This window comes from Bacillus cereus group sp. MYBK79-1 (assembly GCF_051915365.1).
In the GTDB taxonomy this organism is placed as follows: Bacteria; Bacillota; Bacilli; order Bacillales; family Bacillaceae_G; genus Bacillus_A.
Genome location: NZ_JBQAEO010000027.1, coordinates 1 through 42,004, shown reverse-complemented (window position 1 = coordinate 42,004; position 42,004 = coordinate 1). Strand labels below are relative to the sequence as shown.

Sequence of the window (42,004 nt, the reverse complement as noted above, 5' to 3'; positions counted from 1 at the left end):
ACCCATCATAAGAAATCTCTCCTTTTCCTCTTTTTTATCAGTGTTGACACATAAAAAGAGGTTCAGACACAAAAACAGGCTGTGGAGAAGACTTTCTCCACAGCCTGAAAAGGAAAGAAGGTATCTTCTTTCCTTTTTATTATAGTTGTTCAAATTCATTATTACTTATCCCGATTAGCTATGTATTATGGTTGAATCCCACTTTCTAATAGCTCAGTAAATACATTAGTATGAATAGGTTTGCTGTAATAGTAACCTTGAATAAACTGACATTTATTTTTTTGAAGGAAATGCACGTGTTCTTTCGTTTCTACACCTTCAGCAATGACAGACATTTCTAATGTATGTGCTAATGTAATAATCGTTTTAATAATTTCCATTCCATCTTCACACGTTTCAGACATTGTAATAAACTCTCTTGGGATTTTTAACGTGTCTATTGGATATAAAGGTAAATACGCTAGTGAAGAATAACCTGTACCAAAATCGTCGATTGAAATGTGAATCCCTAAACTCTTTAGTGTGCGGAGTTTTATCAATGTTTCTCGCTCATCCATCATTGCAATTCGTTCTGTTAATTCAAGATCGAGAGAACTGGCTGGTAAGTCTGTAGTTGCCAAAGTAGAAGAAATAGACTTTACAAAATCTTCTTGTTCAAATTCTTTAGCAGATAAGTTTACACCAATTTTTAAATGAGAATAACCGAGTGTGTGCCAACGTTTCATTTGCTCACAGGCTTGCTGTAATGTCCACTTTCCTATTGGAATAATTTGAAGTGTTTCTTCAGCAATCGGAATAAATTCATATGGAGAAATAACGCCTAATTCGGGATGGTTCCACCTGATTAAAGCTTCAGCACCGATAATTTTGTTAGATTCGCTATCAACTTGAGGTTGATATAAAAGGAACAATTCTTCATTTTGTATTGCGTTTGGTAAATCTTTTTCTAATCGTAATCGTCTTTCAATTTTTTTAGCAATTACATCGTCATAAATAGAGACAGAGTTAAGTTCTTTTGCTTTCGCATTATACATGGCAATATTAGCGTTTTTTAATAGTGTTTTGATATCGATTCCGGAATATGGATAAATAGCAATGCCGATACTCAGTGATAAAGTTAATGTATGCTCATGTATGATAAACGGTTTTTCTATGCATTCAAATAACTGGTTACATAATTGGAATAAGGAATCTTCGTCAGTATAGTTTTCAATTAAGATTGTAAATTCATCACCACCAATTCTTGACAGATGAGTATGTGATGGAAGACATGATTGGAATCGCTTTGCTACTTCTTCTAATATGTAATCTCCTGCCGAATGTCCAAGTGTATCGTTAATTGCTTTAAAGCGATCTAAATCTAAGTATAATAATGCGAACTCACTGTCTGTTGTTTTAGCATTTTTTATAACTCTTTTTAATTTCTTATGGAAAAAGGCACGGTTCCCAATTTTCGTTACAGTATCATGGAATGCTAAATATTTTATTTCTTCTTGCTGTTTTTTTAGTGCAGTAATATCCTTCACCATAATATAGCTTCCTGAAATTTGTCCGTCTATCATAATAGGAATGATGGTAACGTATAAAAAATAAGTAAAGCCATCTTTATATTGAGAACTAAGTTGTAAGGATGCCGATTCTTGTTGTTTCACTTTTTCTAATGCAGATGCTAGTTTATGTTTATCTTCTTCTAAAATAATCGAAAAACAAGTTTCACCGAGTAACTCATTCGTTGGTGCTCCCAGTAACATACTCCCAGCTTTATTTACATTTAAGAAGATTCCATTTAAATCAATTGTAAAAATAGGATCAGGATGATATTCATATAGTGATTTGAATTTTTGTTGTTTCTGAGATAGAGCCTCTGATTTATAAACTAAATCAGAAGTTCGTAAAGTAACTTTTTCTTCTAGTTGAGCATTAAATGCCTGTAAACGTGTTGTTAGGGAATTGTTTTGCATACGTACAATAGAATGACGAATGAGTACGAAAATAAAAGTAATACAATTTCCTGTAATGAGAGTTGCAGATGCTGTTTGTTCTTTTAATGTAAAGCCGATTAGTATTGCAACAGCAAGATAGGGAAATACAACTAAAGCCTTTTTTCCTATTATAGGGTTAACAATGAAATAATTTTTATGGCTATTATGATCTTCTGAAATAGATCCAGCTATTGCAATAAATAATATAGGTATTCTATATAAAAGACGTAATAATGTTATCGTTTCAGTTGATAAATGATTATTTAAGTAAAAATAAATATAGTTAAAAGTTGCAGAACTTATTAATACAAAAATAAAGATGTGAATTTTCCGTTTGGAATTAAAAATTGTTGGACGAAAAAAAAGACTAACACCTAGTAGAAGAAATAATAAATCTGCAATTGGATATAGAAATGAAAGGAAAACATCTCCTAGTGAAAGAGAGAATATATTTAAATTTGGTTGATTAAATAAATACCACTCCAATGTGAATATGGAAGTAAGTACGATGCATATATCACAAATAAAGAACGCTTTTTCCCATTTATCACATTCTTTTAAAATTTTATAGCAGAAAGCGATAAGACAGAAGAGTAGAAAAAACATGTAAAATACATCAGAAATAGTAAATTGATGTATTGGAATTTCGAAGAAGCTATCTTGATATGTATATACTATTTTCCCTAATAAAAAGCTACCGATTGCTATTGTGATACATATCCAAAACGGATTTGAACTAACTTTTTTAGAATATATAGAGTAAATGAGTGATACAAATGTAATGGCTTCAACGATAAGTGAAGCGAAGCGTACATCCGAATTTGAAAATTGAGTAGGGAACAGATAGAAAAACATAAAATAGATTGAATAGCATATCAATGTTGCGATTAATATACATATTTGTAAATTTTTATTTAATTTCAATAAAATCACCTTCTTTAATTATGCACTATATTCGTAATATCTATACATAATAATATTACTTAAGAATTGTATCAGATTTCCTTGTAAAAATCATGTTTATAAGGAAAGTGTTAAAGAGTGTAATACTTCTTAAAATTGAAAAAGTATTGTTTTTAATAATATGTACTTCATCAAGATTTCAAATGGAAAGTGTATATTTAGTCATCCTTTGAAGTTTAAAGGTTTTTTAGTGGTTTGTAAGTGAATATGCATAATTGCATAAAGATAACAGATTCCGTTTTATGTAAATAACTTTTAGTATGAACTAAACTTTAGTATGCATCTATTCTCATACTAATGAGGGATTTCAAAAAGATGTTACGTATATACAATAATACGTAAGCATGTATAAAATTTTTAGTATGGAAGGCAGAGCATGAAGAATTGGGTGAAGTTTCGAATAGCACGTCCAACTGATCGATTTGAAAAGGTTATAGAATTCTATGAAAAAGGATTAGGCTTAAAACGTATAGGTGAATTCTACGATCATGAAGGCTATGATGGGGTCATGTTTGGACTCCCAGATGAAGAGTATCATTTAGAATTTACAAGACATATAGATGGGAGCCCATGTCCAGCTCCGACAAAAGATAATTTACTCGTATTTTATATGTGTGAAGATAGTGAAATGAAAAAGGTGAGCAAAAGGCTGCATGCATTGGGATATGATGAGGTCGAACCTGAAAACCCATACTGGAAAGACAAGGGGATAACGATAGAGGATCCAGATGGCTGGAGAATTGTGTTGATGAAATTAGAGGAATAATGTGTAATGAAGCTTGAAGTTCAAGTAGGGGGTAATACGTAAAAGAGCTTTCTTTTGAGGGGATAAACTCATGGAAAGCTCTTTTGTTTATAATCTGAAAAATAAAATTTGAAATTATGTTCTGAAAAATTATAAAATAAGAACGTATATTCCTGTTGGTTTGAGAGGAGTGTCTGTAAAGATGAAGAGAACACTAGGGGGGCTTTTTTTATGATATGCCGGATTAAGGATGCAGAAATATATTATGAAATCATTGGCGAAGGAAAACCAGTCATTATTATACATGGTTGTGCTCCTGATCATAGGTTAATGCAGAGGTGCATGGAATCAGTATTTCAAAAATATAAAGGTTACCAAAGAATATATATTGATTTACCTGGCATGGGGAAATCGAATGCTCCAGATTGGATAAATAGTTCAGATCATATGTTAGAACTGTTAATTGCATGTATTGAAGAAATCATTCCAGCGAAAAACTTTTTATTAGTAGGAGAATCTTATGGTGGATATTTAGCTAGAGGTATACTTACAAAGCTGTTTGAACGAGTTAATGGATTACTATTAGTATGTCCTGTTGTTGTAGCGGAGCAAGAAAAAAGGACTCGCCCGAATAAACAGATAATTGTACAAGATAAGGAGTTTTTAAATACACTAACTTCCACTGATAGAGAAGAGCTTTGCGAGTTAGCAGTAGTCGCGAATGAATATACATATACGAGATTTAAAGAGGAGATTAAGCCGGGACTAGATATTGCTAATTATGAATTTATTGAAAGGTTGCAACAGAATTATTCTCTTACTATGAATTTTCATCATAAGATATATAAGAAACCCGTTCTTTTATTAGCTGGAAGACAAGATATATCAGTAGGTTATCAAGATATTATAGGAATTACTGATGATTATCCAAGAGCGACATTAGCAGTGTTAGATATGGCAGGGCATAATTTGCAAATTGAACAACCTGAATTATTCGAGAGTTTAGTAGGAGAATGGATTAGACGAACAAATCAGCAAAGTTTATAAAAGACGAATGAATATTTTCAAGGAGGAAGTATGAGTACATATATTTATATGGTTAGGCATGGGGAATCACCAAAATTAGAAGGAAATGAAAGAACGCGTGGGTTAACTGAGAAGGGAAGTTTAGATGCTCATAGAGTAATTGAACTATTAAAAACAGAGGGAATTGATACTTTCATTTCAAGTCCGTATAAGAGGGCTATGTTAACGATAGAAAAAGCAGCTGATTTCTATGAAAAAGAAATAGTAGTATATGAAAATCTCAAAGAGTGTATGTTTTCAAATGAGGATCAGATTATATCAGATAAAGAGGTGTATCCACTTGTAAAGAAGATGTTCTCTGATCCAGATTTTGCACTAACAGAAGGAGAGTCATATAAGGATTGTCAGGTAAGGGTAGTGAAAGTGTTAAAGGAAATATTAATGGATTTCCAAGGGCAAAAAATTGTAATTGGCACACATGGACTTGTAATGACTTTAATGATGAATTATTTTGATAAGCAATACGGGTTTGAATTTCTTATACATACATCGAAGCCTGATGTATACAAGCTAGAATGTAACGGGGAACAATTAATAAACGTAGAGAGGTTATGGACAGGAGAATGAAATTGCATATACGGAGTATGTTTTAATGGATATTTTAAAAACATACTCTTTTTTTTATAAAGAATCTTTATCAACTATTTTTAGAATCTTAAATCAATAAGTAATTATTCAGTTTCTGAATAATATAAATAGAAGTTGGCTTAGAGAAACTATTTTAAATATGACAAAACTCCAAACGTTGGATTTCTATTCAATTGGAGAAAAACATGTAAAATTTTGTCTTACGGTCCCCGTTTACTTTTCATTTCATTACATATAGGCTTTGTGGTGTAAGGGGGGGAAATCACCTTTACACAAAATTTATAAGGAGGACATTGTGATGAAAAAGATTAAAAAGTTTGCGGGAGTTGCTTTAGCGGGGACGATTGGATTAAGTGGACTACTGTTTTTAGAACCAAGTGTAAGTGCTGCGGAAGCACAGCAAGTGAAAGAGGAGAATTTCAATACAATTGATGTATCGATGAATCTAAATGAATTATATGTATTAAGTGGCAGAAGCATTGATGTTCTTTCTGGAGATAAAGAAGCAATTCAGCTAAATAAATACACAATTCGTTTTAGTAAATCTGGGAAGTACGTTATTAGGGTAAATGGTTGTATTTATAACGATGTATATACTTTTATTGTGAATGAGTAGTATATATTCTTAAATTGTGAGGTAAAAAAAACACCCTATTTGCGGTCAGAATCGTAAATAGGGTGAATTCATTTGTATTAAGTGATGTTTTATAAATTTTCATTAATTTGCTCTTTGTTTTTGCTATGTAAAGTATGTAAAAGTGTTTGAAACATCTTAAATGATTGCTGAAAGATTGGACTTTGAATAAAGGTGTACAGAAAAGTTACGATGAAAACAGGACCTCCTAGTATAAATCCAATAACTAGTACAACACATTCTACTATAATTCTAGCACGGCTAATAGACAGTCCTGTTTTGTCGGAAATAGTAAGCATGAATCCATCGCGAGGTCCAGCACCAATCCCAGCCGCAACGTACATTCCTCCCCCAATACCTGTAATTGCAATACCAGCAAATAAAATGAGTAAGTTTATCCATAAATAATCACTAGCGTTTGGAAGGATATTTGATTGTAAGAAAAAGTCCATAATGGGACCGATAAGTAGTGCGTTTAAAAATGTACCCACATTAATATATTTTCGATCTACTAGTAAAGAAATGAGAACGAGACATAATCCACATATGACACTCCACGTACCAATGGTCCATCCAAACCTTTGGTAGAGAGCCATGTTTAAAACTTCCCAAGGATGTAAACCAAGAAATTTAACTTTGACTGCAAGGGCATTTCCAAGGCCGAAAAAAATTAATCCTAAGAAAAAAAGAAAATAGCGAAAGAGAGTTAGCCTCATTTTTAATACCTCCTATATTGTATAATTATGTATATTACATGTAAGATTCTTGATGTACAAATATTACGACTTTTTAGCTGTTATTTAAAATTTAAAAAATACAAATGAAATATATATTCGCAGTCAAAAAAGTTAAAATATTTCGTTTTAAGGATTATAATAGGGAAAGAAATATAAAAGGGAGTGAGCGAGTTTGAAACAAGAACTTATTGAAAGATTTACGAGATATGTAAAAATTGATACACAATCAAATGAAGAAAGTCATACAGTACCAACAACACCTGGACAAATTGAGTTTGGTAAGTTATTAGTGGAAGAGTTAAAAGAAATTGGGTTAACAGAAATAACGATGGATGATAACGGTTATGTAATGGCAACACTTCCTGCTAATACGGATAAGGATGTTCCAGTAATCGGCTTTTTAGCACATTTAGATACGGCAACAGATTTTACAGGGAAAAACGTAAAACCACAAATCCATGAAAACTTTGATGGCAATGCAATTACGTTAAATGAAGAGCTAAATGTTGTGTTAACGCCAGAGCAGTTCCCAGAGTTACCATCATATAAAGGACATACGATTATTACAACGGATGGTACGACACTTTTAGGAGCAGATGATAAGGCTGGTCTGACTGAAATTATGGTTGCAATGAACTATTTAATACATAATCCGCAAATTAAGCATGGGAAAATTAGAGTTGCATTTACGCCGGATGAAGAAATTGGCCGTGGACCAGCGCATTTTGATGTAGAAGCATTTGGTGCATCATGTGCTTATACGATGGATGGAGGTCCATTAGGTGGTTTAGAGTATGAAAGTTTTAATGCTGCAGGCGCTAAGTTAACGTTTAACGGAACGAATACACATCCTGGAACAGCGAAAAATAAAATGCGTAACGCAACTAAACTTGCGATGGAGTTTAATAGCTATTTACCGGTGGAAGAGGCACCAGAATATACAGAGGGTTATGAAGGATTTTATCATTTACTTTCATTAAATGGTGATGTTGAGCAAAATAAAGCGTATTATATTATTCGAGATTTTGACCGTGAAAATTTTGAAGCACGTAAACATAACGTTGAAAATATTGTGAAGCAAATGCAAGAGAAGTATGGACAAGATGCAGTTGTTCTAGAAATGAATGATCAATATTATAATATGCTTGAAAAAATCGAACCAGTGAGAGAAATTGTTGATATTGCATATGAAGCAATGAAAAGTTTAAATATCGAACCAAACATTCATCCAATTCGTGGTGGAACAGATGGATCACAATTATCGTATATGGGATTACCAACTCCGAATATTTTCACAGGCGGTGAAAACTATCACGGTAAATTTGAGTATGTTTCGGTAGATGTTATGGAAAAAGCTGTTCAAGTTATTATAGAGATTGCAAGAAGATTTGAAGAACAAGCTTAAAAAAGAACCAAGTAGTGCAAATGTGCTACTTGGTTTTTTAGTATAATACTCGCCACAAATAAAAAGTTGCGTAAGACTCCCAGTTAGTCCAATTTGCTGCAAAATCTTTTATTTCATGTTTGGTCGGTTTACTTTCGGAACCTGTTATATATTTAATTGCATTGTGCAAGCCAACATCGTCAATTGGAAAGGCGGAAGGAAAGCGTAAACAGCGCATTAAAACATAGTTGGCAGTCCACGGACCTATACCATGTATAGCGGTTAATTGTTTTTCAGCTTGTTTCACATCTTGTATTTGCAGTAAAGATTCTTTTGATAGTTTTCCTTCTGTAATAAGCTTTGCAATACCGATTAAATATTCACATTTTCTAGTCGTCATTTTTAATTTTTTGAGATCGTCTACGTGTAAATGTGCAATTGTTTCAGGAGAAGGGAATATCCAATGTTTTCTATCGTTCCACTCTACATAACTTCCAAAGTGTTCGACTAATCGTCTTTTTAGCGTATAAGCATATGTGAGATTAATTTGCTGACCGATAATTCCCCAGGAAAGTGCCTCAAATAAGTCTGGAATACCTAAAGTACGAAGCCCATAATATTGTTCAATTGGCCTTTGAAGAAGTACATCATGTTTAGCTAATGTATAAAAGGGAGCTAAATCAGTAGTTAAATCAAACCACTCTTTCACATAGTTAGCTACAGCTTCGTGTATCGATTCTTCAGATGTATATAATTCTTCTAAAAAATGTATTTGAATATATCCATCCGTATTCATACTAATTTCAACTAAAGGATTTACGCCCTTAACAGGGATAACTTTATAAATTTTGTTATCTTCAATGTGGAACATACATTCATTGTTAGAACGTGATAGATAGCGTAAATTCTCTTGGAAAATAAATTCTGTTGGAACTGCTAAAGTTAATGCGCTAGTATATTCTGCTGTCATATGCATTCTACCTGCGACTTTTCTAATGTAAGCAACTCTTTCTTCATTTCTAATCCACCTCTAAAACCAGTTAGTTTCCCATTCTTTCCAATAACACGATGACAAGGAATTGTAATGAGAAGAGGGTTGGCAGCAATAGCGGTAGCAACAGCACGTACCGCAGTAGGTTTTTGTATTGTTTCGGCAATTTCTGAATAAGAATATGTCTTTCCATAAGGAATTTCACGTACCGTATTCCAAACAGATAATTGAAATATAGTTCCGTAAGCATCGATAGGGAATGTAAAAGTTTCTCGCCTACTTTCTAAATACTCAATAATTTCTTTCGTATATGTTTGTAGATAATCGGGATTACAGGTCAATATATGTTGTGGCAATTTTTTTCTAGCCCATATATTTAGTTCTTCAATGTTTTCACCTTGAGATCCAATGAAACATAGTCCATCTTCAGTTGCAGCGATATGAAACTGCCAATTCTTATGTGTAAGTAGTGTCCAATATATAAATTTATTGTTGCAGGAATTCATTATTGTATCCCTCTTTCATTTCGTTCTTTTTTCGATACTCAGTAGGAGTAAATCCGGTTTTCTTTTTAAATAAAGTTGCAAAATACTCAGGGTTTTCTATTCCAGCAGCAGTACTAATTTCTTTAATGGATTGATTTGTTTGTAATAGCTGTTCTGCCGCTTTAACAATCCTAAACTGCTGTATATATTCTATTGGACTTATTCCTGTCGTTTTTTTGAAAGTGCGTTGTAAATGAAATGGGCTACCATGGCACATCTCTGCAAGTATATCGAGAGTTAATAATTCATCGAAGTGTTTTTCAATATAATCTTTAATTTGTTCTACCCACTCTTCATTAGGTAAAGTGATCCCATTTGGCTTACAGCGTTTGCACGGGCGAAAGTTTTCACTTAATGCTTGCTCTGCATGATAAAAAATTCGTACGTTGTTTTTATTCGGTATTCTTGATTTGCATGACGGCCTGCAAAAGATTCGGGTTGATTTCACAGCATAAAAGAATTTGCTATCATAGGATGAATCATTATGAATAATCGCTTGCCAATGCTCATTTGTTAACGTAATTCCATTATTGTGCAAAGAACATCACCTCTGAAATTAGTATAACCTGAATAAAGTGTGTATGTATGTATTCACAAATGTAAGAGCAAGATTACAAAGGTGAAAATATGATTGTTTTCTATTTTGTGATAGCATGAAATTTGGAAATAAACATCAAGAGGAGGGCTATAAGTGAAGTTAATTTCATGGAATGTAAATGGTTTGCGAGCAGTTATCGCAAAAGGTGGTTTTTTAGAATATCTCGAGGAATCGAATGCTGATATATTTTGTTTACAAGAGATTAAATTACAAGATGGGCAAATTGATTTAAACTTAGAGGGATATTATACATACTGGAATTATGCTGTGAAAAAAGGCTATTCAGGAACGGCTATTTTCACGAAAAAAGAACCGCTTTCTGTTACATACGGTTTAGGCATTGAAGAGCATGATCAAGAAGGACGAGTTATTACTTTAGAGTTCGAAGATTTTTACATGATAACGTTATATACACCGAATTCAAAACGAGGATTAGAGCGTTTAGATTACAGAATGAAATGGGAAGACGATTTCCGGGCGTATATTAAGCGGTTAGATGAGAAGAAACCAGTTGTTTTTTGCGGTGATTTAAACGTTGCTCATAAAGAAATCGATTTGAAAAGTCCAAAAAGTAATCGTAAAAACCCTGGATTCTCTGATGAGGAACGAGAGAAATTTACACGTATTTTAGAAGAAGGGTTTATTGATACATATCGTTATCTTTATCCTGATCAGGAAAGCGCATACTCATGGTGGTCGTATCGTATGGGAGCGAGAGCGAAAAATATTGGATGGCGTTTAGATTATTTTGTTGTTTCCGAAAGAATGAAAGACAAGATAACAGAGGCGAAAATTAATAGTGAAGTGATGGGATCAGATCATTGCCCAGTTGAATTACATATAAATTCCTAAAAAAAGAAGTATCTTCCTGGAAATGGGCGGATACTTCTTTTTTTCTCAGTTTGTTAAAATTTTTCAAATCTTTCTTGAAATAATTGCATATTAAATATATACTTAGTAACGATAATCATTATCAGTGAAAGAGGTTATCAATGGATGAGGTGTAAAAGAATTATAGCTTAGGGGAAGTGAACGAGAATGAGTTCTGGATAGAATTATTAATCTAATGAAATATATATGTAAGACAAGTTTCATATAGTTAAATTTTATTAAGAATATTGTTTGAAAATTCGAGAGGAGATATATAAAGATGAATAAGAAGTTATTTACATTAGGGATGGTTACAGTTTTAAGTGTAGGATTAGCAGCATGTAATAGTGCGGATAAGACTTCAGGAGAGCAAAAGCAACAGACAAAAGCTACGGAAACGAAAAAAGACGAAAAACGAAAGATTACATATTTAGGTAAAGAATATACAGTACCAGCAAAAGTAGATAAAATTGCAACAGCTAGTTTAGAGTCAATGGAAGATGCGGCAGTACTTGGAATTAAACCAGTAGGTGCCATTACTGTTGGGGGTAAATTACCAAAGTATCTTGAAAAAGATTTAGAAGGTGCAAAATCTGTTGGTGAGAAAATGGAGCCGAATTTTGAAACATTACTTCAATTAAAACCAGATGTTATTACATCAAGTACGAAATTCCCAGCAGAAACAGCTGAAAAGTTTACAAAAGTAGCTCCTACATTCCCGGTATCACACGTTTCAACAAATTGGGAAGATAACTTAAAGTTAATGGGAGAATTAACTGGTAAAAAAGATAAAGCAGAAAAAATTATTAAAGATTACAATGCAGATGCTGAAAAAGCAAAAGCAAAACTAGGGGATAAGTTAAAAGACAAAAAAGTTCTTGTAATCAGACTTAGAGCAAACGAATTATTCCTATATCCAGAAGGAGTATACTTCAATCCTGTAATTTATAAAGATCTTGGATTAACTGCTCCAGAGCAACTTAAAACTGTAAAAGCACAAGAGAAAATTTCATTTGAAAAACTTGCTGAGCTTAACCCAGATTATATTTTCTTACAATATGAGACAACTGAAAATAAAAACCCGAAAGTGCTAGAAGAAATTGAAAAAAATCCAATTTGGCAAAGTATGAATGCTGCGAAAGAAAAGAAAGTATTTGTAAACGTTGTAGACCCAATGGCACAAGGTGGTACTGCTTGGAGTAAAACAGCATTCTTAAAAGAAGCAGTGAAAAATTTATCTAAATAATACAATAAGTAAGGTGCGTTGAATGATATGCAGAAAACAAATGCAGTACCAGTGACTATATTATGTATAGCACCCATACTCATCTTATTTACAGTTATACTTTCTATTTTGTATGGGGCCAAAAGTATTGATGCTGAAACAGTGTGGAACGCATTATTTCATTTTGATTCAAGCGATGTAAACCATAATATTATTATTACTTCACGTTTACCAAGGGTAGTTGCAGCTCTTTTAGTCGGAGCATTTCTAGCCATATCAGGAGCACTTATGCAGGGGATGACAAGAAACTATCTTGCATCCCCTTCTATTATGGGTGTGACGGATGGGGCAGCCTTTGTTATTACACTTTGTATGATTTTTCTTCCGGGCATGTCATCGATTGGTATGGTTGTATGTTCAATGCTTGGTTCTGCACTAGGAGCCGGTATCGTGTTTGGTTTTGGTTCGCTCCTTCAAAATGGCTTATCGCCAGTTAGGTTAGCGATTATCGGAACAGTTATCGGAACATTTTTAAGCAGTGTATCGGCCGCGATGGCTTCATATTTTCAAATTTCTCAAAATGTTAGTTTTTGGTTTAATGCAAAGTTAGACCAAGTGGACCCTAATATCATTAAAATTACGATACCGTTTGGGATAATTGGAATAATTTTAGCACTGTTAATATCAAAATCTATTACGATTCTTTCTTTAGGCGAAGAAGTTTCTATTAATTTAGGGCAACGTACAAAACTAGTTAAAGCGATGGCAATTTTATCAGTTATTTTCTTAACAGGGACAGCAGTTGCTTTAGTTGGGAAAGTAGGTTTTGTAGGTTTAATTATTCCGCACATTACCCGCTTTATAATTGGGGTAGATTATAAGTGGATTTTGCCATGTGCAGGCGTTATTGGTGGCGTTTTCTTAGCATTATGTGACGTTTTGAGTAGATTTGTAAATTATCCATTTGAAACGCCAATTGGAGTCGTTACTTCCTTAATTGGAATTCCTTTCTTCCTTTATTTAATCCGTACAAGAGGAGGAGAGAGACATGCTTAAAAGTTCAAGTCAACGTTTCGGAATGACGATGGGGATTATTATATTTTTAATACTATGTGCGATTTATATTAGTTTAACGAATGGTACGTTTGATATTACGATTACAGATGTATTTAAAACACTCTTTAGAATAGATCCAGTACCAGATCATGATTTAGTTATTTTTGAGTTTCGTCTTCCGCGCATCGTAATTGCTGGATTAGTAGGATTAGGCCTAGGCGTTGCAGGTGCTGTAATTCAAGGGATTACGAGAAATGGACTGGCGGATCCAGGTATTTTAGGAGTAAATGCCGGAGCAGGAACAGCAATCGTCATCTTTATGTTTTTCTTTCAAGGACAATTAAAGAGCACAGACTGGGTTTCTATTATGATGATGCCGATGTTTGGTTTAGTTGGCGGATTAGGTGCAGCTATCATCATTTATCTGTTTTCTTGGAAAAACGGTAAGTTAGATTCGCAGCGTCTTTTATTAACAGGGATTGCAATTGGATCAGGATTTGGAGCATTTTCTATGTATTTATCACTCAAAATGAAGTCAACTGATTTCGAGATGGCTGCAGTTTGGGTGTCAGGAAGTATATATAATGCAAACTGGAAGTATATTATTGCAATGCTACCGTGGCTTATCATATTAATTCCGCTTATACAAAAGAAAGCTTATTTATTAGATTTATTTCAATTGGAAGAAACGAGTATTACAAGTTTAGGTGTTTCAGTAGAAAGAGAGAAATCTATTTTACTACTAAGTAGTATCGGGCTTGTCAGTGCATGTGTTGCAGTTTCAGGAAGTATTGGTTTCATTGGATTAATGGCACCGCATATAGCAAAAAGACTTGTCGGTATTCAGCATAAGCATATTATTCCTACGTGCGGAGTAATCGGAATGTTCCTTGTAATTGCTTCAGACTTTATCGCAAAAACAGTCTTCACACCTGTAGAGTTACCAGTTGGAATCGTCATTTCTATTGTCGGTGTACCGTATTTCTTATATTTACTTTATAAGGCGAAAGCGTAAGAGGAGGAATAAAAGTGAGTATTTTAAGTGCAAAAAATTTAGAAACGAGTTATGAAAAGCTTACAGTGTTTCGCGATTTAAATGTGGAAATACAAGAAGGAAAAGTAACGACAATTATAGGACCAAACGGGTGCGGTAAATCGACATTGTTAAAAACAATGGGAAGAATTTTAAAGCAAAAGAGCGGTAAAGTATACTTACAAGGACAGGATTTAAATGCAATTCCAACGAAAGAAATTGCGAAGCAGTTAGCTTTACTACCGCAAACTCCAATTGCGCCAGGAGAGCTTAAAGTAGAAGAATTAATTTCTTATGGACGCTATCCACATCGAAATAACGTAAATAAGTTAACTTCAAAAGATAAAGAGATGATTGATTGGGCATTAGATATTACGAAAACTTCTGAATTTCGAACGAGACAAATTGCCAATTTATCAGGTGGTCAAAGGCAAAAGGTATGGTTAGCAATGGCTTTAGCACAAGAGACAGAAGTGTTACTACTAGATGAACCAACGACATACCTTGATATGTCTCATCAATTAGATGTATTACAAATTGTGGAGAAGTTAAATAAAGAACATAATTGTACGGTCGTAATGGTACTACATGATATTAACCATGCAGCAAGGTTTTCAGATGAAATTATTGCAATGAAGGAAGGGGAAATCGTTACAACTGGTATCCCAGAAGAAATCATTACAAATGAAGTGTTAAAAGAAGTATTTCATATTGATGCGCGTGTCATGATTGATCCGTATAATGGATCTCCTGTTTGTTTTGGATACGATAGTGTTGCCGCTCAAGAAGAGAAAGTAGAAATATATGTAACGAGTTAAGAGGGAGGGATATAAGATGAAAACTACTATTGAAAAACAGCAGATTATAACAACTAATACAGAACAGTGGAAAATGTATTCGAAATTAGAAGGTAAGGAATATCAAATTCATATTTCAAAGCCGAGGCAACCAGCGCCAGAGTCAGGATATCCTGTTATATACGTATTAGATGGTAATGCCTTTTTTCAAACATTCCATGAAGCGGTTAAAATACAATCAGTTAGAGCAGAAAAAACAGGTGTTTCACCAGCCGTTATAGTAGGTATTGGTTATCCAATTGAAGGGGCATTTTCAGGTGAAGAAAGATGCTATGATTTTACTCCTAGCGTAATTTCAAAAGATGCCCCTTTAAAACCAGACGGTAAACCGTGGCCTAAAACAGGAGGAGCACATAATTTCTTTACTTTTATTGAAGAAGAATTAAAGCCGCAGATTGAAAAGAATTTTGAGATTGATAAAGGAAAACAAACGTTATTTGGGCATTCACTAGGTGGTTTATTTGCTTTACATATACTATTTACAAACGTAAATGCTTTTCAAAATTATTTTATTAGTAGTCCATCTATTTGGTGGAATAACCAATCTGTGCTTGAAAAAGAAGAGAACCTTATAAGTGAATTAAATAGTGCCAAGTTTGAAACGGGAGTGTTCCTTACAGTTGGGTCACTAGAACGAGAGCATATGGTTGTAGGGGCAAACGAATTGTCAGAGCGCCTTCGCCAAGTAAAACACGATCAGTTTAGATTTACGTTTTATGAGGCTGAAGGGGAGAATCATGCATCAGTTGTGCCCACATCTTTAAGTAAAGGATTAAGATTTATTAGTCACGTATAGAAGACGTATATGAAAAAGGTAAGCAATTGCTTACCTTTTTTCATTATTTTTTAATTGCTGCGTATCCATCAATTAAAAAGCTAGTGAAAAAGCGAGTAATTTGAGTAAAGCCACATTCCTCCATAATAGTTAGTAGATTTGTTTCGGCAATAGGGTATATTTCTGTTTCAAAAGAATTTTCAAATCGGTTCCAATCTTCTAATGGAATTTGATTTTGCATCATATGGTTGCGCCAAGCATTTAATTGCGCAGAAAAAATACTGGTATAGGGTATACCATTTATTGAAGAGAGAAAGAATGGAGCACCGGGCTTTAAGCGATTACTAATTTTATTAAGTAATTCTTTTTTCTCCTTCATAGTTGGGATGAAGTGAAGAACAAGCATACAAGTAGCAGCATCAAATAATGGATTGGTTAATAATGAATGCACAGTTCCGTGTACAAAGTGAATTTGATTTTGTATGCCTTCGTTTTCAATTCTTTTTTTGGCTAACTGTAGCATGCTTTTAGATGGATCAACACCTGTAAAAGATAAGTTGCTATTTTGTTTACCTATTGAGAGAATTTCTTGTCCACCACCAGCACCTATAACTAGTAAATTTGGATTCATATTTTCTTTAGGGAGTGTCGTAAATAAAAAATGGTTCACCATTTCATAAAGGGTAAAATATCCAGGGATTTTCAACGGAATTGTTTGTTCATATGTATGTACAGTACGATCATTCCAGCTCATATTTTAGCCTCCTCTTTTACAATAAAGTTTCACTTTATTATGAAATGAAATGGTTAGAGGAAACAATCCCATAAATCTGGGGGGGAATCAAGATGATTTATGAACAGGAAACGAAAGAAATAACAGTGTTAATGAAAAGCGAGAGATCAATTAGACAATTTCAAAAAGAGTTTTTAAATATATTAAAAAAGGTAATTCCTTTTGATGCTTCCTGCTTCACGGCTATAGACCCGCACACATTTTTATCAACCGGGGCATGTACAGATCGAATAATTGAACAACTGCATTCGCAGTTATTTATGAATGAATTTTTAGAGGATGATTACAACAAATTTAAAGATTTAGCAAGAAAGTCCCCACATGTTGGTGCGATACGTATTGTCACAAATGATACTCCGATAAAAAGCGCTAGGTATCGAAATATTTTAAAACCAGCCGGTTTTATAGATGAAGTAAGAGTGGTTTGTATGAGTAAAGGAAAATGTTTTGGACACTTAAGTTTGTTTCGAGATAATACAAACGTACCTTTTCAGCATGATGAATGTAAGTATTTATCGAAGGTGGGTTTATTGGCAGGAGATACTTTAAGAACATCTTTTATCATCCATTCAGAAGAACAAATGGAAGTAGTAGGGATGGGCATGATTATATTAAATGCAAATCTTGAACTAAATTATTGGGATGAAACAGGATACATATGGTTATCAAATTTTAGAAAGTATGAACAATTAAATAAAGATGACATGCCGAGGCCGATACGTGCAGTTTGTTCGCAAGTAAAAGTAAATGAAAATAATAAAGAAGCGACAGTTTGTATAAGTTTAACGTGTGGACAATTTTTAGTTATTCGTGCGAGTAGGTTAGAAAGTTACAGTAGTTGTCATACAGGGTATAGGGTTGTGTTTGAAAGAGCACGGCCAGAAGAAGTTTTTCCTCTTCTTGCAGATTCTTATAATTTGTCTCAAAGAGAGAAAGAAGTGATAGTAGGAATTGTTAGAGGGATGTCAACGAAAGAAGTGGCAAAAGAATTGTGCATTTCTACATATACAGTTCAGGATCATTTCAAGTCAATTTTTGAAAAGGTTGGAGTATGCAGTAGAAACGAACTTATATGGGAACTTTTTTCTAGGTTTTGTTTTTTAAAGGAAGAATACTAAAAGAAAAAGGGTTTAATTTATCCGGTATCAACATTCGGGAATCTCATAAGATTAGTAGCTGCGGGCTAATAATCAGTGGAATTTTTAATATAAACGAGAAACATTCAAATGAATATTTGAATGTTTCTCGTTTATAAGGTATACTACATACATAATCAAATATGTATTTGAATAAGAGGTGTTACACATGAAGGAAGAACATTGTGAACTTTGTTATCATGATGAGCAAAAAGTAAAACATGCAAGTGATATGTTAGAGAAAGAAAATATCAGTAGTGTAGCGAAAATGTTTAAGGCACTTGCAGATGAAACACGTTTGAAAATTGCTTATGCGTTGTATACGGAGAAAGAACTTTGTGTACGTGATGTCGCAAGTATTATTCATAGTAGTATTGCAACAGCTTCACATCACTTAAGACTATTACAAACGATAGGATTAGCGAAAAAGCGTAAAGAGGGGAAACTTGTTTTTTATTCATTAGATGACTCTCACGTAAATGGATTAATTGAATTAGCGTTTAGTCATAGTAGTGAAATGAAGAATAAAGAAGTTGATATGTAATTATGCATTTTCATAAAGAAATATCTTTATGAAAATGCAACTTTAAAAGGAGAGGAGATAATAAGTATGAGTAAGCTTGTTTTAATACGACACGGACAAAGTGAATGGAATGTTGAAAATCGGTTTACAGGTTGGACGGATGTTGATTTATCTAGTAAAGGTTTGGAAGAAGCAAGAGAAGCCGGAGTAATGCTGAAAGCTAATGGTTTCTCATTTGATATCGCATATACATCTGTTTTGAGAAGAGCGATGCGTACGTTATGGATTACTCTCGAAGAAATGGATTTGATGTGGATACCTGTTCATAAAACATGGAAATTAAATGAGCGACATTACGGTGCGCTTCAAGGATTAAATAAGGAAGAAACAGCGAGAGAATATGGCGATGAACAAGTAACTTTATGGAGACGTTCAACAAATGTACGCCCACCGGCACTTACAAAAGATGATGAAAGATATGAAGCATCACATCCGAAATATAGAGATGTAAAAGAGTATGAATTTCCGCTTACAGAAGATCTAGAAGATACAGAGAAACGAGTGGTTTCATATTGGAATGAAGAGATAGCTCCTAATGTAAAAGCCGGTAAACAAGTAATTATTGCAGCACATGGAAATACAATACGTGCTTTAGTAAAACATTTAGATCAAATTTCAGATGAAGATATAGAAAATGTAACCATTCCAACAGGAACACCATTGGTTTATGAATTGGATAACGATTTAAAACCAATATGCCATTATTATTTCAATAGGAAAATAGAAACTTTAGAAGAAAGTTTGGTGTAAAATAAACGGTTTATTATACCCTACCTATGTATTGTATGTTAATAACGGAGATGATTTATCGTGTTACATTATACAGTTGTAAATAAAAAGAGTTGTGAGTCATGCGGATTATGTGCTTCTATAGCACCTGATATATACCAATTAGATGGAAGAAGAAAATCTTTTGGTGTATTAGATAATAATCAAGGAATAATGGGGATCCCAAAAACTTTCTTGCAAGCCATGTTGGCGGCTAGTGATGGCTGTCCAACAAGTTCAATTCAGGTAAGAAAAGAGCCATTTATAAAGAAAGTAAAAATTTAATAGAGGAATTATGAAAGACAAAACAAAATTAAAAGGAGGCATTTATATGGGACATCATCACGGTCACCAACATCATGGGCATGCTCACGGGCATTCCCATGGACATCATCATTTTGAGGAAAGTAGGAAAGGAAATAGAAAAGGGTTAATTACAGCTTTAGTAATTACAGCAACTATTATGTTCTTTGAATTTTTTGGAGGACTAGTTACAAATAGTTTAGCTTTATTATCAGATTCAGGACATATGTTAAGTGATACAAGTTCATTATTATTAAGTTTAATTGCTATTGGATTAGCAGCTAGAACAGTTACTTCTACAAAAACGTATGGATATTATCGTTTTGAAATTTTAGCGGCACTAATTAATGGTATTACATTATTTGTTGTAGCAGGGCTTATCGTATGGGAAGTAATTGGTCGTTTTTTTGAACCACCAACTGTAGCAAGTGGTCCAATGATGTTAATCGCATCAATTGGTTTACTAGCAAATTTAATTAGTGCATGGGCACTTATGAGACAAGGTGACGTGAAAAATAATGTGAATTTACGTAGCGCGTATTTACATGTTCTTGGAGATGCTTTAGGGTCAGTGGGAGCATTAGTAGCTGGTGCACTTATGTCATTATTTTCATGGTATATTGCAGATCCAATTATTTCAGTAGTTGTAGCTTTATTAATTTTAAAGAGCGCATGGGGAGTAACAAAACATTCTATTCATATACTTATGGAGGGTACACCGGTTGCAATTGAACTAGAGAAAGTGAAGCAAGCGATTAAAGGAGTAGAAGGTGTACGTGATTTACATGATCTTCATATTTGGACGATTACATCTGGATTAGATGCATTAAGTGTCCATGTAATGATTGATAAAAAGCAAGATGATCAAGAAGTACTTCAAAATATTATTGATATGTTAAAACAAGAATTCCATATTGAACATGCTACAATTCAAATTGAAACACTTAATATTAAACATAATGAAATGATTGTCTAGTCAAATGCAAACGAAAGGCTATGGGGAAATTCTCCATAGCCTTTCGTTTGTGCAAGTAGAATTGTCCTTTTTGAACGTTTTGTTTCAACTTTTCGTCTAAAGAGACAAAAAGTTGTCACAATTCAGTCACAATTAGCATAAACATAAAATAGACGAAATGAACTTATTTCCAAAAAGGCTTGATTCATTCCATTCATGATTCGCAGAGCTGAAAAAGCATGGATTAAAAGTTCACTATATTCTCAAGGAGGTAGATCGTATGAAAACTATTCTTGCTATCGCTGGGCTTATCTGGGTTTTATCACATGGCATTCCAATTTATGAAGGAGAACAAATTCGCAGTGCTCTAAATAAAAATTTTAATGAATATCACGTTATTGATCGGCAAGATAATGTTGTGACAGTTCGTGTAAATGACTGTTTTCATACGGTAACCGTTGAAGGAACTTCTGTAGTGAATGATACAAAAGTATGTGATCAGCAATAATTATATATAGGAAGAAAAAAGTCTCAATTTATACGTGTATAAATTGAGGCTTTTATATTTATGGATGAATAATAAGTGGGGATAGATAATCTACGTTTATTATTCTTTTTTGAAAAAAGGAAAGGGTATCATGGTAATTGAGACTGAGAAGCTAATAAGTTGTTAAGAATAAGCATAGAGCTTAAATATACTCATATGGGGTATCATACGTAGATATTTAATGCTATAATTGGTATACTCGTAAAAGCAATTGTTTTATTGGATGAAGAGAAACTTTAAGAAGGTGATAATATGGATCATAAAGAGCATGAAGCAGTAACACATAGATCAGAAAAAGAAAAAGAACAAATTATAAATAGATTAAAGAGAATTGAAGGGCAAGTCCGCGGTATTCAAAATATGATTGAAAATGATCGTTATTGCGTGGATATTTTAGTGCAAATTTCAGCGATTAATGCAGCGATGAAAAAAGTAGGAATGGGTGTATTAAAAAACCATACAAGTCATTGTGTTTCAGGTGCTATTAAAGATGGCAATGGTGACGAAGCAATTGAAGAATTAATGACAGTATTTGAACGTTTTTCGAAAGCGTAAAAACAAGCTAGTATGTCACTGGCTTGTTTTTTTGTTTACCTTTATATAGGATTTCGGGGTATTGGTGTGAAAAAGTGTATGTAAAATAAACTTTTAGAAAATAATTGAAAAATCACGATACAAAACCATTGATTACCTTAGGGGGGTATGGTAAGATGTAATTGTGATTAACAAACAATGAAGAAACAAGAGGAGGATTTTAAATGGAACAGTTAACATTACAAGTTGAAGGTATGTCTTGTGGACATTGTGTAAATTCTATTGAAAGCAGTGTGAAAGAACTAAACGGTGTTGAGCAAGTGAAAGTTCAATTAGCAGAAGGTACTGTTGAAGTTACTATCGACTCATCAGTTGTAACGTTAAAAGATATCGTTGCTGTAATTGAAGATCAAGGGTACGATGTTCAATAATTATTTTTAGATATGGAAATAAATCGTACTTTGTAGGAAGTACGATTTATTTTGTTAATAATTATACCTTATGAGGGTATATAGAGGTGAGAGACATGAATGAACAGAAAGAGGCCAATCTTCAAATATCAGGAATGACATGTGCGGCATGTGCAAATAGAATTGAAAAAGGTCTAAAAAAAGTAGAAGGTGTTCATGATGCAAATGTAAATTTTGCACTTGAAAAAACAAAAATAATGTATGATCCCCAAAAAACAAATCCGCAACAATTTAAGGAAAAAGTTGAATCGTTAGGATATGGAATTGTAAGTGATAAAGCTGAATTTACCGTTTCAGGGATGACATGCGCAGCATGTGCGAATAAAATAGAAAAACGTTTAAATAAGTTAGAAGGTGTGAACGGAGCGACAGTAAATTTCGCTTTGGAATCAGCTACAGTAGATTTTAATCCTGATGAAATTAATGTAAATGAAATGAAGAGTGCAATTACGAAATTAGGATATAAATTAGAAGTGAAATCAGATGAGCAAGATGGATCAACTGATCATCGCTTACAAGAAATTGAGCGACAAAAGAAGAAATTTATCATTTCGTTTATTTTATCATTCCCGTTACTTTGGGCAATGGTAAGTCATTTCTCATTTACATCATTTATTTATTTACCTGATATGCTTATGAACCCTTGGGTGCAGCTAGCTCTTGCAACTCCAGTTCAGTTTATCATTGGTGGGCAGTTTTATGTTGGGGCTTATAAAGCGTTACGAAATAAAAGCGCCAATATGGATGTTCTCGTGGCACTTGGAACGTCTGCAGCGTATTTTTACAGTGTGTATTTAAGTATTAGGTCGATTGGTTCTTCGGAACATATGACAGACTTGTATTTTGAAACGAGTGCAGTGCTTATTACATTAATTATTTTAGGTAAATTATTTGAGGCGAAAGCAAAGGGACGCTCGTCAGAAGCAATTAAAAAATTAATGGGATTACAGGCGAAAACCGCTACTGTTGTACGAGATGGAACAGAAATAAAAATTTTAATCGAAGAAGTGGTAGCTGGTGATATCGTTTATGTAAAACCTGGCGAGAAAATTCCGGTAGATGGGGAAATTGTAGAAGGAAAGTCAGCAATAGATGAATCGATGTTAACAGGTGAAAGTATTCCAGTTGATAAAACAATTGGGGATCTAGTAATCGGTTCTACAATAAATAAAAATGGGTTTTTAAAAGTTAAAGCGACTAAGGTAGGAAGAGATACTGCATTAGCTCAAATTATTAAAGTAGTAGAAGAGGCCCAAGGTTCAAAAGCTCCTATTCAAAGGGTAGCAGATCAAATTTCAGGTATTTTCGTACCGATTGTAGTTGTGATTGCTATTATCACATTTGCAGTGTGGATGCTATTTGTTACACCTGGTGATTTTGGCGGAGCACTTGAGAAAATGATCGCTGTACTTGTTATCGCTTGTCCATGTGCATTAGGCCTTGCAACGCCTACATCTATTATGGCTGGATCAGGAAGATCGGCTGAGTATGGCATTTTATTTAAAGGTGGAGAGCATTTAGAAGCAACACACCGATTAGATACAGTTATTTTAGATAAAACAGGTACTGTGACAAACGGGAAGCCTGTGTTAACAGATGTAATTGTAGCAGATGGATTCCGTGAAGAAGAAATACTACGTTTAGTAGGTGCGGCAGAAAAAAATTCAGAACACCCACTTGCAGAAGCAATTGTAGAAGGAATTAAAGAAAAGAAAATTGATATCTCAAGTTCAGAAACGTTTGAAGCGATTCCGGGATTCGGTATCGAATCAGTTGTAGAAGGGAAACAATTATTAATTGGTACACGTCGATTAATGAAGAAATTCAATATTGGTATTGAAGAAGTTTCTAAATCGATGGAAGAGCTAGAACGAGAAGGAAAAACAGCAATGCTTATTGCGATTAATAAAGAATATGCTGGTATAGTGGCCGTTGCAGATACTGTAAAAGATACTTCAAAAGCAGCTATCGCAAGACTTAAGAAAATGGGTCTAGACGTTGTTATGATTACAGGAGATAATACACAAACTGCTCAGGCAATCGCTAAGCAAGTTGGTATTGATCACGTAATTGCAGAAGTATTACCAGAAGGAAAAGCAGAAGAAGTGAAAAAACTGCAAGCGCAAGGTAAGAAAGTAGCGATGGTTGGAGATGGAATAAATGATGCTCCAGCACTTGCTACGGCGGATATCGGTATGGCAATTGGAACAGGAACGGATGTAGCGATGGAAGCGGCAGATATTACGTTAATCCGTGGTGATTTAAATAGTATTGCTGATGCAATCTTTATGAGCAAGATGACGATAAGAAACATTAAGCAAAATTTATTCTGGGCACTAGCTTATAACGGCTTAGGAATCCCAATTGCAGCATTCGGTTTCTTAGCACCTTGGGTTGCTGGAGCCGCGATGGCATTTAGTTCTGTATCCGTTGTATTAAATGCATTACGACTGCAAAGAGTGAAATTAAAAAAATAAAAATCTATAGAGAATTGCATATGCTTTTAAACAAAAAACAATACTTTGAAATAAGTATTGTTTTTTGTTTATATAGAAAGAAAAAAGATATAATAAAGCAGAAATATTGAATACTAGATGGTAGAAAAGTTAAATGATAGTTTAGTAAGGAGGTTCATATATGTTAAAAGATACGATTGTTAGAACATTCTATAAAGAGGATTTAGAACAAGTATTACAGTTGTTCTATGAAACAGTTCATACAATTAATGCAAAAGATTATAACGTGTTACAGCTACAGGCATGGGCACCAGATCGACTAGAGAGAGAAAACTGGTTACAGTCTTTAGAGAAGAATATTAGTTATGTAGCGGATTATAACGGTATGATAGTGGGGTTTGGTGATTATAATGATGAGCATTACATAGATCGCTTATTTACACATAAAGATTATCAAGGAAAAGGGATAGCTTCCTACATACTACAGAAGTTAGAAAAAGAAGCAGTAAGCTTAGGGCATAGGGAGATATATACAGAGGCGAGTATTACAGCAAAAACTTTCTTTGAAAGTAACGGTTTTATTTGCATAAAGGAACAAAAGAAACAGCATAATGGTCAAATTTTTATTAATTATGTAATGAAAAAATAGCCCTCTCATAAATGAGAAGGCTATTTTTTCATTATTTTACAGCTTCTTTTAGTTCTTTACCAGCTTTGAAAGCAGGTACTTTAGAAGCTGCGATTTGCATTTCTTCACCAGTTTGTGGGTTACGGCCTGTACGAGCAGCTCTTTCGCGAACTTCGAATGTACCGAATCCGATAAGTTGTACTTTTTCACCAGCAGCTAAAGTGTTAGTGATTGATTCTACTACAGTTTGTAAAACTACAGTAGCTTCTTTTTGAGAAATCTCAGCATTTTGTGCTACGTTTTTGATTAATTCTGTTTTGTTCATGTTTTTCACCTCATATGTAAATAATGCTATTTAAGTTGTTATTATAACGTATAAAACATTCGAGAACAAGTGTACGCACATATATTCGTAAAAAAAATGAAATTTGTAATATTTTTTTAGATACACTGTATAGAAGGTTCATTTAAGCGGATACAGATTTTTTCTTTAACTCGGTGTGCTCTTTATTGGAAGGTAGTTTCTTATTATAAGATATGAAATAAGGTAACGCTACAAATAACATACCGCCTACTAAGTTTCCGAAGAAAACAAAAATGAAGTTTGGAAAATATTCAATCCAAGTTAACTGCTCGGCAAAAATTGCAGCTGGGATAACAAACATATTGGCTACAACGTGTTGAAATCCAATCGCAACAAAAGTCATAACTGGGAACCAGATGCCGATAATCTTTCCGATAAATTCTTTACTTCCCATACTGAGCCAAACAGCTAAACAAACGAGCCAATTACATCCGATTGCAGAAATGAAGGCTTGTAGTGGTGTATTTTGTAGTTTAGCTTGCGCAATAGAAACTGTTTTCGCTAAAAAAGCGCCCTCTGTTAATCCGACGATATGACCGAAAAAATAAGCTACGAATACAGCACCTATGAAGTTGCTAAACGTAACAATAATTAAATTTCGTATGAAATGAAATAAAGTAATTTTCTTTTGAAGCCAAGCCATAGAAACTGTCATCATATTGCCAGTTACTAACTCACCGCCTGCAAGAATAACGAGTATAAGACCGATAGGGAATACAGCAGCGCCTAGAAAACTAGTAAATGATCCCCAAGATTTTGGCATTGTTCCGATAACATGGATATCGAGTAAATACCCTAATGCTATGAAAGCACCACCAAAAAAACCGAGAATTAGCATAGGGAGTAATGATAGATGAGCTTTTTTTCTTCCGGAATTCGCAGCAAGTTCCGTAATTTCTTCTGGTGTAAATACAGACATGAATAATCTCTCCTCAATAAAATGATAGAATGAATAGAAGGAACATTTTTAAAAATCTATGTATTATAAAAATATGTTATGACTTCTGCATAAGTTTGTCAAAGTGAATGAGGGGAGAATTGGATATAACTAACATTGTTCATGTTGTCACATTAATGTAACAATAAGGCTGTAAAGTACTTCTAGAGGTGAGAACATGAATACGCATCATGTAAAAAAAGAACAAAAAAAATCAATCATAAAAATATTTATAATCAGTTTTATAAGTATAGTAATGATTTCAGTAAGTTTGTATTTCTATGCGACAGAAATAGAACGAAAACTAGTAACAGTTACGTGGAATGAAATAGAAGCATCTACAATTCCTAAAGAGTTTAATAATAAAAAGATATTGCAATTCTCAGATGTGCATTTAGGGCCAGAATTTACACTGAAACAACTAGAAAATTTGGTGGAGAAGATGAATACGTTACATCCAGATGTAGTAGTTTTTACAGGGGATTTAATAGATAAGTTTGGATCGTATAAGGCGGAAAGAGAAGAAGCGAAAAGTATTTTACAGAAAATACATGCGCCATTAGGGAAATATGCAGTGTTTGGGAATCATGATAGGGGCGGTGGAGGTAGTTTATTTTATAAAAAGTATATGGAGGAAGCTGGTTTCTCTGTGTTAGTAAATGAAGTGCAAAAAATTAAAGTGGAAAACGGTAAGTATATTACAATATCAGGTTTGGATGATTTTTTATTAGGGAAGCCACAAATAGATGCGACTTTAAAACATGTAAGGCAACAAGATTTCAATATGCTATTAGTACATGAGCCGGATGTTGTAGATAAAGTAGCTCGTTACCCAGTTGATTTTCAAATGTCAGGCCATAGTCACGGAGGACAAGTTCAAATTCCTTTTATAGGTCCATTAATTACTACAAAACTAGCTGAGAGCTATGTGGAAGGTATGTATGAATTAGAAGGGAAGAATAAGCCGTTACATTTATACGTAAATCGTGGTATTGGGACAACCCGAATGCCTGTTAGATTTTGGAGTGTACCTGAACTTTCAGTATTTGTATTGAAGCAAAATAGTAACTAGACTATCTTAGAGTAGTAGAAGGGCTTTCAAAGAAAGTGCTCTTTTTTATTGATTAAACACAGAATATTATGTAACTTTTAATTAAAGTGTTAAACAAAGAAAGGGGCATTTCTATGATAGAAACATGGCATAAAGAATTGGAAAGTTTATATAACCAAATGGTTTTGTGGCGAAGAGATTTTCATCAATACCCAGAGCTATCGTTTCAAGAAATAGAAACACCGAAAAAAATAGCTGAAATCTTAAAAAGCTTTCATATTAATGTGACAACAGATGTTGGCGGAAGAGGGATAATCGGCGTAATTGAAGGTGGAAAACCTGGGAAGACGATAGCGCTACGTGCTGATTTTGATGCACTACCTATTCAAGATGAAAAGCAAGTTTCATATAAATCAAAGGTTCCCGGCGTAATGCACGCTTGTGGCCATGATGGACATACAGCAACACTTTTAGGCGTTGCCAAAATATTAAGTGACCATAGAAACCAGCTTTCTGGCAAAATAGTTCTTATTCATCAACATGCAGAAGAGAAAGACCCTGGCGGAGCAATTGCTATGATTGAGGATGGTTGTTTAGAAGGTGTAGATGTTGTGTTTGGAACACATCTATCTTCTCAAATGCCTATAGGAATGGTTGGAGCGAAAGCTGGAGCAATGATGGCGGCAGCTGATACATTTGAAGTGAAGATTCAAGGGCGAGGCGGTCACGGTGGTATGCCGCATCATACTGTTGATGCTATTATCGTTGCAACACAAGTAATTAATCAGTTACAACTTTTAGTGAGTCGGAAAATAGATCCGCTTCAATCTGCGGTATTAACAGTTGGTACATTCCATGCTGGTCAGGCGGATAATATTATTGCGGATACTGCTACGTTTACAGGGACCATTCGAACGTTAGATCCTGAAGTGAGAGAATATATGGAGAAGGAATTTAGCCGAGTTGTTGAGGGGATTTGTCAGTCTCTTCATGCTAAAGTTACTATTCAATATAAACGAGGTTATCCAATATTAATAAATTATGTAGAGGAAACGCGTCATTTTATGACGGTTGCGGAACACGATCTTGGCAAAGAAAGGGTGATGGAGGTGCCTCCTATTATGGGTGGAGAAGATTTTGCATACTACTTAGAGCGTGTTCCAGGAGCATTTTTCTTCACAGGTGCGGGTAATGAAGAAATAGGAGCAACATATCCACATCATCATCCTCAATTTGATTTTGATGAACGAGCGATGTTAATTGGTGGTAAATTACTTTTAAGTATTGTAAATAGTTATGTAAGAGATGGAAAAGAATCTTTTCATCATGTAGAAGTGAAAAAGTAATTTATATAAATAAAAACCAACAATAGGTCATATAACCTATTGTTGGTTTTTATTATTTTTGCAAGGGAATCGCATCAAAATATGTTCTATAGTTATTAGAGAATTCAAAGTTGTTTTTTGCATCCCAATTAATAGACCAAGACATTAGGCCGCGGAATGCAGGGTAGCCACTCTGATTTGAAAGCTTATACTTTCCTCCAAAAGGAATTCCTTTAATGATATAATCTAAAGCTTTTTTCATTTCAGTTGGCGAAATATATCCGCCACTTGGAGCGGCCGCTGGTGCTGCAGGAATTCCAATCATGACTTGATCCGAACGAAGAGCTGGGAAAATATTATTTGCATTACCACCTACAGGAAAACCATGCAAGAGCATATCTGCCATAGCGACCTCGTAATCTGCAGTACCTTGATTGTAGTTATTACCGTCCATTCCAATCCCGCTACCAGCGTTGTAATGTTGAACGTGAATGTATGTTAGTTTGTCTTTCACTCCGTAAATAATTGGTAAATATGCACCCCAGATGCTTCCGTATGCACTATAACCACCTTGAACATAAGCTGTTTCAGGAGCCATGCTTAATAGAAAATTTGGACCATAATGATCTGAGATTGTCCGAATAGCTGAAATAAGATTTACGATTTGAGGAGTCGTTGGGTTTTTGAAATTAGTGTCATTTCCGTTTAAGTAAATGCCTGATTCAAGGTCAATATCTATTCCATCAAAACCGTATTTATCGATTAGAGATTGTATGGAATTAATAAAACGTTGCTTAGCGGTATTATCAGGAAGTAAAACGACGCCATTTTGTCCACCTATTGAAAGAACTATTTTTTTTCCTTTACTTTTTAAGTAAGCAATATCTGATTTGAATTCTGCATCTGTACCATACACAGGAGAAAATTCAACAGTGGAACGATCGCCACCAGTTTCACCGAAAGATACGTTGATTACATCCCATTTTGGTGAAACGTCTTTTAATTTAATAATGCCAGTACCGTTATCGAAGTTATGCCAGTATCCAACGAGTAGTTTTGATCCTAAATTGTTTGCTGCTTGTGCTTGAAAGGGGGCCAGTGGTAGCAGTAAGAAAATTACTAAAGCACAACAAATGAATTTAAACTTGTTTAACATATCAACACTCCTATACAAAAAGTTGTCTAGATGTATAATCTTGTTTATTTAATGATATCTGAAAATTCACTCTTTTGTAAGGTGACTATAATTTTCTCAACAATTGTATAGGGGAAATTATTAAACCTAATGAAATAATTTCTGAAGGAGGTCGAATTACGATTGTTGAATTCAGAATATTTTGATATATTTTAAAGTATAAGAAAAGATTTTTCGCATAATACTCTTACTGCCCGTTAATGCGGGGTAAATTTCAAAATTAAGTTTGGAAGGGGATGTACAAGAGTTGGATAAAAATCTTAAGAAAGACCTCAAAATACGCCACATTACAATGATCTCAATTGGCGGGGTAATAGGAGCTGGTTTGTTTGTTGGAAGTGGTGCGGTTGTGCATTCAGCAGGTCCAGGTTCTATCGTTTCATATGCATTAGCAGGACTTCTAGTTATTTTCGTTATGAGAATGCTAGGAGAAATGGCAGCTATTAATCCGACAAGTGGTTCATTTGCAACATATGCAAGAGAAGCAATTGGTCCATGGGCGGGGTATACAATTGGGTGGCTATATTGGTTTTTCTGGGTAATTGTTATTGCAATAGAAGCTACAGCAGGTGCTGGTATTATTCAATACTGGATTCCAGAAATCCCACTCTGGTTATTAAGCTTAATATTAACGATTTTATTAACGTTGACGAATGTTTTCTCGGTGAAATCATTTGGAGAATTTGAATATTGGTTTTCATTTATTAAAGTAATAAGTATTGTTTTGTTCCTTTGTCTTGGACTAGCTGTTATTTTAGGATTTGTACCAGGAACGGAAGCACCTGGCACTTCGAATTTAGTAGGGCAAGGAGGATTTATGCCCAATGGTATAAGTTCGGTGCTACTTGGAATCACCGTCGTTATATTTTCATTTATGGGATCTGAGATTGTTGCAGTGGCCGCTGGAGAGTCTGCCGAACCTGTAAAAGCAGTAAAAACAGCAACAAATAGTGTAATTTGGCGTATTCTCGTATTTTTCATTGGATCGATCGCTGTAGTTGTTACACTTCTTCCGTGGAATTCGGCGAACATACTAAAAAGCCCGTTTGTGGCGGTATTGGAACATATAGGGATACCAGCGGCAGCGCAAATTATGAATTTTATCGTTTTAACAGCTGTACTTTCTTGTTTAAATTCGGGTTTATATACGAACTCAAGAATGCTTTTTTCAATGGCAGAAAGAGGAGATGCACCAAAGGCATTTTTAAAATTGAATAGTAGTGGTGTTCCGGTTCGGGCGGTTTTATTTGGAACTTTCTTTGCTTACATTGGAGTTGTTTTTAGTTACATATCTCCAGATAAAGTATTTTTATTTTTAGTGAATGCATCTGGCGGGATTGCGTTACTCGTTTATCTCGTTATAGCAGTTTCACATTTCAAGATACGTAAAAAAATGGGGAAAGTAGAACAACAAAATTTGAAAGTGAAAATGTGGCTTTTTCCATATGTAACATATGTTACAATTGCTGCGATTATAGCAGTTTTAGTTGCAATGCTCGCAATTGAATCTTTACGTTCACAGGCACTATTAACGATGCTTGTTACTGTTCTTATAATAATTTCTTATTTTATTTTCAATAGAAATAAAAATAGTACAGTGTTGACTCCTAAAAGTAAAAATGAGGAATCTGTTCGATTCTAATTTCTTGTTTTAGAATAGAGTTACACCCAATCATTGCTATAAAAGAATCATATATAATCATAGAAACAAGTAATTACTATTGTCATAGTGAATATAAACTTTTTTCTTGACTTTTTATATGAAGGCGAGCAAAATGGTAAAAAAGGAAGGGGGGATGACGATGGAAGAGTACGTATTAGAGCTGTATAACTTGTTATATACGACAGAATGGCAAGATATTGTTTCGTTTCTAGGAATAATGTTTTGTATGAAAATTGTAATTGTGTATATGGAAGAGCAAGGTATGTTCTATTCCTTCTCATCTCCGTTCGATGTGCAACGCGAGCCGTTGCTGAACTATGCCAAGGTAAATTACGAACAATTTCCTTTTGTGATTTTCTTTATGATTCGATTTATAACAGCAATTGTAAAGAAAAAGGAAAGTGACGATGAAGAGTACCACTCAACTTGTAATATAGCGTCTGCTTTATAGGCTAAATACAAGGAGGAGATTTATATGTGGTTTCGATTTCTTATGATTGGTTTCTTTTCATTAACAGCAATTTCTTTAATGGGATATCAAGTGTCTGAAATTTATCAAGCATATAGCAATACGTTTTTTAACAAAAACTAATTACATTGCTATTTAAATAATAAAGCGATAAAATCCTTCTTAAGAAGTTTTATTAAGAAGGATTTTTTTCTTTACTCTGTCTTACTGTGTCAAACTATTGTCACATTTACACTGTGAATAATATGTTAAAATAGTGAGGTTACGTATACATATTTGAAGGAAGAGGAGTGACCATTTTGGTGGATCAATCAACTAATCAGAAAAGCTATGCTCCTATTGTGATAACGCTTTCTGTAATTGTAAATGCGATTATTTTATTTTTGTTCTTTGGACCTGTTGGCTATGAAGGAGAAGTACATTTTGATGTAACAATTTTACCAATGTTAAATGCAATTTTTAATAGCTTTACATTCGTATTCTTATTAGCAGCTTTATATTCTATTATTAAGAAGAATGTGAAAATGCACCGTAGTTTCATCCTAGCCGCATTTACAACGACGTTGCTATTTTGTGTTTCTTATTTATCGTATCATTACTTGGCGCCAGCAACACATTTTGGCGGAGAAGGATTCATTAAATATGTGTACTTCATTATTTTAATTACACATATTATCCTGGCAGCAATTATTGTGCCGCTTGCATTGTTTGCACTTGTATTTGGTTTTACAAATCAATTAACACGTCATCGTAAAATTGTACGTTGGACGATGCCAATTTGGTTATATGTAAGTTTATCTGGTGTTATAGTTTACTTAATGATCTCACCTTATTATCAATAAAAAATCTCAGCCTGTAGGCTGGGATTTTTTTGTTAGGCAAATATTTTTGTGAAATGAAAAAAATATGGTATACAAAAGTATAGTTGCTTTTCATATAGAAGGGATGGTAAAGGGATATGCAAAATTTTGTATTTCGTAATCCAACGAAACTTATTTTCGGTAAAGGTCAATTAGAACAGTTAAAAACTGAAATTCCACAGTTCGGTAAAAAGGTTCTTCTCGTATACGGGGGAGGCAGTATTAAAAGAAACGGTATTTATGATAATGTAATTTCTATTTTAAAAGATATAAATGCAGAAATATTTGAATTGACAGGTGTTGAACCAAATCCGCGTGTATCAACTGTAAAGAAAGGGATTCAAATTTGTAAAGAGAATAGTGTTGAATTTATTTTAGCAGTTGGTGGAGGAAGTGTAATTGACTGTACGAAGGCGATTGCTGCTGGTAGTAAGTATGATGGAGATGTGTGGGATATTGTAACGAAAAAAGCATTTGCTAGTGAGGCATTACCATTTGGTACGGTACTTACGCTTGCGGCAACAGGATCTGAAATGAATGCTGGTTCTGTTATTACAAACTGGGAAACGAATGAAAAATATGGATGGGGTAGCCCGGTTACTTTCCCTCAGTTTTCAATTTTAGATCCAGTTCATACTGCGTCTGTACCGAGGGATCAAACAATTTACGGTATGGTAGATGTTATGTCGCATGTATTAGAGCAATATTTCCACCATGGAACAAATACAGAACTACAAGATCGTTATTGTGAATCTGTTTTAAAAACAGTAATTGAAACAGCTCCTAAGCTTTTAAGTGATTTAGAAAATTATGAGCATAGAGAAACCATTTTATATTGCGGTACTATGGCGTTAAACGGTATTTTAGCGATGGGAGTAAAAGGAGACTGGGCAACTCACAATATTGAGCACGCGGTTTCTGCGGTTCATGATATACCACACGGAGGCGGTTTAGCAATTTTATTCCCGAACTGGATGAAGCATGTTGTAGATGAAAATGTAAGTCGTTTTAAACAGTTTGCTATTCGCGTATTCGATGTAGAAACAGATGGGAAGACTGATCGAGAAATTGCGTTAGAAGGAATTGAGGCGTTACGTCAATTTTGGACTTCAATTGAGGCGCCGGTAACGTTAGCTGATTACGCTATTGGAGAAAATGAAATTGATTTAATGGCGGATAAAGCGATGGCTTATGGTGAATTTGGTAACTTTAAAAAATTAAATAAAGACGATGTTTTAAGCATATATAAAGCTTCTTTATAAGTGAATCGAGTAAAGAAACCCATTTGATTGTTATATCAAATGGGTTTCTTTTTTGCTGTTTATAACTGTTTGTGATTGTTTTTGGTTATTTGTGAATGTTTTTGGTTGATTTTTGTGATCGTTTTCATTATACTGTAATCAAAGAAGAGGTGAATGAAATGTTAACTCCTGAACGACATCAAATGATATTGCAACTTGTAAAAGAGCAGAAGGTTGTTAAATTACAACAATTAGTGGAAAGTACAGAAAGCTCTGAATCAACAATTCGTCGTGATTTAGCGCAATTGGAAAAACAAAGGTTACTAAAAAGAGTTCACGGTGGTGCAGCTGTTTTAACGGGAAAAGGCCAGGAGCCGACGATGGTTGAAAAATCATCCAAAAACATTCAAATAAAACAACAAATTGCGAAGTATGCCGCTAGCATTGTTGAACAAGGTGATTGTATTTATTTAGATGCAGGAAGTACGACATTTGAAATGATTCCATTTTTAATAAATAAAGATGTTACTGTCGTTACGAATGGACTTATGCATATTGAAGCTTTAGTTGAAAATAATATTCGTGCATATTTACTAGGCGGGATGATGAAGAGTAGGACGAAAGCTTTAATTGGTGCTATGGCACAGGAAAGTATGCAAAAGTATCGTTTTGATAAATGTTTTTTAGGCGCGAATGGTGTGCACGAACAGCTTGGTTTTACAACTCCAGATCCAGAAGAGGCACTTTTAAAACAAATGGCACTAACATTAGCGAACGAAGGATATTTCTTAATTGATGAAAGTAAGTTTTCGGAAGTTGCATTTGCGAAAATTGCCAATGTTGAAGAGGCAAATATTATTACAAACCATTTAGAAATTGATTTAGAAAAATATAAAAGACAAACCAATGTAATTGAGGCTGATAAACAATGATCTATACAGTTACTTTAAATCCATCTATTGATTATGTAGTACAAGTGAATTCTTTTGATTTAGGCGCAGTAAATCGAGCAGAGAAAGATATGAAGTTTCCTGGTGGAAAAGGGATTAATGTTTCTCGCGTTCTCCATCGTTTAGGTGTTGAAAATATAGCGCTTGGATTTACTGGTGGATTTACTGGTCAATTTATTAAAGATGTATTACAGACGGAAGGTGTAACAACAAATTTCGTCCAAGTAGATGGTGAGTCCCGAATTAATGTGAAAATAAAAGGGCGAGAAGAAACAGAATTAAATGGGCAAGGACCTAGTGTGACAAATGAACAATATGAACAATTAATGAAACAAATTGAAAGTATGAGGCAGGGAGATTGTGTTGTACTAGCTGGAAGTGTACCGGCGTCTATCTCAACTACTTTTTATGAATCCATCGCAGCACTTGGAGCTGAGAAAGGTATTCGCGTAGTAGTCGATGCAAGTGGAAGTGCGCTGCAGCATGTAATTAAAAATAAACCATTTTTAATAAAGCCTAATCATCATGAACTTGGTGATTTATTCGGAGTAGAGATTTCAACAGTAGAAGATATTTTACCGTATGGAAGAAAATTAGTTGAACAAGGTGTAGAGCATGTTATTGTATCAATGGCTGGAGATGGGGCTTTATTATTTACGGCAGAAGGTATATATGAAGCGACTGTTCCAAAAGGTATTGTAATTAATTCGGTTGGAGCCGGAGATTCTCTCGTTGCAGGATTTGTAGGTAAATATGAACAGACAAAAGATATTGAAAAGGCATTTCAATATGGCGTTGCAACAGGGAGTGCAACAGCATTTTCAGCTGATTTATGTGAAAAGGAAAAAGTAGAAGAATTATTGTCGCAAGTAATTGTAGCTAAGCGATAGGGGGAAGCAACATATGAAAATTACAGAACTATTAAAAAGGGATACAGTTATTATGAATTTGACAGCTTCAAATAAAGAAGCTGTCATAGATGAATTAGTTGAGAAATTAGACGGCGCAAATCGTTTAAATAGTAAAGCGGAATTTAAAGAAGCTATTTTAAAGCGGGAGTCACAAAGTACAACTGGAATTGGGGAAGGGATTGCGATACCTCATGCGAAAACAAAAGCTGTTAAGCAACCAGCGATTTGTTTTGGTAGAAGTGTAAGCGGTATCAACTATGAGTCGCTTGACGGACAACCAGCGCATTTATTCTTTATGATTGCTGCAAGCGAAGGGGCGAATAATGCTCATTTAGAAACGTTGTCTCGTCTTTCTACATTATTAATGGATGAAGGGTTTCGTAAGCAATTATTAGAAGCAAAGGATGAAGAGGAGCTTCTTCGTTTATTTGATGAAAAAGAGAATGAAAAAGAAGAGGATGAGATTGAAGTTGCAAAACCAGAAGGAAATGAACCGTACGTATTAGCAGTTACGGCTTGTCCAACTGGAATCGCTCACACGTATATGGCTGCGGATAGCTTGAAAGCGAAAGCAGCAGAGCTAGGGATAGCGATTAAAGTTGAAACGAATGGATCAACAGGTATAAAAAACGGTTTAACGAAAGAGGACATTGAACGAGCGACAGCTATTATCGTTGCGGCAGATAAACAAGTAGAAATGAACCGTTTTGCTGGAAAACATGTTATTCAAGTGCCAGTCGCTGATGGGATTAGAAAAACGGAAACGCTTCTTAATCGAGCTGTAAAACAAGATGCACCAATCTTTAAAGGTGTAAAAGAAGATGGGAAGACAGAAAGTACAGAGAAAGAAAAAGGATTAGGGATTTATAAGCATTTAATGAACGGCGTAAGTAATATGCTTCCATTCGTTGTTGGTGGCGGGATTTTAATAGCGCTAGCGTTTTGGATTGGTGGTATTAAGGCAGAAGGACCTTTAGCTGAGTTGTTAATGTCTATTGGAGGAGGAAAAACAGGGGCATTTTTATTCCTCGTACCAATTTTAGCTGGATTTATTGCGAGTTCTATTGCTGATCGTCCAGGATTTATGCCTGGTGTTGTCGGCGGATTTTTAGCGGCACATGCGAATGCTGGATTTTTAGGTGGATTAATTGCTGGTTTCTTAGCTGGATATGTTGTTTTAGGATTGAAAAGATTGTTTTCAGGATTACCAGCACAGTTAGAAGGAATTAAACCTGTATTGTTATATCCGGTCTTTGGAGTGTTGATTACAGGAGTTGTTATGCAAAAAGTAGTAATTCCGCCTGTAGTAGCATTGAATGAAATGTTAACAGGATGGTTAAATGGTTTGAACGGTACAAATGCTATATTATTAGGTCTTATTTTAGGTGGCATGATGGCAATTGATATGGGTGGTCCAATTAATAAAGCTGCATTTACATTTGGTATTGCTGCAATAGAAGCGCAGAACTTTGGGGTTCACTCAGCGGTTATGGCTGGTGGTATGGTACCGCCATTAGCGATTGCATTCGCAACTACTTTCTTTAAATCAAAATTTACTGAAGCAGAACGTAAATCTGGTTTAACAAATTATATTATGGGGGCATCGTTTATTACAGAAGGTGCGATTCCATTTGCAGCTGCAGATCCGGTTCGAGTAATAGTAAGTTGTGTTGTTGGTTCAAGTATTGCGGGTGCATTATCTATGTTATTCCAAATTACATTACCAGCACCGCATGGTGGATTGTTTGTTATCGCATTAGTAAATAAACCGGTGTTATATATTTTCTCGATATTCATAGGCACAGTTGTTTCTGCTCTTATGATGGGGATCTGGAAAAAGAAAGTTAAATAATGCATGTAAAGGGAGTAGCTTTTATTAGCTGCTCCCTTTTATTACAAAAAAGGGGTTAATAATTGGAGAATGATGAATTTTGGTAAAAGATGTAATGAAATATGATTTTTTTGTAACAAAACAGTAATACTGTAATTTTTTCTGGAAAAAAATTCTGGTGTTTGTATGTGGAAAATATATGAAAACTATTGAGGATTCTATTGGAAATGGGATTCGTTAATATGGAAATTTATGTTACAACTCATTAATCGCCTATTACGAATGGTTTGTAATTGTGTGATTTCTAAAAATCCTAAAAATCTGTTGCTATAATGAAAATACGAAAACAAAGCAAATGGAGGCTATTCATGAAAAAATTATTAGGTATAGCAACGGCAGCAGTTTTTGGTCTTGGGATTTTTGCAGGTTCTGCGAAAGCAGAAACGATTGTAACAACAGACGTATTAAATGTTAGAGAAAACCCAACTGTAGAGTCAAAGCTTGTAGGTAAAATGTTAAGTGGAAATAAATTAGATGTTATAAATACAGAAAACGGATGGACAAAAATTAAATTAAATGGTAAAGAAGCGTTTGTAAGTGCTGAATTTACAGAAAGTACATATTATGTAACCGCGGGCGTGTTAAATGTTCGTGCTGGAGCGAATACTGATTCTGAAATTCTTGGTAAACTAAATAAAGATGATGTAATTGAAACGACAAATCAAGTTCAAAATGAATGGTTGCAATTTGACTACAATGGAAAAACAGGATATGTTCACATGCCATTTTTAACAGGAACGGCACCTGTAATTGAAAAGAAAGAAGTTGTAACGCAAGAAGAAGCGCCAGTAAGAGTAAATACGCCGGTTAAGAATAATAAAGTGGTTAAGAACAAAGAATCTGTTAAGAATGTAGAATCAAATAAACCTGTGGTAAAACAGCAGTCAACTACGAAACAAGTTGCGAAATCTACTCAAACAAGTGCACCTGCTGGTGGACGTGAAATAACAGTAGAAGCGACAGCGTATACAGCGCATCCAAGTGAGAATGGTACGTATGGTGGTCGTGTATTAACTGCAATGGGGCATGATTTAACAGCGAATCCAAATATGAAAGTAATTGCTGTTGATCCTAAAGTAATTCCACTTGGGTCAAAAGTATGGGTGGAAGGATACGGAGAAGCGATTGCTGGAGATACTGGTGGTGCGATTAAAGGAAATCGTATTGATGTTCTAGTAGGTTCAGACGGTAGTGCTAATAGCTGGGGGCGCAAATCTGTAAAAGTGAAAGTTATAGAGTAGTGTATATGTATTAATATAAAAGGCGGTTGCTTGAAAGTGTGTAAGCGACCGCCTTTTATGAATTATTGAAAAGGATAAATCGTTTTACCTGTAATAATTTTATATGCACTGCAGAACTGATTTTGTATATACTCTGTATTTTGATTTTCTGGATGTAATGTAGTTTCTTGGAGAGTAGAATGAAAAGAACGTAGCAAACAATTTAAGGCGAAGTATAATTCTTCTTTTGAACAATTTTGTTCTTTTGTAGCAGTAGCTAAAATGAGGTCTTTTGTTAATGATGAAAAATTGATGAGAGATTGTTCCATAGTCAACTCATCCTCTCAAACATATTTTTACTCATGTATATGCGGAATTGGACAAACTATGTTCTTTTTTTGTTTATAATTTCATGTACCGGAATGAAAGAACTTGCAATCATGACGTTAAAATTGGTAAGATTGGATATAATCAATAGATGGAGTACATCACATAAAGAGAGTTGAATGATATGGGAGAAGTGCAACGTGAAAAAGTTGCTGTCATCATTGGACCAACTGCTGTTGGAAAGACGAAGTTAAGTATTGATCTTGCCAAAGCATTGAATGGTGAAATAATAAGTGGAGATTCCATGCAGATTTATCGTACGATGGATATTGGAACTGCAAAGGTAACAAAAGAAGAGATGGACGGAATTCCACATTATATGGTCGATATAAAAAATCCGGAAGAATCATTTTCTGTTGCAGAATTTCAAGAGCGTGTTCGTAAGCATATTCGAGAAATTACAGAACGTGGTAAATTGCCAATTATCGTTGGTGGAACGGGTCTGTATATACAATCTGTTTTATTCGATTATCAGTTTACGGATGATGCTGGTGATACTACATACCGAGAACAGATGGAAAAGTTAGCAGTAGAACATGGTGTGGAATATGTACATAAAAAATTACAAGAAGTAGACCCAGAAAGCGCTGAGCGTATTCATGCAAATAATGTCCGCCGTGTCATTAGAGCTTTAGAAATTTTTCACACGACGGGTGAAAAAATGAGTGATCAGCTTGAAAAACAAGAAAATGAGTTATTATACGATGTTTCCTTGATTGGCTTGACAATGGATCGAGAAATGCTATACGATCGCATTAACTTACGAGTTGATATAATGATGGAACAAGGTCTATTAGAAGAAGTAGAAGGATTGTATAATAGAGGGATAAGAGATTGTCAATCTATTCAAGCGATTGGGTATAAAGAGATATATGATTATTTTGAAGATCGTGTCTCTTTAGAAGAAGCGGTATCACAATTAAAGACAAATTCACGTCGGTATGCAAAACGTCAATTAACTTGGTTCCGTAATAAGATGGATGTCACATGGTTTGATGTTACAGACGGTGAAAAAACGTCAGAAATTTTACGATACATAGAAGGAAAGCTACAACTAAAGTCGAATAATAGTAAGTAGAGAAAAAGAGGAGGATTCGACATGAAGCAATCAATCAATATCCAAGATCAGTTTTTAAATCAACTCCGTAAAGAAAATACGTTTGTTACGCTGTACTTATTAAATGGTTTCCAGCTTCGTGGATTAATTAAAGGGTTTGATAATTTTACAGTCCTACTGGAAACAGAAGGTAAGCAACAGCTTATTTATAAACATGCAATTTCTACATTTGTACCACAAAAAAATGTTTCAATTGAATTAGAGTAGTAATGAATTATTGTACATAACAAAAAAGAGCGAAGTTTCTCGCTCTTTTTTTATTTGCCATAAACAATACATAATAAAATTTAAGCGATTCTAAATACAGTAAGTCGAATGTTAGTGTTGCCTGTTTCAGGAATTGTGATTTCGCTAAGGGTAGGTTTGACAGAAATGTTTGCGCCAGCAGTTAATGTTTCGATCGTAGTGAATGAAAGTGAGTCGCCTATTAGATTTGAAGAGAAGTTATCAGTTGCGACTGCTCCATTTATTGAAATTCCTACGCCGAGTGGTGCACATCCTGGTGCAGTTGTAGAGATCGATACGCTAATGACGTAAATACCTCCGTTGATAACAGTAACTGTATCTGTGCCATTGAAGATAATGTTGTTTACGTTAATTGCAGTATTAAAAATGAAGTTGTTAAATTGAAGTATTGTTTGCTGAATGTTGTTTGTAACAACAATTGTTGCTACAGGGAAGCTAGGTCCAGTAGGCCCGGTAGGTCCAGTAGGTCCACCAGAAGGTCCGGTAGGGCCAGTAACTCCTATACCAGTGGCACCGGTAGCGCCTGTTGGCCCTTGAACACCTTGAGGTCCAGTCGCGCCCGTGTTACCTTGAACACCTTGAGGTCCAGTCGCACCCGTGTTACCTTGAACGCCCTGAGGTCCAGTCGCGCCAGTAGCACCCGTGTTACCTTGAACACCCTGAGGTCCGGTAGCGCCGGTAGAACCAGTAGCGCCCGTGTTACCTTGAACACCCTGAGGTCCGGTAGCGCCGGTAGAACCAGTAGCACCCGTGTTACCTTGAACACCTTGAGGTCCGGTCGCGCCAGTAGCACCAGTATTACCTTGAGCACCCTGAGGTCCAGTAGCGCCGGTAGAACCAGTAGCACCTGTGTTACCTTGAACACCTTGAGGTCCAGTGGCACCAGTAGCACCTGTGTTACCTTGAACACCTTGAGGTCCAGTGGCACCAGTAGC

Annotated in this window: 44 protein-coding genes; 33 read left to right on the top strand and 11 right to left on the bottom strand. The window is 34.7% G+C overall.

All coding sequences use genetic code 11. The features are described from left to right. Positions 1-185 precede the first annotated feature (185 nt). Positions 186-2,906, bottom strand: a complete 2,721-nt coding sequence (locus tag ACTFOB_RS25390; protein WP_440029772.1) for an EAL domain-containing protein — start codon at positions 2,904-2,906, stop codon at positions 186-188. Between the two features lie 415 nt (positions 2,907-3,321). On the opposite strand from ACTFOB_RS25390, the gene ACTFOB_RS25385 reads away from it, so the two are divergent. The 4 genes from ACTFOB_RS25385 to ACTFOB_RS25370 all read left to right on the top strand — a co-directional run bounded on the left by ACTFOB_RS25385 (position 3,322) and on the right by ACTFOB_RS25370 (position 5,980). Beyond that, positions 3,322-3,711, top strand: coding sequence for a VOC family protein (locus ACTFOB_RS25385; protein ID WP_151632522.1), 390 nt, complete (start codon positions 3,322-3,324; stop codon positions 3,709-3,711). Between the two features lie 210 nt (positions 3,712-3,921). Continuing rightward, the gene (locus ACTFOB_RS25380; protein WP_440029774.1) at positions 3,922-4,737 is read left to right on the top strand and encodes an alpha/beta fold hydrolase; all 816 of its coding nucleotides are present in this window, start codon (positions 3,922-3,924) and stop codon (positions 4,735-4,737) included. 30 nt (positions 4,738-4,767) lie between these two features. After that, positions 4,768-5,343 (top strand): histidine phosphatase family protein, encoded by a 576-nt coding sequence (locus tag ACTFOB_RS25375; protein WP_151632518.1) that lies wholly within the window; start codon positions 4,768-4,770, stop codon positions 5,341-5,343. Positions 5,344-5,662: 319 nt separating this feature from the next. Continuing rightward, positions 5,663-5,980 (top strand): hypothetical protein, encoded by a 318-nt coding sequence (locus tag ACTFOB_RS25370; protein ID WP_440029776.1) that lies wholly within the window; start codon positions 5,663-5,665, stop codon positions 5,978-5,980. 89 nt (positions 5,981-6,069) lie between these two features. Here the strand turns inward: ACTFOB_RS25370 and ACTFOB_RS25365 are convergent, their stop codons facing one another. Next, a complete protein-coding gene (locus tag ACTFOB_RS25365; RefSeq protein WP_151632514.1) occupies positions 6,070-6,714 on the bottom strand; it encodes a YczE/YyaS/YitT family protein in 645 nt (214 codons plus the stop codon). 193 nt (positions 6,715-6,907) lie between these two features. Here ACTFOB_RS25365 and pepT point away from each other — a divergent pair, with 193 nt between their 5' ends. After that, positions 6,908-8,140, top strand: coding sequence for a peptidase T (pepT, locus tag ACTFOB_RS25360; RefSeq protein WP_440029778.1), 1,233 nt, complete (start codon positions 6,908-6,910; stop codon positions 8,138-8,140). Positions 8,141-8,177: 37 nt separating this feature from the next. Here pepT and ACTFOB_RS25355 read toward each other — a convergent pair whose 3' ends face one another. The 3 genes from ACTFOB_RS25355 to ACTFOB_RS25345 are packed head-to-tail and all read right to left on the bottom strand — an operon-like array spanning position 8,178 to position 10,193. Then, positions 8,178-9,089, bottom strand: coding sequence for a DNA-3-methyladenine glycosylase family protein (locus ACTFOB_RS25355; protein ID WP_440029780.1), 912 nt, complete (start codon positions 9,087-9,089; stop codon positions 8,178-8,180). Continuing rightward, a complete protein-coding gene (locus ACTFOB_RS25350) occupies positions 9,086-9,616 on the bottom strand; it encodes a methylated-DNA--[protein]-cysteine S-methyltransferase (protein ID WP_440029781.1) in 531 nt (176 codons plus the stop codon). The genes ACTFOB_RS25355 and ACTFOB_RS25350 overlap by 4 nt, the downstream gene beginning before the upstream one ends. Next, positions 9,597-10,193 carry a bifunctional transcriptional activator/DNA repair enzyme AdaA gene (locus ACTFOB_RS25345; protein WP_440029783.1) on the bottom strand — a complete coding sequence of 199 codons (597 nt, stop codon included), beginning with the start codon at positions 10,191-10,193 and terminating at the stop codon, positions 9,597-9,599. Before ACTFOB_RS25345 ends, ACTFOB_RS25350 begins: the two co-directional genes overlap by 20 nt. Before the next feature lie 153 nt (positions 10,194-10,346). Between ACTFOB_RS25345 and ACTFOB_RS25340 the strand changes: the two genes are divergently transcribed. The 6 genes from ACTFOB_RS25340 to ACTFOB_RS25315 all read left to right on the top strand — a co-directional run bounded on the left by ACTFOB_RS25340 (position 10,347) and on the right by ACTFOB_RS25315 (position 16,090). Continuing rightward, a complete protein-coding gene (locus ACTFOB_RS25340) occupies positions 10,347-11,105 on the top strand; it encodes an exodeoxyribonuclease III (protein ID WP_440029785.1) in 759 nt (252 codons plus the stop codon). 298 nt (positions 11,106-11,403) lie between these two features. Continuing rightward, positions 11,404-12,369, top strand: a complete 966-nt coding sequence (locus ACTFOB_RS25335; RefSeq protein WP_060631908.1) for an iron-hydroxamate ABC transporter substrate-binding protein — start codon at positions 11,404-11,406, stop codon at positions 12,367-12,369. Between the two features lie 27 nt (positions 12,370-12,396). Further along, positions 12,397-13,404: a FecCD family ABC transporter permease gene (locus ACTFOB_RS25330; RefSeq protein ID WP_440029787.1), complete on the top strand. Its 1,008-nt coding sequence runs from the start codon at positions 12,397-12,399 to the stop codon at positions 13,402-13,404. Then, complete coding sequence (locus ACTFOB_RS25325; protein WP_016135196.1) at positions 13,397-14,419, top strand: FecCD family ABC transporter permease; 1,023 nt, start codon at positions 13,397-13,399, stop codon at positions 14,417-14,419. The genes ACTFOB_RS25330 and ACTFOB_RS25325 overlap by 8 nt, the downstream gene beginning before the upstream one ends. 14 nt (positions 14,420-14,433) lie before the next feature. Then, complete coding sequence (locus tag ACTFOB_RS25320) at positions 14,434-15,255, top strand: ABC transporter ATP-binding protein (RefSeq protein ID WP_440029790.1); 822 nt, start codon at positions 14,434-14,436, stop codon at positions 15,253-15,255. Between the two features lie 16 nt (positions 15,256-15,271). Next, the gene (locus ACTFOB_RS25315; RefSeq protein WP_440029792.1) at positions 15,272-16,090 is read left to right on the top strand and encodes an alpha/beta hydrolase; all 819 of its coding nucleotides are present in this window, start codon (positions 15,272-15,274) and stop codon (positions 16,088-16,090) included. A 43-nt stretch (positions 16,091-16,133) separates the two neighbouring features. Here ACTFOB_RS25315 and ACTFOB_RS25310 read toward each other — a convergent pair whose 3' ends face one another. After that, positions 16,134-16,823 carry a class I SAM-dependent methyltransferase gene (locus ACTFOB_RS25310; RefSeq protein ID WP_440029794.1) on the bottom strand — a complete coding sequence of 230 codons (690 nt, stop codon included), beginning with the start codon at positions 16,821-16,823 and terminating at the stop codon, positions 16,134-16,136. Positions 16,824-16,915: 92 nt separating this feature from the next. On the opposite strand from ACTFOB_RS25310, the gene ACTFOB_RS25305 reads away from it, so the two are divergent. From ACTFOB_RS25305 to ACTFOB_RS25260, 10 genes are all read left to right on the top strand, one after another. Further along, the gene (locus tag ACTFOB_RS25305; protein WP_440029796.1) at positions 16,916-17,980 is read left to right on the top strand and encodes a helix-turn-helix transcriptional regulator; all 1,065 of its coding nucleotides are present in this window, start codon (positions 16,916-16,918) and stop codon (positions 17,978-17,980) included. Between the two features lie 187 nt (positions 17,981-18,167). Then, complete coding sequence (locus ACTFOB_RS25300; RefSeq protein WP_088097424.1) at positions 18,168-18,542, top strand: ArsR/SmtB family transcription factor; 375 nt, start codon at positions 18,168-18,170, stop codon at positions 18,540-18,542. A gap of 66 nt (positions 18,543-18,608) precedes the next feature. Continuing rightward, positions 18,609-19,331 carry a 2,3-diphosphoglycerate-dependent phosphoglycerate mutase gene (gpmA, locus tag ACTFOB_RS25295; RefSeq protein ID WP_440029799.1) on the top strand — a complete coding sequence of 241 codons (723 nt, stop codon included), beginning with the start codon at positions 18,609-18,611 and terminating at the stop codon, positions 19,329-19,331. Between the two features lie 60 nt (positions 19,332-19,391). Further along, on the top strand, positions 19,392-19,634 hold the full coding sequence (locus ACTFOB_RS25290; RefSeq protein WP_440029802.1) for a ferredoxin: 243 nt from the start codon (positions 19,392-19,394) through the stop codon (positions 19,632-19,634). Between the two features lie 46 nt (positions 19,635-19,680). Further along, positions 19,681-20,628: a cation diffusion facilitator family transporter gene (locus tag ACTFOB_RS25285; RefSeq protein WP_440029804.1), complete on the top strand. Its 948-nt coding sequence runs from the start codon at positions 19,681-19,683 to the stop codon at positions 20,626-20,628. A 259-nt stretch (positions 20,629-20,887) separates the two neighbouring features. Continuing rightward, positions 20,888-21,115 carry a hypothetical protein gene (locus ACTFOB_RS25280; RefSeq protein ID WP_000849106.1) on the top strand — a complete coding sequence of 76 codons (228 nt, stop codon included), beginning with the start codon at positions 20,888-20,890 and terminating at the stop codon, positions 21,113-21,115. 291 nt (positions 21,116-21,406) lie between these two features. Then, entirely contained in the window at positions 21,407-21,709 is a 303-nt protein-coding gene (locus ACTFOB_RS25275) for a metal-sensing transcriptional repressor (protein ID WP_000349636.1), read from the top strand. Between the two features lie 203 nt (positions 21,710-21,912). Then, positions 21,913-22,119 (top strand): copper chaperone CopZ, encoded by a 207-nt coding sequence (gene copZ / locus ACTFOB_RS25270; protein WP_000436980.1) that lies wholly within the window; start codon positions 21,913-21,915, stop codon positions 22,117-22,119. 95 nt (positions 22,120-22,214) lie between these two features. Further along, the gene (locus ACTFOB_RS25265) at positions 22,215-24,635 is read left to right on the top strand and encodes a heavy metal translocating P-type ATPase (RefSeq protein ID WP_440029807.1); all 2,421 of its coding nucleotides are present in this window, start codon (positions 22,215-22,217) and stop codon (positions 24,633-24,635) included. Positions 24,636-24,795: 160 nt separating this feature from the next. Next, on the top strand, positions 24,796-25,263 hold the full coding sequence (locus ACTFOB_RS25260; protein WP_440029810.1) for a GNAT family N-acetyltransferase: 468 nt from the start codon (positions 24,796-24,798) through the stop codon (positions 25,261-25,263). Positions 25,264-25,294: 31 nt separating this feature from the next. Here ACTFOB_RS25260 and ACTFOB_RS25255 read toward each other — a convergent pair whose 3' ends face one another. Both ACTFOB_RS25255 and ACTFOB_RS25250 read right to left on the bottom strand, forming a co-directional pair. Next, positions 25,295-25,567 carry an HU family DNA-binding protein gene (locus tag ACTFOB_RS25255; RefSeq protein WP_001043902.1) on the bottom strand — a complete coding sequence of 91 codons (273 nt, stop codon included), beginning with the start codon at positions 25,565-25,567 and terminating at the stop codon, positions 25,295-25,297. Positions 25,568-25,709: 142 nt separating this feature from the next. Next, the gene (locus tag ACTFOB_RS25250; RefSeq protein WP_440029813.1) at positions 25,710-26,525 is read right to left on the bottom strand and encodes a formate/nitrite transporter family protein; all 816 of its coding nucleotides are present in this window, start codon (positions 26,523-26,525) and stop codon (positions 25,710-25,712) included. Positions 26,526-26,721: 196 nt separating this feature from the next. Between ACTFOB_RS25250 and ACTFOB_RS25245 the strand changes: the two genes are divergently transcribed. Then, positions 26,722-27,615, top strand: coding sequence for a metallophosphoesterase (locus ACTFOB_RS25245; protein ID WP_440029815.1), 894 nt, complete (start codon positions 26,722-26,724; stop codon positions 27,613-27,615). Positions 27,616-27,728: 113 nt separating this feature from the next. Further along, a complete protein-coding gene (locus ACTFOB_RS25240) occupies positions 27,729-28,940 on the top strand; it encodes an amidohydrolase (RefSeq protein ID WP_440029817.1) in 1,212 nt (403 codons plus the stop codon). Between the two features lie 52 nt (positions 28,941-28,992). On the opposite strand, the gene ACTFOB_RS25235 is transcribed toward ACTFOB_RS25240, so the two are convergent. Beyond that, positions 28,993-30,075 (bottom strand): chitinase, encoded by a 1,083-nt coding sequence (locus ACTFOB_RS25235; protein WP_440029820.1) that lies wholly within the window; start codon positions 30,073-30,075, stop codon positions 28,993-28,995. A gap of 286 nt (positions 30,076-30,361) precedes the next feature. On the opposite strand from ACTFOB_RS25235, the gene gabP reads away from it, so the two are divergent. The 8 genes from gabP (at position 30,362) to entD (ending at position 39,340) form a co-directional block, all read left to right on the top strand. Further along, positions 30,362-31,756 (top strand): GABA permease, encoded by a 1,395-nt coding sequence (gene gabP, locus ACTFOB_RS25230; RefSeq protein ID WP_440029822.1) that lies wholly within the window; start codon positions 30,362-30,364, stop codon positions 31,754-31,756. Positions 31,757-31,889: 133 nt separating this feature from the next. Beyond that, positions 31,890-32,228: a hypothetical protein gene (locus ACTFOB_RS25225; protein ID WP_440029824.1), complete on the top strand. Its 339-nt coding sequence runs from the start codon at positions 31,890-31,892 to the stop codon at positions 32,226-32,228. Positions 32,229-32,545: 317 nt separating this feature from the next. Continuing rightward, a complete protein-coding gene (locus tag ACTFOB_RS25220) occupies positions 32,546-33,088 on the top strand; it encodes a DUF420 domain-containing protein (protein WP_440029826.1) in 543 nt (180 codons plus the stop codon). 116 nt (positions 33,089-33,204) lie between these two features. Next, positions 33,205-34,368, top strand: coding sequence for an iron-containing alcohol dehydrogenase (locus tag ACTFOB_RS25215; RefSeq protein ID WP_440029828.1), 1,164 nt, complete (start codon positions 33,205-33,207; stop codon positions 34,366-34,368). 158 nt (positions 34,369-34,526) lie between these two features. Continuing rightward, positions 34,527-35,279 (top strand): DeoR/GlpR family DNA-binding transcription regulator, encoded by a 753-nt coding sequence (locus ACTFOB_RS25210; protein WP_071757753.1) that lies wholly within the window; start codon positions 34,527-34,529, stop codon positions 35,277-35,279. Next, on the top strand, positions 35,276-36,187 hold the full coding sequence (pfkB, locus tag ACTFOB_RS25205; protein WP_440029830.1) for a 1-phosphofructokinase: 912 nt from the start codon (positions 35,276-35,278) through the stop codon (positions 36,185-36,187). Before ACTFOB_RS25210 ends, pfkB begins: the two co-directional genes overlap by 4 nt. A 13-nt stretch (positions 36,188-36,200) precedes the next feature. Beyond that, complete coding sequence (locus tag ACTFOB_RS25200; RefSeq protein ID WP_440029832.1) at positions 36,201-38,060, top strand: PTS fructose transporter subunit IIABC; 1,860 nt, start codon at positions 36,201-36,203, stop codon at positions 38,058-38,060. Between the two features lie 347 nt (positions 38,061-38,407). After that, a complete protein-coding gene (gene entD, locus ACTFOB_RS25195; protein WP_440029834.1) occupies positions 38,408-39,340 on the top strand; it encodes a cell wall-binding protein EntD in 933 nt (310 codons plus the stop codon). A gap of 62 nt (positions 39,341-39,402) precedes the next feature. Here entD and ACTFOB_RS25190 read toward each other — a convergent pair whose 3' ends face one another. Then, a complete protein-coding gene (locus tag ACTFOB_RS25190; RefSeq protein WP_440029836.1) occupies positions 39,403-39,648 on the bottom strand; it encodes a hypothetical protein in 246 nt (81 codons plus the stop codon). Positions 39,649-39,830: 182 nt separating this feature from the next. On the opposite strand from ACTFOB_RS25190, the gene miaA reads away from it, so the two are divergent. Next, positions 39,831-40,784 carry a tRNA (adenosine(37)-N6)-dimethylallyltransferase MiaA gene (miaA, locus tag ACTFOB_RS25185; protein WP_440029838.1) on the top strand — a complete coding sequence of 318 codons (954 nt, stop codon included), beginning with the start codon at positions 39,831-39,833 and terminating at the stop codon, positions 40,782-40,784. Positions 40,785-40,805: 21 nt separating this feature from the next. Continuing rightward, positions 40,806-41,030: an RNA chaperone Hfq gene (gene hfq, locus ACTFOB_RS25180; protein ID WP_000813896.1), complete on the top strand. Its 225-nt coding sequence runs from the start codon at positions 40,806-40,808 to the stop codon at positions 41,028-41,030. A gap of 80 nt (positions 41,031-41,110) precedes the next feature. Here hfq and ACTFOB_RS25175 read toward each other — a convergent pair. Further along, on the bottom strand, positions 41,111-42,004 hold an 894-nt coding region (locus tag ACTFOB_RS25175), incomplete at its 5' end, for a Gly-Xaa-Xaa repeat protein (RefSeq protein WP_440029840.1).

Excerpts from the sequence above, each read along its gene's own strand:
- ACTFOB_RS25285 (WP_440029804.1), top strand. The coding sequence starts at position 19,681 with ATGGGACATCATCACGGTCACCAACATCATGGGCATGCTCACGGGCAT.
- ACTFOB_RS25375 (WP_151632518.1), top strand. The coding sequence starts at position 4,768 with ATGAGTACATATATTTATATGGTTAGGCATGGGGAATCACCAAAATTA.
- ACTFOB_RS25355 (WP_440029780.1), bottom strand. The coding sequence starts at position 9,089 with ATGACAGCAGAATATACTAGCGCATTAACTTTAGCAGTTCCAACAGAA.
- ACTFOB_RS25350 (WP_440029781.1), bottom strand. The coding sequence starts at position 9,616 with ATGAATTCCTGCAACAATAAATTTATATATTGGACACTACTTACACAT.
- ACTFOB_RS25255 (WP_001043902.1), bottom strand. The coding sequence starts at position 25,567 with ATGAACAAAACAGAATTAATCAAAAACGTAGCACAAAATGCTGAGATT.
- hfq (WP_000813896.1), top strand. The coding sequence starts at position 40,806 with ATGAAGCAATCAATCAATATCCAAGATCAGTTTTTAAATCAACTCCGT.
- miaA (WP_440029838.1), top strand. The coding sequence starts at position 39,831 with ATGGGAGAAGTGCAACGTGAAAAAGTTGCTGTCATCATTGGACCAACT.
- ACTFOB_RS25380 (WP_440029774.1), top strand. The coding sequence starts at position 3,922 with ATGATATGCCGGATTAAGGATGCAGAAATATATTATGAAATCATTGGC.
- ACTFOB_RS25275 (WP_000349636.1), top strand. The coding sequence starts at position 21,407 with ATGGATCATAAAGAGCATGAAGCAGTAACACATAGATCAGAAAAAGAA.
- ACTFOB_RS25245 (WP_440029815.1), top strand. The coding sequence starts at position 26,722 with ATGAATACGCATCATGTAAAAAAAGAACAAAAAAAATCAATCATAAAA.
- ACTFOB_RS25280 (WP_000849106.1), top strand. The coding sequence starts at position 20,888 with ATGAAAACTATTCTTGCTATCGCTGGGCTTATCTGGGTTTTATCACAT.
- ACTFOB_RS25225 (WP_440029824.1), top strand. The coding sequence starts at position 31,890 with ATGGTAAAAAAGGAAGGGGGGATGACGATGGAAGAGTACGTATTAGAG.
- ACTFOB_RS25235 (WP_440029820.1), bottom strand. The coding sequence starts at position 30,075 with ATGTTAAACAAGTTTAAATTCATTTGTTGTGCTTTAGTAATTTTCTTA.
- ACTFOB_RS25335 (WP_060631908.1), top strand. The coding sequence starts at position 11,404 with ATGAATAAGAAGTTATTTACATTAGGGATGGTTACAGTTTTAAGTGTA.
- ACTFOB_RS25260 (WP_440029810.1), top strand. The coding sequence starts at position 24,796 with ATGTTAAAAGATACGATTGTTAGAACATTCTATAAAGAGGATTTAGAA.
- ACTFOB_RS25305 (WP_440029796.1), top strand. The coding sequence starts at position 16,916 with ATGATTTATGAACAGGAAACGAAAGAAATAACAGTGTTAATGAAAAGC.
- ACTFOB_RS25215 (WP_440029828.1), top strand. The coding sequence starts at position 33,205 with ATGCAAAATTTTGTATTTCGTAATCCAACGAAACTTATTTTCGGTAAA.
- ACTFOB_RS25240 (WP_440029817.1), top strand. The coding sequence starts at position 27,729 with ATGATAGAAACATGGCATAAAGAATTGGAAAGTTTATATAACCAAATG.
- pfkB (WP_440029830.1), top strand. The coding sequence starts at position 35,276 with ATGATCTATACAGTTACTTTAAATCCATCTATTGATTATGTAGTACAA.
- entD (WP_440029834.1), top strand. The coding sequence starts at position 38,408 with ATGAAAAAATTATTAGGTATAGCAACGGCAGCAGTTTTTGGTCTTGGG.
- ACTFOB_RS25315 (WP_440029792.1), top strand. The coding sequence starts at position 15,272 with ATGAAAACTACTATTGAAAAACAGCAGATTATAACAACTAATACAGAA.
- ACTFOB_RS25250 (WP_440029813.1), bottom strand. The coding sequence starts at position 26,525 with ATGTCTGTATTTACACCAGAAGAAATTACGGAACTTGCTGCGAATTCC.
- ACTFOB_RS25310 (WP_440029794.1), bottom strand. The coding sequence starts at position 16,823 with ATGAGCTGGAATGATCGTACTGTACATACATATGAACAAACAATTCCG.
- ACTFOB_RS25200 (WP_440029832.1), top strand. The coding sequence starts at position 36,201 with ATGAAAATTACAGAACTATTAAAAAGGGATACAGTTATTATGAATTTG.
- ACTFOB_RS25365 (WP_151632514.1), bottom strand. The coding sequence starts at position 6,714 with ATGAGGCTAACTCTCTTTCGCTATTTTCTTTTTTTCTTAGGATTAATT.
- ACTFOB_RS25190 (WP_440029836.1), bottom strand. The coding sequence starts at position 39,648 with ATGGAACAATCTCTCATCAATTTTTCATCATTAACAAAAGACCTCATT.
- ACTFOB_RS25300 (WP_088097424.1), top strand. The coding sequence starts at position 18,168 with ATGAAGGAAGAACATTGTGAACTTTGTTATCATGATGAGCAAAAAGTA.
- ACTFOB_RS25210 (WP_071757753.1), top strand. The coding sequence starts at position 34,527 with ATGTTAACTCCTGAACGACATCAAATGATATTGCAACTTGTAAAAGAG.
- ACTFOB_RS25330 (WP_440029787.1), top strand. The coding sequence starts at position 12,397 with ATGCAGAAAACAAATGCAGTACCAGTGACTATATTATGTATAGCACCC.
- ACTFOB_RS25325 (WP_016135196.1), top strand. The coding sequence starts at position 13,397 with ATGCTTAAAAGTTCAAGTCAACGTTTCGGAATGACGATGGGGATTATT.
- gpmA (WP_440029799.1), top strand. The coding sequence starts at position 18,609 with ATGAGTAAGCTTGTTTTAATACGACACGGACAAAGTGAATGGAATGTT.
- ACTFOB_RS25265 (WP_440029807.1), top strand. The coding sequence starts at position 22,215 with ATGAATGAACAGAAAGAGGCCAATCTTCAAATATCAGGAATGACATGT.
- ACTFOB_RS25370 (WP_440029776.1), top strand. The coding sequence starts at position 5,663 with ATGAAAAAGATTAAAAAGTTTGCGGGAGTTGCTTTAGCGGGGACGATT.
- ACTFOB_RS25385 (WP_151632522.1), top strand. The coding sequence starts at position 3,322 with ATGAAGAATTGGGTGAAGTTTCGAATAGCACGTCCAACTGATCGATTT.
- copZ (WP_000436980.1), top strand. The coding sequence starts at position 21,913 with ATGGAACAGTTAACATTACAAGTTGAAGGTATGTCTTGTGGACATTGT.